A 55,377-nucleotide genomic window follows, 5' to 3' on the forward strand; every position below is an offset into this window, starting at 1 on the left:
AGAATGGTCAGCAAGTCCGACATCGACAGCGGCGTACCCGTGGCGTTGGCGATAAATACGATGGCCAGGGTCAGGTAGATGGAAAACCCATCGAGGTTGAACGAGTAGCCGGTGGGGATCACCAGGCCCACCGTGGAGCTGCCGATCCCCAGGTGTTCGAGCTTGCGCATGATCTGCGGCAGCACGGCGTCGGATGAGGCGGTGCCGAGCACGATCAGCAGTTCTTCACGCAGGTACTTGAGGAACGGCAGCATGCGCAGGCCCGACAGGCGCATCACCAGGCCCAGGATCACCGCAACGAACGCGAAACAGGTCAGGTAGAACAGCCCCACCAGGCTGCCCAGGTGCTGCAGCGAATCCACGCCGTACTTGCTGGTGGTGAAGGCGATGGCGCCAAACACGCCGATCGGCGCCAGGCGCACGATCATGCCCATGATGCGGAAGATCACGTGGCTGAGTTCGTTGATCAGCCGCGAGATGCCGGAGGCGGCTTCACCTACCAGGTTCAGGGCGCTGCCGAAGAGCACGGAAAACAGCAGGACCTGGAGGATGTTGTTGTCAGCGAAGGCACCGATCACCGAGGTCGGGATCAGGTTCATCAGGAACTGCGCGGTGCCCTGCATGTGCTGGCCGCGTTGGGCGATGTCACCCATGTCGGCGCTGGACAGCTGATCCAGATGGATGTTGGCGCCGCTGCCAATGCCGGTGCTGAAGGCCATGATCAGGCCGATCACCAGGGCAATGGTGGTGAGGATTTCGAAGTAGATGACTGATTTTAGGCCGATACGCCCGACCTTTTTCAGGTCGCCGGCACCGGAAATGCCGCTGACCACCACGCAGAACACGATCAGGCCGATCAGCATCTTGATCAGCTTGATAAAGCCATCGCCCAGCGGTTTGAGTTGTGAGGAGAATTCGGGAAGGGTGAGTCCGCAAACGACGCCGAGCATCAGTCCGAGAACAACCTGGAGGAAAATTGAACGCGAGCACCATCTGAGCATGAGGAGGATCCTGATCGGTGTCCTGTCTGCCGTGCGCGTGAGCGCTTGCGGATCCAGGACTTAATTATTGTGGTCTTACCGGTATGTCCAGTGCAGGCGCAGTCTACGCTCGGATTTTATGGGTTTACAAGGGGGATGTCGGAAATTGGCATGACCGGTCTGACCAGTTGTGTCACTCAGACAGTTGGGCGGGGTAAGTGGGACGGTGTGCCTGGGGTGTTTGTGGGGGAGGAGGGCCTGCGCTGGTTTTATCTGGCACACAAAACCCCCACGCACAAAAAAGCCCGGCACCAGGGCCGGGCTTTTCTACTGCGTTATGCGGGCTATTAAGCGCCGTATACCGGCAGCTTCTTGCAGATGGCCTTGACCTTCTCGCGAACGGCGTCGATCACCGTTTCGTTATTCAGGTCAGCCAGGATGTCGCAGATCCAGCCAGCCAGTTCCTTGCACTCGGCTTCCTTGAAGCCGCGAGTGGTCACGGCTGGAGTGCCGAAGCGCAGGCCGGAAGTGACGAACGGGGAACGTGGGTCATTCGGTACCGAGTTCTTGTTCACGGTGATGAAGGCTTTGCCCAGAGCGGCGTCAGCGTCCTTACCGGAGATTTCCTGCTTGATCAGCGACAGCAGGAACAGGTGGTTTTCAGTACCGCCGGAAACCACGTCGAAACCGCGCTCGATGAACACGCCGGCCATGGCCTTGGCGTTCTTGATCACTTGTTCCTGGTAGGTTTTGAACTCAGGCTGCAGGGCTTCCTTGAAGCAGATGGCCTTGGCGGCGATCACGTGTTCCAGCGGGCCGCCCTGGGCGCCCGGGAATACGGCGGAGTTCAGCTTCTTCTCGATGTCGGCGTTGGCGCGAGCCAGGATCAGACCGCCACGTGGACCGCGCAGGGTCTTGTGGGTCGTGGTGGTGACCACATCGGCGAATGGCACCGGGTTCGGGTAGACGCCAGCGGCGACCAGACCGGCTACGTGAGCCATGTCCACGAACAGGTACGCACCGACCTTGTCGGCGATTTCGCGGAAGCGCGGGAAGTCCAGGATCTGCGAGTAGGCAGAGAAACCGGCCACGATCATTTTCGGCTTGTGCTCGACCGCCAGGCGCTCGACTTCGTCGTAGTCGATCAGGCCGTTGGCGTCGATGCCGTATTGAATGGCGTTGTACAGCTTGCCGGAGGAGGAAACGCTGGCGCCGTGGGTCAGGTGACCGCCGTGGGCCAGGCTCATGCCCAGGATGGTATCGCCAGCCGACAGCAGGGCCAGGTATACCGCGCTGTTGGCTTGGGAGCCGGCGTGGGGCTGGACGTTGGCGTAATCGGCGCCGAACAGCTCTTTGGCGCGGTCGATGGCCAGTTGCTCAACCACGTCGACGTATTCGCAGCCGCCGTAGTAACGCTTGCCTGGGTAGCCTTCGGCGTATTTGTTGGTCAATACCGAGCCTTGAGCTTCCATCACCGCTGGGCTGGTGTAGTTTTCCGAAGCGATCAGCTCAATGTGCTCTTCCTGGCGCTGAGCTTCTTGCTCCATGGCGGCAAAGAGATCGGCGTCGTACTTGGCAATAGTCAAATCACGGCTGAACATGGCGGTCCTCAAGGATCGGGGGCAGAAAAGGGAGGCATTCTAACCCAATGGGTTTTAGATGGCATATGAAAGGACATCATGTCGCACAGAAGCAGCGTTCAAGTGACGAGCTGCAAGCGGCAAGCGGGTCGTTTTTCTCTTGCAGCTTGTCGCTTGAAGCTTGCCGCGGGTTCTAGTCGAACATGAAGAGTGCGTCGTTGCTGAACTGGGCTTCGAAGCGATTGGCCGGCATCGGGCGGCCGAACAGATAGCCCTGGACCTCGTCGCAACCGTGTTCACGCAGGAAATCCAGCTGTTCGTGGGTTTCCACGCCCTCGGCGATCACCGCCAGGTTCAGGCTGTGGGCCATGGCAATGATGGCGCGGGCGATTTGCGCGTCCTGCTCGCCGGACGGCAGGCCATCGACGAAGGTTCGGTCGATTTTCAGCACGTCGATCGGAAACTGCTTGAGGTAGTTCAGCGATGAGTAGCCGGTGCCGAAGTCATCGACGGCGATGCTCAGCCCCAGGTTTTTCAGGCCGGCGAGAATCTGCATGGCCTCGCTGACTTCACGCATCAGGATACTTTCGGTCAGTTCCAGCTCCAGGCACGCCGGCGGCAGGCCGGTTTCCTTGAGGATGGTAGCGATCCGCGTGCCCAGCTGGCCGTCGGAGAACTGCCGCGCCGAGATGTTCACCGAGACTTTCGGCACCCGGACCTTGGCCAGGTGCCAGGACTTGAGCTGGCGACAGGCCTCGCTGATCACCCAGTCACCGACATCCACCACCAATCCGAGTTCTTCGAGTACCGGGATGAAGTCCCCCGGTGGCACCAGCCCGCGCCGCGGATGCCGCCAGCGCAGCAGGGCCTCGGCCCCGGTCAGGCGCTTGCCGTCGCCGCTGAATTGCGGCTGGTAGTAAAGGACGAATTCTTCCTGCTCCAGGGCGTGGCGCAGGTCGCTTTCCAGCTCCAGGCGCTCCAGGGCGCTGGCGTTCATGTCCGCCTGGTAGAACTGGAAGTTGTTCTTGCCGCGTTCCTTGGCGTGGTACATCGCGGTGTCGGCGTTCTTCATCAACTGGCTCAGTTCATTACCGTCCTGCGGGCTCAGGGCGATGCCGATACTGGCGGTGACAAAGAACTCGCGGCCCTCGAGCACAAAGGGTTTTACCAGGCTGGCGAGAATCTGCTCGGCGACGTGGATCGCCCGGTTCAGCGCCATTTCACGGCTGGCGCGAGGCTGCAGGAGCAGGGTGAACTCATCGCCGCCCATGCGCGCCACGGTGTCGTCATCGTCGACGCAGCCCAGCAGGCGCGTGGCCATTTCCTTGAGCATGCGATCGCCTGCGGCATGGCCCAGGGAGTCGTTGATCGGCTTGAAGCGGTCGAGGTCGAGGAACATCAGCACCACCCAGGACTTCTGCCGTTCCGCCGATTGCAGAGCGGTGTGCAGGCGATCCTGGAACAAGGTGCGGTTGGGCAAGTGGGTCAGGGCGTCGTAGTAGGCCAGGCGGTGGATCCGCTGCTCGCTGGCCTTGCGCTCGCTGATGTCACTGAAGAAGCACACGTAGCTGGCCAGGTCGCCTTCGTCATCCAGCACCGCGGTAATCCCGACCCAGGCCGGATAATGCTCGCCATTGCGCCGCTTGAGCCAGACTTCGCCTTCCCAGGTGCTGTGCTGGTGCAGTTGCTTGAGCACATAGCGCAGGTGGGCTTCCTGCTGTTCGTCGACGGTCAGCATGTTCGGCAGTTGGTCGAGTACCTGGGACACCGCGTAACCGCTGACCCGGCTGAAGGCCTCGTTGGCCTGCACGATATAGCCGGCCGGGTCGGTGATCAGGATCGCCGAGGTCGAGTGTTCGAAAACCGTGGCAGCCATGCGCAGGTCTTTTTCCGCACGGCGTTGCTGGCTGATGTCGCGGCCGACGCCGAGCACGCCTTCGAACGCCCCGTGCTCGTCCCACACCAGCACCAGGCGCAGCTCGATGGGGATCTTGCGGCCGTCGGCGCGCAGGCAATCGAACAGGAACAACTGGGTCTGCACCTGGCTGCGCAACTGCGCCAGTTGCTCGGGTTTGTCCAGGGCCTTGCTGACCCGGTCCATCAGGGCATAGATGCCGGTCAGTTGCTGCGGGTTGGCGATGGTCGATTGCCAGCCATTCTGGAAGATCCAGTCCACTCCATAACCCAGCACCGCCAGCACCGACGGGCTCACGTAGTTCAACGACAGCTTGCTGTCGGTGGAGAAAATCACGTCGCTGATGCTTTCGGCGAGCATCCGGTAGCGTTGCTCGCTGTCGCGCAGGGATTCGCTGGCCTCGATCTGGTCGGTGATGTCCTTGGCCACGCCGATGATCCGCGTGACCTGGTCGTGCCGATCCCGGGCCAGCGCCTGTTCGCGGATCTCGAAACGCCGCCATTGGTCGCTGCGGTGGCGAAAGCGCAGTTGGCATTGCAACAGCTGGGCATAACCCGAATGCCGCTGCTCCTGGCGCAGGCGGTGGTAGAGGTCGGCGTCTTCCGGGTGCAGCAGGATCTCCCAGAAGTACTCGCCCATCTGGTGCAGTTCGGTCTTGTTGTAGCCCAGGGTCTGCCCCAGGTGATGGTTGCTGAAAATCATGCGCTGGCTGATCACGTCCTGCACATACAGGTGATCGGGCACGGTACGCACCACGTCCGACCAGAAACCTTCACGCTCCAGCAGCGACAGTTCGATCAGCTTGCGGCTGGTGATGTCACTGATGCTGAGGATCACCGCGCGGTAATCGCTCGGGTCTTCCGGCAGGCGCAGCACCAGCCACAGATGCTGGTCCTTGCCCTGGGCATCGCTGAGCTTGATTTCCAGCTCCAGCTGCTTTTGGCGGGTGAGCACGGCATCCAGCAGTTGAATGCCGATGGCGTTGCCGTTGAGCGGGCAGCCGTCGATCAGCAGTTTCCAGGCGCTTTCGCAGGCGTCGACATTCAGCAGGCGCAGGGCGACCTGGTTGACTTCGGTAATGCGCAGTTCCTGCAACAGTTGCAGGCGCTGCTCGGAGCTCTGTTGCAGCCAGTGCCTGAGCTGCTCGCTGGTGCGCAGTTGCAGCTTGTCGAGCAGAACCGGGAGCCCGGAGATATCCAGCACGCACAAGGCCACGCCGGTGCCTTCGAAAATATCCTGGTAGCGGCGCCGACCTTCGTGCAATTGGCGCTGGCGCCGGCGCATGTTCAGCAGGGCGATCACCGGAATCAGCGAGAAAGCCAGGCCCAGCAGGCATTTGCCGATAAAGGCCGGCAACAGTTGCTCGATGACCGCGCGCTCATCGAACAGGCCGCGCAATTGCCAATCGCTATTGCCCAGGGGCGTGACCAGCACGGTGTTGGCCATTTCATCGGGCGAAAGCTGGCCGGGTGTGGCGCTGCTGCTTTCATCGCGGCTGATGACTTGCTGGGTCAGGCGGTTTTGCACCACCCACACCGGGCGGAAGCTTTCGTCGCTGTGCCGGGTCAGGGTCTGGAAGAAACTCGGGGCCACTCGCAGTACCCAGTAACCCTTTACCGCGCCGCTGGGCTGGTGCAGTAACAGATACACCACCGAACCCTCCGGGCCGTTGCCGAAGAAGTAGCGCTGGGCGTGGCTGCGCTCGACCAGTTTCGCCAGCCAGGCCGCATCCTGGCTGTCGGTGGCGCTGTCACTCAGCACTTGGCCCTGGGCATCGAGCAGGGCGACGCTGCGAACATCCGGCAGGGACAACTGGAGTCTTTTCAGCAGTTGCTGCTGTTGCTCGGTGTCGTGGGGCTGTTCGACGATCGGTAGCAGGTTGAGGGCAATCTGCGCGTTCAGCGCCAGGTTCAGGCTGAGGTGATCAGCCAGATCGGCGCTGTAGTCGATGGCATGTTGGTGCTGGTCTTTACGGGTTTGCTGCAGTTGGTCGAGCAACTGCCAAAACAGCAGGGCGAGCAGCAGCAGTACCAGCGTTGCCAATCCCCCCTTCAGGGTGCCGCGCAGGGGAGAGCCGGGCGCAGAGGCGATTGCGCGCACGGAAGATGGCGGAATGACATTGGACAAGCTGTGATCCTGCGGTTTGGCTGGACTGGCGCGACGTGCACTATAAGCCGGACGCCCGAAGGGCGGCTAGCATGCCTTGAGTTGTGGCAAAGTGCCAGCCCCGCCTGGCTGGACCTTAGTCATCCGTTGAGGTAGCTTTGCCGGTTACGCGGGAGCGTTCCAGCTCCAGACAATCAGGCATTTACCGCGCGCAGGTATTGATCACGATCAACGCCCGTGCCGCGCATGGCCTGGCCCGGGCTCTGCCCGATCTATTCATCAGTCACTGACGCTAGGTTCACCATGGCTCAATACGTCTTCACCATGCATCGGCTGGGAAAAGTTGTTCCGCCGAAGCGGGAAATCCTCAAAAACATTTCGCTGTCATTCTTCCCCGGCGCCAAGATCGGCGTACTGGGCCTCAACGGTTCGGGTAAATCCACCCTGTTGAAAATCATGGCCGGCGTTGACACCGAGTTCGACGGTGAAGCACGCCCGATGCCAGACCTGAACATCGGCTACCTGCCGCAAGAGCCGCAGCTGGACCCGACCAAGACCGTGCGTGAAGTGGTCGAGGAAGCGGTCAGCGTGATCAAGGACGCCCAGGCGCGCCTTGACGAGGTGTATGCCGCCTACGCCGACCCGGATGCCGATTTCGACAAGCTGGCCGCCGAACAGGCCAAGCTCGAAGCCATCCTGCAAGCCAGCGATGGTCATAACCTGGAGCGCCAGCTGGAAGTCGCCGCCGATGCGCTGCGCCTGCCGGCCTGGGACGCCAAGGTCGAACACCTGTCAGGTGGCGAGAAGCGTCGTGTGGCCCTGTGCCGCCTGCTGCTGTCGGCCCCCGACATGCTGCTGCTCGACGAACCGACCAACCACTTGGACGCCGATTCCGTCGCCTGGCTGGAACACTTCCTCCACGACTTCCCGGGCACTGTGGTCGCGATTACGCACGACCGTTACTTCCTGGACAACGTTGCCGGCTGGATTCTGGAACTCGACCGTGGCGCCGGCATTCCTTATGAAGGCAACTACTCGGGTTGGCTCGAAGCCAAGTCCGACCGTCTGGCTGCCGAATCCAAGCAGCAGTCGGCTCACGAAAAAGCCATGAAGGAAGAACTGGAGTGGGTGCGCAAAGGCGCCAAGGCCCGCCAGTCCAAATCCAAGGCTCGTCTGCAACGCTTCGAGGAAATGCAGTCCCAGGAATTCCAGAAGCGCAGCGAGACCAACGAGATCTACATCCCGGCCGGTCCGCGCCTGGGTGACAAGGTCATCGAATTCAAGAACGTCACCAAGGGCTATGGCGATCGCGTCCTGATCGACAACCTGTCGTTCAGCATGCCTAAAGGCGCCATTGTCGGCGTGATCGGCGGTAACGGTGCGGGTAAATCCACCCTGTTCCGCATGCTGATGGGCAAGGAACAACCGGATTCGGGCAGCATCGAAGTCGGCGAAACCGTGCAGCTGGCTTGCGTGGATCAGAGCCGCGACGACCTGGATGGCAGCAAGACTGTGTTCCAGCAGATCTCCGACGGTTCCGACCAGATCCGCATCGGCAACTACGAGATTCCGTCCCGTACCTACGTCGGTCGTTTCAACTTCAAGGGCGGCGACCAGCAGAAGTTCGTCAAGGACCTGTCCGGTGGTGAGCGCGGTCGCTTGCACCTGGCCCTGACCCTGAAAGAGGGCGGCAACGTCCTGCTGCTCGACGAACCGTCCAACGACCTCGACGTTGAAACCCTGCGTTCCCTGGAAGAAGCCCTGCTGGACTTCCCGGGCGCCGCCATTGTGATCTCTCACGATCGGTGGTTCCTTGACCGCGTCGCGACCCACATCCTGGCGTACGAAGACGACTCGCAAGCGGTGTTCTTCGAAGGCAACTACACCGAGTACGAAGCCGATCGCAAGAAGCGCCTTGGCGAAGCGGCTGCCCAGCCGCATCGCGTACGGCACAAAAAACTGGCCTGATTGGGTCGGTTGAAAAAAAAGCGGAGCCTTCGGGCTCCGTTTTTTTGCCTGGTGATTGTTGCCAGAGGGGAAGTTGAACAAGGGGAACTGCTCAATCGGCGAGCGGTTTCAGAGGTGACCGCAATCGGGCGATCGGGTTAATGTTGATCCTCGTTTCGGTGCACAAAAATCGGCTTTTCAGGGGCTGATTTATATCTAATGCACCATTTAAATTCATAACTGCGACATTTTGCGCTGTCGCGGTGCGAATCGAATTGCTAAAGTCCCGGGCAAATCTCCGTTAACGACAATAAATTTGCCGAGACTTTTCCATGATCGAATCCGTCGAAGACTTCCTTGCCCGCCTGAAAAAACGCGATCCAGACCAGCCTGAATTCCACCAGGCGGTGGAAGAGGTACTACGCAGCCTGTGGCCTTTTCTGGAAGCCAATCCCCATTACCTGACCTCGGGTATTCTCGAACGCATCTGCGAGCCGGAGCGTGCGGTGGTGTTCCGTGTGTCGTGGGTCGACGATCAGGGCAAGGTCCGGGTCAACCGCGGTTTCCGCATCCAGATGAACAGCGCCATCGGTCCCTACAAGGGCGGTTTGCGCTTCCACCCTTCGGTCAATCTGGGGGTGCTTAAATTCCTCGCCTTCGAACAGACCTTCAAGAATTCCCTGACCTCACTGCCCATGGGCGGCGGCAAGGGTGGTTCGGACTTCAACCCCAAGGGCAAGAGCGACGCTGAAGTCATGCGCTTCTGCCAGGCGTTCATGAGCGAGCTGTATCGTCATATCGGTGCAGACGTGGATGTGCCCGCGGGCGATATCGGCGTCGGCGCCCGGGAAATCGGTTTCCTGTTCGGGCAGTACAAGCGCCTGAGCAACCAGTTCACCTCGGTCCTGACCGGCAAGGGCATGAGCTACGGCGGCAGCCTGATTCGTCCTGAGGCCACCGGTTTCGGTTGCGTGTACTTTGCCGAAGAGATGCTCAAGCGCCGTGGCGACCGGGTCGAAGGCAAGCGCGTGGCGATATCCGGTTCGGGCAACGTGGCGCAGTACGCGGCGCGCAAAGTCATGGACCTGGGGGGCAAGGTGATTTCCCTGTCCGACTCCGAGGGCACGCTGTATTGCGAGTCCGGCCTCAGCGAAGAGCAATGGCTGGCGGTGCTGGAGCTGAAAAACGTCAAGCGCGGGCGCATCAGCGAGTTGGCCGAGCAGTTTGGCCTGGAGTTCCGCGCTGGCCAGAGCCCTTGGTCCCTGGCGTGCGATATCGCATTGCCCTGCGCGACCCAGAACGAACTGGACGCCGACGCTGCTCGCACCCTGCTGCGTCAGGGCTGCATCTGCGTGGCCGAAGGCGCGAACATGCCGACCACCCTGGAGGCTGTGGATATCTTTATCGACGCCAATATCCTGTTCGCCCCGGGCAAGGCGTCGAACGCCGGCGGCGTGGCGGTGAGCGGGCTGGAGATGTCGCAGAACGCCATGCGTCTGCTGTGGACTGCTGGCGAAGTGGACAGCAAGCTGCACAACATCATGCAATCGATCCACCATGCCTGCGTGCATTACGGCGAAGAGAACGGTCGGATCAACTACGTCAAGGGCGCGAACATTGCCGGCTTCGTCAAGGTTGCCGATGCCATGTTGGCCCAGGGCGTGGTCTGAGGCGCTTCAGGCCGGTTCGATGCGGATGATCTCGATCGTCTGATCGCCTGCCGGCCGATGCCACAGCACCTCATCCCCCGGTTGCGCGCCCAGTAGCGCGCGACCCAGGGGCGAGCCCCAGTTGACCAGGCCATGGGCGGCATCGGCCTGGTCTTCCCCCACCAGTTGCACCTGCTGCTCGCTGCCCTGTTCATCGGCGAAGGTCACGCGGCTGCCTATCTGCACCTTGGTGGTGGAAGTGGCCTGGGTCACCACCTGGGCGCTTTGCAGGCGTTGCTGGAAATACCGCAGGTCACGTTCGATATCGGCTTGACGCTGTGGGTCCGCCTGGTCGCCCAGGCTCGCTTGTTCGCTGTGCTGGCTGTGCAGCTGCGCGACTTTGGCCTGCAACTGGGCCAGGCCGGTCGGGGTGACGTAGTTGGGTTGGGCGCTGACGAGGCGTTCGACCGGCTGGTCGGCCTGTGCGGCGGCCTGATCTTCATTGACGAAGGCACGGCTCATGGCATTTCTCCCTTGATGGAGGTTGGGCCATGGTCGCAGCCTTTTAGTTTCGGGCAATGTCCGAAAGCGACCTATTGCGAACGATAGGCCCGCGCCGCGCCTTGATCCTTCTCTTGCTGCCAGGCGCGCTCGCGCTCATCCCAATGGCGATCCCGGTAATCGGTGCGGTCCTGGTTTTCGAGCATGGCCTGGCATTGGCGGAAGCCATCGCTCCAGCCTTCGGCGTATTGCGGGTCCTTGAGATAGCGCGGGACGTTTTTGCGGAACTCGCCACTGATCGACCCGGCGGCCTGGCGACCGCTGATGCACCCGTCATCGAAACCGTCGGCGAAGGCCGGCGGGTAACCCAGGGCCAGCAAATGCTCGTGGGTCGACTCGCACCCACTGATCAGCAACAACAAGACGGCTGCCCAACCAAAACGCTTCATCTGCGACTCCTGGACGCTTGATGAGTGAAGTTTAGAAGCGCTTTCGTCGCGGCCTTGTGAAAAACAGGTGAGCGGTTTGTTTGGGGTTGCCGTGGGTAGGTGCTGTGGAGTGTCAGGGAGGTTATCGGCGTGATTGATGCCAGCGCAGCTTGGCGGCAGCGGTTACAGGAGGAGCTGTAGCCGCTGCCGCCAGGCTGCGCTGGGTCTTCCAGGCGCCGTGTTGGTGCAGGCGGATTGGGAGCTTCTTAGTAGTGATACCACTTGAGTTCCAGCATCACTTCGTTGACCGGTGTGGCCAGCTGGCTGAATTCGCGCTGGGCACTCAGGCGCAGGCCGAGGTTGCGTGACAGTTCCCATTGCTGGTTGAGGCTCAAGCTGCGGCGCACTTCGCCGTTGGTGAAGTAGTCGCCCTTGGCCTCGACGCTGAAGTTGCCCAGCGGGTTTTTCCACAGGAGCCCGGAGTTGAACCCGGCCGCGGGGGCGATAAAGCCAGCGAAGTCGTTGTTGTGTTCGATGCGAACGGTGCCCAGGGCAAAGCCCAGGGTGTTTTCGCCCAGTTGCCAGGTGCCGCCGGCACCGCCATTGACGTGGCTGACCAGGGTTTCATCGTCATGCTTGCCGGGCACTCGCTCCAGGCCGCCGGTGACCTGCCACGACCAGGGTTGCAGCAACTCGTTGCGCGGGGTCAGGGAGCGGATGGTCGCAAGATCCAGTTGCTGCAGTTGCCAGTGATTGCCTTCGTACTGGCGCAGCTTCATCTGCAGGATTTCGATCTGTGCGCCCAGGGGGAAGCCTTCGGCGTTGTCATTCAGATCGTGGTAGGCCATGCGCAGGCCATACTCGCCAAACGCCTGGTCGCCCCGGGTGCCGATGCCGGCCTGCCAGGTGCGCGACTCGTGGCCATCTTCCGGCAGCCCCGGCCGCTCGATCTCAAGCTCCGGCGCCGGGTTCTGATTGATCGCCCGCAACAGCTCGAAGCTGCGTTGTGAACGCTGTGGGTCGCGCTCCTGGCCGTTGGCGCGGTAGCGCTCCAGGCGGTAGGCCGCGTCGATGATCAGGGCCTGGCGGTCCCGTGGTTGGGCCTTGAAGGCTGGGTCCTGCAGTTGCTTCTGATTGGCACTGACCTTGAGCACCCAATCCTGCTCGGCACCCGACAGCGGTTGCGCGCGGCTCAGCAACTCACGCTCGCGGGACGGGCGATAGTCGATCTTCTCCACCAGCCCGGCTTCTTTCACCGCCTTGACCGTATCGGTAGGGATCGCGGTCAGGGGGAACTGCTCGGTCAGTTTCAGGCCGGGGCGCGCCACCTGCAGCAATTCCAGCAGGCGATAGGAGCAGTTTTCGTCGAAGAAAAAGTAATCGAACTGGATCTGCTTCAGCTCCCAGACATGCTCGACCATACGCTCGGTCTCGACCTGGGTCAGGTTCAGCCGGTATTCCCACAGGTCGCGGTTTTCCAGGCTGCGGTATTCCGAGAGTTTCTCCTGGTAGGGGACCAGGGCGAACAGGCCCGGATAGCCGCCCATCAGGCCTTTCCAGGCGTAGAGGATGCTGTTGTCCGAGCCTTCGATATAGGCCCCGAAGTTGATCGCGTAGCTGAGCAGGGCCGTGTTGTTGCTTTGCACGTCGGCCTGGTCGATGCGCAGCAGGGTGTGGCCGAACATCGAGGATGGGCTATTGAGGTAGGCCGCCGGGAAGATCATCACCGCGCTGTGGGGCGCGACATCCTTGAACCATTGTTTGAACTCGCTGCAGTCCACCGCCGGCAGATCGTCCAGCTTGAGCTGCGCCTTGAGCCAGCGGGTGCGGGCCGGATAAACGCATTGGGCGTGTTTCTCGCCGGCGCTCGCCGGGGCGTAGATCGCTTCGAGGGTGGCCTTGAGTTCTGCATCGGGATGGTGCGCGCCATCGGCGGCGAGAAAGAACTTCTGGTCGCTGACATAGCTGCGCCAGCCGCCGAGCTTGCCACTCTCGTAGTGCCCCAGGGAGATCCAGAACGGATCATTGGCCAGTTGCTGCAAACGTTGATTGTCGATATGAGGCGCGGCGTACAGCGGGGCGCAGGCACACAGCGCCAGATAGGCAAGGCGTTTGAGCATGGTGGGCAACTTAAGTCGAAAAAAACAAAGACCCAAAGGGGGTTAGGTCGAAAAAATAAAAAGCCCGCCCCCAGAGGGAGCGGGCGTTGCGAGCTTAAGCCGGGGTAGCGTATTTAGCCAGGCGCGTGTCGCTTTTCAGCACGGCCAGGGTATTGGTGTGCACATCGTCCGCCGTCACGTCAGCTTTGCTGAAGATCTGCTGGAAGTGCTCGTGGGTGACTGCGGCGAAGTGCGCGCGATCTTCCGGAGCGACACCCAGTACCACAGCGTAAGTGGTCAGGGCTTCGCCTTGGCCTTTTGCCATGTCTTCGGACAGTTCGTTCATCATGCCATTCATGGCAATCCAGGATTTACCGCCATAGGTCAGCGCGGCGTTGGTCGAGCAACCGTTGGTACCGGACGTCATACCGAACGTGGCGTTACCGGAAGTGCCGTTGGTGGTGGATGCCAGGAAGTGTGCTGGGGTCCCACGCTGACCTTCGAACAGCATGTTGCCCCAGCCGCAATCCGGACCGCCTGGCGCCTGAGCCATGGCATTGATGGAAACAGCGGTGAAGAGAGTACCGAGAAGAATCCGTTTCATAGCTTTGTTCTCTTTGTGTGCAAACCAATGGACAAGGGGGTCTGGCCCATTTCTGCGCCAGTGGGCCGGTTATTAGTCCAGCCGCGCAGTTTGGAGTTTAGGCAGGTTCCAAGGGTTCCGTTACTTTTTACAAAACATTCATGCATATGAAGGTTTTTTTCCCGTTCACCCAGGCTTTTACGTTTGTCTATGCTTTCGCCTGAGGCGCGCCTTGCCAGCCGGGTATACCCGGCGCCAGAATGCCGCCATCTGCCCCGCCTGATGTAAGGAAGCCCGATGCCTGATCCTGTTGCTGCCAGCTTGCGTCTAGCGCCCGAAGCGCTGACCCGTCCGTTTTCCGCTGAACAGTTCAGCTTCTCGACCACCAATGATCTGGAGCCCTTTCGCGGTGTGCTTGGCCAGGAACGTGCTGTTGAAGCGCTGCAATTTGGTGTGGCCATGCCACGCCCCGGTTACAACGTGTTTGTCATGGGTGAGCCCGGCACTGGCCGGTTTTCTTTCGTCAAACGCTACCTGAAGGCTGAAGGCAAGCGCCTGCAGACCCCGGCGGACTGGGTCTACGTCAATAATTTCGATGAGCCGCGCGAGCCCCGCGCCCTGGAATTGCCGTCGGGCACTGCCGGTGCGTTCATCGGCGACATCAACGGTTTGATCGACAACCTGCTGTCGACCTTTCCGGCGGTGTTCGAACACCCGTCCTACCAACAGAAGAAAAGCGCCATCGACCGTGCGTTCAACCAACGCTACGACCGCGCCCTGGATGTGATCGAACGCCTGGCCCTGGAAAAGGAAGTCGCGCTGTACCGCGACAGCAGCAACATCGCCTTTACCCCGATGAGCGAGGGCAAGGCGTTGGACGAAGCGGAATTCGCCCAGTTGCCCGAGGCTGAGCGCGAGCGTTTCCACGAGGACATTTCAGCGCTGGAAGAACGCCTCAACGAAGAGTTGGCGAGCCTGCCGCAATGGAAGCGCGAGTCGAGCAACCAGTTGCGCCAGCTCAACGAAGAAACCATCACCCTGGCCCTGCAACCTTTGCTGGCGCCACTGTCGGAAAAGTACGCGGAAAACGCAGCGGTCTGCGGGTACCTGCAAGCCATGCAGGTTTACCTGCTGAAAACCGTGGTCGAGCAACTGGTCGACGACAGCAAGACCGACGCCGTGGCCCGCAAGCTCCTGGAAGAACAGTACTGCCCGAGCCTGGTGGTCGGTCACCCGGCCAGCGGTGGCGCACCGGTGGTGTTCGAGCCGCATCCGACCTATGACAACCTGTTTGGCCGGATCGAGTACAGCACCGACCAGGGCGCGCTTTACACCACCTACCGTCAACTGCGGCCGGGCGCCTTGCACCGGGCCAACGGTGGCTTCCTGATTCTTGAAGCCGAGAAGATGCTCAGCGAGCCCTTCGTCTGGGATGCCCTCAAGCGTGCCCTGCAATCGCGCAAGCTGAAGATGGAGTCGCCATTGGGCGAGCTCGGGCGCCTGGCCACGGTGACCCTGACACCGCAAGTGATCCCGCTGCAGGTCAAGGTCATCATCATCGGTGCGCGGCAGCTGTACTACACGCTGCAGGACCTGGATCCGGACTTCCAGGAGATGTTCCGGGTGCTGGTGGACTTCGACGAAGACATTCCGATGGTCGACGAGAGCCTTGAGCAGTTCGCCCAGTTGCTCAAGACCCGTACCTCGGAAGAAGGCATGGCGCCGCTGACTGCCGATGCGGTGGCGCGCCTGGCGACTTACAGCGCACGCCTGGCCGAGCACCAGGGGCGTTTGTCGGCGCGCATTGGCGATCTGTTCCAACTGGTCAGCGAGGCCGACTTCATTCGCCACCTGGCCGCCGATGAAATGACCGATGCCGGGCATATCGAACGCGCCCTCAAGGCCAAGGCCACTCGCACCGGCCGAGTGTCGGCGCGGATTCTCGATGACATGCTGGCCGGGATCATCCTGATCGATACCGACGGTGCCGCTGTCGGCAAGTGCAACGGGCTGACGGTGCTGGAAGTGGGCGATTCGGCGTTCGGGGTTCCCGCGCGGATTTCGGCGACGGTCTATCCGGGCGGCAGCGGTATCGTCGACATCGAGCGCGAGGTCAACCTCGGGCAGCCGATCCACTCCAAGGGGGTGATGATCCTCACCGGTTACCTGGGCAGTCGTTATGCCCAGGAATTCCCCCTGGCGATCTCCGCCAGTATTGCCCTGGAGCAGTCCTACGGTTACGTCGATGGCGACAGCGCGTCCCTGGGCGAGGCTTGCACGCTGATCTCGGCGCTGTCCAAGACGCCGCTCAAGCAATGCTTCGCCATTACCGGCTCGATCAACCAGTTTGGCGAAGTGCAGGCGGTGGGCGGGGTCAACGAGAAGATCGAAGGCTTCTTCCGTCTCTGCGAGGCGCGCGGCTTGACCGGGGAGCAGGGCGCCATTATTCCTCAGGCCAACGTCGCGACCCTGATGCTGGATGAGAAAGTGCTGCAGGCGGTGCGTGCCGGGCAGTTTCATGTGTATGCGGTGCGCCAGGCCGACGAGGCGTTGAGCCTGTTGGTCGGCGAGCCTGCCGGCGAGCCGGATGCAGATGGGCAGTTCCCGGAAGGCAGCGTCAACGCGCGGGTGGTGGAGCGCTTGCGGGTGATCGCGGAAATGATCAGCGAAGAAGACCTCAAGGAAGCCGAAAAAGAGCTGGCGCAACAGGCGCTGGCTGAAGCCAAACCGGTCTGAACCCGACCTGTGGCGCGGGCTTTGTCCCGCGTCGCAGCGTCAGTCGGCTGGCGTCAACTTTCGCCAACAGACCATTCGGCGCCTGTTTATCCGGTCAACTTTGCTTATCGGGCTTTTCCTCTATTCTCAGGGCAAGGAGAACGACAGTCGTCACTGGATCGCAACAGTCTTCCGACGAAGGCTGAACACCGGATCTAACGAGGGTCGCCGCCATGTCGCGCAACCTCTGCCTTACCCGCCAATGCCTGGGCCTGGTCACCCGTATCGAATGCAGCGTTCGTCCGCTGGCCGGCGATACCGGAATGTGGACCTTGCTGTTCGCCGCCGGAATGGCCGGTGAGCAACCTTCTGCCATCAAATCCCAGGGGCCTTTCTGCGGTCCGGTGGTGGCTGAATCCATACTCGACTCGATTGTCGAGAGCCTCACCACCCACGGTTACCAACTGGCCGATGACCCGCAGATCTGGTGCCTGCACCTGCAAGCCCAACTGCGCCAGATCAACGGTGATCGCGGGCGCAACTCCGGCGACTTCCAGTTCCACCCCGAGCACTGAACCCTACTGATCGGCCCGAGGCGGTTCGACTTTGTCGAGCTTGACCTCAAAGCCATACTCGACGGGGTTGAGCTCGGTGCGTTGGTAGGTCTCCAGTTCTGTGGGCTGGCCATAGAAATAGTGCACGTCGAACAGCGCCGGGCCGGTGGCCGATGCACCGTGGCTGACGGCAAAAATCTCCTTCAGGTATTGTCCCGTGTCGTCTTTGGCGTAAAAGCGCCAGGCGTCGGCGGGAAACTGCGCCTGGTCGACGATCAGCGCATTGCCTTTAAGCTCCAGGCCCTTGGGCAATTGCTGGGTCTTGAGGGTGTTTTTCTCGATGCTGGCAAGGAACAGCGGTATAGAACCGACGGCGTAGGCCGGGGTCTCCGGGAACAGGTTGAGGTCGTAGGTGATGGTGCCGCGCAACGGGTCGATCTCGAGGGCTTCGGTGGGCAGTTCGATGGGTTCGCCGCGCTTGCCCTGGGCGCCCTGGGTGAAAAATGTCACTGGGGTATCGCCGGTATTGAAGGAGGAACCCAGCAGTTCGTCATTGAACGTACGCGGGTGATCGAATTCGATGCGCGCGGCACTGGCATCCTCCACCGACTGGCTGATGCTGACACTTTTCTTCAGGGTGTCTTCGTCGAGGTCCGCGGCTTTCAGGTAGGTCGCGGCCTGGTCGTCATAGACCACGACCGGCATCGGCAGCGGCCGGATGTTCTTGTCGGTGCTCATGTGGTCGAAGCGCTGAACCGGCAGGTCGAGATCCTTGCGGGTAATGCTGGCCTGGGAAAAGTCGAAAACGCTGACCTCCAGCTTGTCGATCACTCCGTTGAAATAGACCTTGGCGTAATGGCTGGTCTGCTGTTCGTCGAACGCTTTTTGCTCGGTTTCGAGCTGCCGTTCGAAATCGTCGCTCCAGGCTTTCTGTTTCTTCATTTGCGCCAGTTGTTGCTCATAAAAGGCCACTTGCTGGGCGCTTTCGTTGAGTGAGCCGGCGCGCGCCAGAAACTGCCCGCTGGTGTCTCGGGCCTGGACCAGCAGCGGGTTCGGCGAGGTATCGCTGATCTGCTCGGGCAGCGCGGTGCTGTTGCGCATTTCGATCTCGGCCCAGTTCTTGTCCAGTTTGAGCAGGGTGACCTGAATATTGTCCTCGGTGCGGGTCTTGCCCAGGTCGGCCTTGCTCAGCTCGAAAGTCTGTATCCGGCGCGGCGCTATGACTTCGACCTTGCCCTGCAGGCTGACCGGTTGAGGCTGATTTTTGTTGGCGACTTCCAGGCCCTCGATGAACGGGTAGGTCACCGTCAGGTCGTCGGGGTTGGTCAGGTTGGAACTGGACGGGCTGAGCTGAATACCGGGGTCGGTTTCCGACCATTCAGGCTGGAAAGGGATGACTTTTTTGTTGCTCAAGGTTACGGACTGCCATTCCAGGCCATGGGGAAAGGGGAACTCGGCGGGCATGGTAAAGCTGAAAGGGAACACCGGTTGCAGGTCGGTCAGGTAGTCGGAACTGGTGGGTTTGCGCAGCACGAACAGGCCATTGATGTAGGTGTCGACCAGGGCTTGCGGGCTGGGATAGTGCTTGAGCAGGGCCAGGGCGTCGTCGGCGTACTCGGTATCGATGGGTTTGCTTTGCAGTCGTAGCTGGGCGCGCTCCAACAGCAGCAGAGAGCCGCCCAGGTCGGCAATGGCGCCTTTGAGTTTCGGGTCCTGGATAGCGTCCAGGGACTTCTCGAATTGCGCGGTTTTCTCTTCGAGGCTGACCTGGCGCTTCTCTTCACTGGGTGAGCAGCCGCTGCCGAGCAACAGCGCCATGCACATTCCGATACTCGCCAGAGGCAATCGCAAATCCATTTTCCAGTCTTCCTGTCCGATGTCAGTGAGCGGCGTGAATGGTTTCGACACTAGCAGAAAAAACACGGCGACAGACCCGCAGGTTGCGGATTTGTCGGTGGTTTATGGGCTCGGGGACGGCTGATATACTCGCCGCCGTTTTCAAACTTCGTGTGAGATCCAATGGAACGTTTTATCGAAAATGCAATGTATGCCTCACGCTGGCTGCTGGCGCCGATCTACTTCGGGCTGTCGCTGGGCTTGCTGGCGCTGGCATTGAAGTTCTTCCAGGAAGTCTTCCACGTTATCCCCAACGTGTTCTCCATGGCCGAGTCGGACCTGATCCTGGTGCTGCTGTCGTTGATCGACATGGCACTGGTGGGCGGCCTGCTGGTGATGGTGATGATTTCCGGTTACGAGAACTTCGTTTCCCAACTGGACATCGATGAGAGCAAGGAAAAGCTCAACTGGCTGGGCACCATGGACTCGTCGTCGCTGAAGATGAAAGTGGCGGCGTCGATCGTGGCGATTTCCTCGATTCACCTGCTGCGCATCTTCATGGACGCCAAGAACGTCGATCCCGAGCATCTGAAGTGGTACGTGATCATCCACATGACCTTCGTGATCTCGGCGTTCGCCATGGGTTACCTGGACAAGCTGACCAAGCACTGATCGCTCAAGCGCCGCAGTAACCGAACCGCCCGGATGTTGCAAACGTCCGGGCGGTTTTGTTTATGGGGCTGGCGAGTTTCAGGCAGTGGGGATCAGGGGACTTCCGGAGCGTGCAGCTTGACCTCGAAGTCATACTCAAAGGGCGTGACGTCTACCAGTTGATAGGCTTCGACGGTGGTGGGTTGCCCGTAGTAGTACTGCACCTGGAACAGCTCCTCGCTCTGCTTGCCTTGATGCTGGACCTGGTGGAATTTCTTCAGGTAGCGGCCACTGCTGTCCTTGGCGAAGAAGCGCCAGGCAACCTGCGGGAACGGCGTGCTCTGGATGATCAGGGCGTTGTCCCGCACGCTCAGACCCTGGGGCAGGGCGCTGGCTTCGAATAGGCTTTTTTCAACCTTGGGGTGAAGCAGGGTCATGGTGCCGGTGGCATAGGCTGGTTGCCGAGGCAGCTCAGAGGGGCTGTAAGTAATGCTGCCGCGGAAAGGGTCGAAATCGAAGGTGCGCAAGCCCATATCCAGCAGTTCGCCACGGGTGTTGAGTGCGCCCTGGGTATAGAACTCCAATGAGCGCTGGAAGTCGTACCCAGCCGCCGACCAGGCGAAGGGCGCGTCGGAGTGAAAGAGGATTCGGGCGTATTGGGCGCTGACCGCTTCTGAGCTGACACGAACGCTCTGGCGCATCTGTTCCTGGCTTATGGCATAGCGACGGGTCTGCTCGGCGATGCTGTCGTCATGCACCACAGCGTGACCCTGCATGGGCAGCAAGGCGTTGCCAGTGATCCATTCCTTGAACGAATAGACCGGGGTTTTCAATGCCTGGCGTTGCACCTGGGCGGTGGAGAAGTCCAGGGCGGTGACCTTGAGGCTTTCCAGTTCTCCGTAGAAGGACACCTTCTTGTAGTGACTGCCCCGGGCCTGGCGCCAGGCGTCCAATTGCTGCTGTTGTTGGTTGATAAAGGCCGGGTCGTATTTTTTCTGTTGCAACAGCGCCAGCAGTTGCTCGTCCTCGAAGTCCAACTGTGCTTGGGGCTTGGTGATCGCGTGGGAGGCTTTCAAGTAGTTGCCGTCCCGGTCTTGAGCCTGGATCAGCAGCGGGTCCAGCTGCATGTCTGCGAGCTCGGCACTCAGCGGGGCACTGTTGACCAGCTCGAACTCGGCAAAGTTTGGCTCGGCCTTGAGCAGCTTCACACTCAGATTGCCCTGGCTCTGGGTACTGCCGACGTCACCACGGGTGAAGCTGAACACCTTGACCTGGCCGGGAACCACCGTTTGCGCAGTACCGTTCAAGGCCACGACTTCGGGGGTGTTCTCGGTCCGCTCTTTATCCGGGTAGATGAGTTGATAGTGTCCGGGCTTGTGCTGTTCCAGGCGCCGGGACTGAGGGCCTCCTGCGGGCTCCTTGTCGGCTTGCAGGGCGATCACCGATCCGTCCTTCAAACTGGCCGACTGCCAGTCGAGCTCGGTCGGGAACAACGGTTCGAGTGGGTCTTTGTTGAACGGCGAACTGAGATCCATGTCGATTCTGCGGAAGACGATAGCGTCATAACTCTTGAAGAACAGGCTGGCCAGCCAGTGCCCGGCCGCATCGGCGGGAACCGGGTATTGCTCGATGAGGTCATTGGCGTCGAGGCTGTGTTCGACCTTCCAGGCTGAGTTCATCCTCAGCAAACCGCGCCGCTCGTCGTACCAGGCCTGCAACTGAGTGATGGCCAGGTTTTCGAGTGTCGAGTTGGGCAACTCCCTGGCCTGGGCGATGCGTTGATCGAAGGTTTGTTCCAGGCGTTTTTCGGGGCTGAGCTCGACGCTCAGGTACAGCGCCAGGACGCCTGCTGCGAGGAGGCCGATGCCGGTGGCGACGCAGGTCATGAGTTTCATGGGCGGGCGCACTTTTTTAGGGCGCGTGGCAGGTCAACATCCATTTGCAGAGATCCATTGGCGTAGAAAGGGCTGGAAAGCGGCGGCGACACTAACAGAAAACCCGGGCCTTTTCCTTTTGCCGATGCCTGCTCCAAGTGCTGCGCCGTTGGTCCAGATCGAGAGACCGGCGCTTGTGCTTTTATCGCGCCAGGCATATGCCTGTAGCGTCACGGGCCTGAATTGCACGAGGTGGGTTTATGAACCTGCAAGAAATGAATGCCTACGCCATCGCCGGCAAGGTCGATGAGTTGAACCTGATTTCTCTGGAAGGCGGCATCTATCTGCTGGAGGCGCGCATGCATGGGGCGGCCTACCCCCTCAGCGACGGCCATGGGCAGATGTTCCACTTGCGTTCGGTGGAACATGCGCGTCAGGTGTTGCAGGCGTTTCCGACATTGCCGTTCAACCTTGTGCACACCTCGGTGCATGACGAAATGTGCGGCCTGTCAGCCAGCGCCGAGGAAAGCCTGAAGGTGCCACTGGCGTTGCGCTCGGCCTGATAGCGCCATACGCCCCCCTGATCTTCGCCAGGGCTTCTGTGCTAGTCTGCTCGCCCTTTTGGTTCCGGGCGCCCCGGGATGCGCTGTGCACGCACGGCAAGTTCCCGAGCCGTCCGCACAGCGGAGCAGTTCCATGTCCGAAGTAAATCTGTCCACCGACGAAACCCGCGTCAGCTACGGCATCGGCCGTCAGTTGGGCGACCAGCTGCGCGACAACCCGCCGCCGGGCGTGAGCCTGGACGCGATCCTGGCCGGCCTGACCGACGCTTTCGCCGGCAAGCCAAGCCGTGTAGGCCAGGACGAGCTGTCCGCCAGCTTCAAGGTCATTCGTGAAATCATGCAGGCCGAAGCGGCCGCCAAGGCTGAAGCAGCTGCGGGCGAAGGCCTGGCTTTCCTGGCTGAAAACGCCAAGCGCGATGGCATCACTACCCTGGCTTCCGGCCTGCAATTCGAAGTGCTGACTGCGGGCGAGGGCGCCAAGCCATCCCGTGAAGACAGCGTGCGTACTCATTACCACGGCACCCTGATCGACGGCACTGTGTTCGACAGCTCCTACGAGCGCGGCCAGCCTGCAGAGTTTCCGGTGGGTGGCGTGATCGCCGGCTGGACCGAAGCCCTGCAACTGATGAACGCCGGTAGCAAATGGCGTCTGTACGTGCCGAGCGAACTGGCTTACGGCGCGCAAGGCGTAGGCAGCATCCCGCCGCACAGCGTCCTGGTGTTTGACGTCGAGCTGCTCGACGTACTCTAAGTCGTAGCGAATGCGGGAGCCGGTTCGCCGGCGATGCAGGCGGCGCGGTTCAGCCTTGAACCCGTGCGCATGCCATCGCTGGCAAGCCAGCCCCCGCAGGTTTTGCAGTGACGCTCATACCTGAAACTTGCTGCTGAGTTCTGACGCCGGGCGCAAGGCTCTGGCGTAACAGAACAAAAACAGGTTGCGCACCAGTTCCTTGAGCACCATCGGTTCGCTGGAACTCAAGCCGTTGAAATCCAGGTCACCCTGGTCCTGCAGCTCGTTCAGAGCCTCTTCTTCCAGCACCGCACAGACTTCCCCGGTTTCCCGATGAAGGATTCTCAGGTAAGGGTGTGGGCGATCCAGCCACGCGTCGATCAAATAAGTCATGGGTCTCATCTCCTTGATGGGTTCAATGAGAATAATTCTTATTCAATGAATAGCAAGTACCTATTGGCGGTTTCTGCTTTTTTCTAGGCAGAAATTGCTGTCGATCAACTCGACTGGCCTTTTGCTATTGGGAGGGGATTAGTGGGGGATGAGGCGGGGAGATGGCGCCATCCCGCGTAGTACGCGGGATGGGCAGGGGGATCAGACCTTGCGCACGAACTCTGACTTGAGTTTCATCGGGCCGATGCCGTCGATTTTGCAGTCGATGTCATGGTCGCCATCGCACAGGCGGATATTCTTGACCTTGGTGCCGACCTTGACCACCAGGGACGTGCCCTTGACCTTGAGGTCCTTGATCACGGTGATGGTGTCGCCATCTTGCAGGACGTTACCCACCGAGTCTTTTTTCACGCTTTCATCGGACGCTACTTCGGCTTCGCCGCTGGCGGACCACTCGTGGGCGCATTCCGGGCAGATCAGCTGTGCGCCGTCTTCATAGGTGTATTCGGAATTGCATTTTGGGCAGGGTGGCAACGTGCTCACTAAAGCTCCTTGAGTTTCAGGATGGCTAAAAAGCGCACATTGTATAGGGTTTTAGCCGGGAGAGGGGCGGGATGCCCGTTGGAGCCGGCTGGCCGGCTCCAGTGCATGCGGGGGATCAGTGCGTGCGGGCGACCGCGAACTCGCTCAGTTCCACCAGTGCATCGCGGTATTCGCTTGGCGGCAGGGCTTCGAGGCAGCTGATGGCGCGGGCTACGTAGTCGCGGGCCAGTTGTGCGGTGTAATCCAGGGAACCCGAGGCTTCCACGGCAGCGCGGATGCTTTCCAGGTCTTCGATGCCGCCTTTCTGGATCGCCTGGCGAACCAGCGCGGCCTGTTCGGCGGTGCCTTCGCGCATGGTGTAGATCAGCGGCAGGGTCGGCTTGCCCTCGGCCAGATCGTCACCGACGTTCTTGCCCAGGGTCTCGGCGTCGCCGCGGTAGTCCAGCAGGTCGTCGACCAGTTGGAAGGCCACCCCCAGGTGATCGCCAAAGGTGCGCAGCGCTTCGCTTTGCTCAGGCGTGGCGCCAGCCAGGGCTGCGGCACTGTGGGTCGACGCTTCGAAGAGCATCGCGGTCTTGCCGCCGATGACTTCCATATAGGTTTCTTCGGTGGTGCTGGCGTCACGGACTTTCGACAGCTGCAGCACTTCGCCTTCGGCGATGATGCGGGTGGCTTGGGAAAGAATCTTCATGACCGGCATCGAGCCCAGCTCGACCATCATTTCGAACGAGCGCGAGTACAGGAAGTCGCCCACCAGTACGCTCGGCGCATTGCCCCACATGGCGTTGGCCGTGGAGCGGCCACGGCGCATGCCGGACATGTCGACCACGTCGTCATGCAGCAGGGTGGCGGTGTGCAGGAATTCGATGGTAGCGGCCAGCAGGCGCATGTCGTCGCCTTCGCGACCCAGGGCCTTGCCACACAACAGCACCAATAAAGGACGCAGGCGCTTGCCCCCGGCCGAGGTGATGTAGTCGCCGATTTTCGATACCAGCGGCACCCGGGAAGTCAGCTGCTTCTTGATGATGCCGTCGACGGCGCTAAAATCGTCCGCCACCGCGCGGTAGAAAGCTTGGGGTTGCATCAGCGAGAGTCGCTCCAGAAGGGTTGCGCGGCATGCTAGGACCCGCGTCCGGGCCTGTCAAGGCGCTATGGACAGGCACTTGCATCGGCTTTGCTCCTTGCGTACAATCGCGCACCCTGAACTTCCTGGGCAGCACCTGCCTTACGCAATTGCACTTGGGCCGTTCCAGCCCCATGCAGCCATGCCAGCCAATACCTCTTCTTATAAAGAGCTGGGTGAGCAGGATTATCGGAGAAATACCATGTCGTACGCAGTAATCGTTACTGGTGGCAAGCAATACAAAGTCGCCCCAGGTGAATACCTGAAGATTGAAAAACTGGAAATCGCTACCGGCGAATCCGTAACTTTTGATCGCGTTCTGTTGGTCGCCAATGGCGATGACGTGAATATCGGTGCTCCAGTTGTTGCTGGCGCTACCGTTGTGGCTGAAGTGATCTCCCAAGGTCGTCACGATAAAATCCGCATCATCAAGTTCCGTCGTCGTAAGCACCACATGAAGCGTATGGGCCACCGCCAGTGGTACACCGAGATCAAAATCACCGGTATTCAGGCTTAATTTCAGCCTAATTCCTCACTAGGAGAATTGAACTCATGGCACACAAAAAAGCTGGTGGTAGTACCCGTAACGGTCGCGACTCAGAAGCCAAACGCCTTGGCGTGAAGATGTATGGCGGCCAGGTCATCATTCCGGGCAACATCATCGTGCGTCAGCGCGGCACCCAATTCCACGCTGGCTACGGCGTTGGCATGGGCAAAGATCACACTCTGTTCGCTAAAATCGACGGCGTGATCAAGTTCGAAGTAAAAGGCGCTTTCAACCGCCGTTACGTGAGCATTGTCCCGAAGACTGAAGTCGTCGCGGCATAATTGCGTAGTTGCTGGAAAAGCCCTGTCTCGCGACGGGGCTTTTTCGTTTGTGGGGTGAGTCTCTTGCAAAGCTGTTTGTGATGGGCGAAAGCAGCTGGATTTGCGGTCGTTGCTTGAGGTCGCTGCGCTCATTTTTGCAAGAGTCTTATGTCTTGATTTTTCGGCTCGTCCGTATGGCGAGAGGCGTTCTGTTATGAAGTTTGTTGATGAAGTATCGATTCGAGTAAAGGCCGGCGACGGCGGCAACGGTTGCATGAGCTTCCGTCGCGAAAAATTCATTGAAAACGGCGGCCCGAACGGCGGCGACGGTGGTGATGGCGGCTCGGTCTATATGGTTGCCGACGAAAACCTCAACACCCTGGTGGACTACCGTTACACCCGGCACTTCGATGCCGAGCGTGGCTCCAACGGCGGCAGCACCGATTGCACCGGTAAAAAGGGTGAGGAGCTGGTGCTGCGGGTGCCGGTTGGCACCACGGTCATCGATTCCGCTACCCAGGAAGTGATTGGCGACCTGACCAAGGCCGGCCAGAAACTGCTGGTAGCCCATGGCGGCTGGCACGGTCTGGGCAACACCCGATTCAAATCCAGCACCAACCGTGCGCCGCGCCAGACCACTCCGGGCAAGCCGGGTGAGGCGCGTGACCTCAAGCTGGAAATGAAGGTCTTGGCGGACGTGGGTCTGCTGGGTTTGCCGAACGCCGGTAAAAGTACCTTTATCCGTTCGGTTTCGGCCGCTAAGCCGAAAGTGGCCGACTACCCGTTCACCACCCTGGTGCCGAACCTGGGTGTGGTCAGTGTCGATCGCTGGAAAAGCTTCGTGGTTGCGGATATTCCGGGCCTGATTGAGGGCGCTTCCGATGGCGCTGGCCTGGGGATTCGTTTCCTCAAGCATTTGTCCCGTACACGCCTGCTGTTGCACCTCGTGGATATGGCGCCGCTGGATGACTCCAGTGCGCCGGATGCTGCAGAAGTGATTGTCAGCGAGCTGACCAAGTTCAGCCCGTCGCTGGCTGAGCGTGATCGCTGGCTGGTGCTGAACAAGTGCGACCAGATTCTTGAAGAAGAGCACGATGCTCGGGTCAAGGAAATCGTTGATCGTCTGGAGTGGACCGGTCCGGTCTACGTGATCTCGGCCATCTCCAAGCTGGGTACCGAGCGTCTGTGCCACGACATCATGCGTTACATGGAAGATCGTGCCGATCGCCTGGCCAATGACCCGGCCTACAAGGAAGAGCTGGCCGAGCTCGATCAGCGCATCGAAGACGAAGCCCGTGCTCAGTTGCAGGCCCTGGATGACCAGCGTGCCCTGCGCCGTAGCGGCGTGAAGTCGGTCCATGACATCGGTGACGATGACTGGGACGAAGAAGATGTGGATGACGAAGATGGTCCGGAAATCATTTACGTGCGTGACTGATTCCTTGCAGTAAACTTAAGCGCCGCTCAATCGAGCGGCGTTTTAGTATCCGGAAATCGATAGTCACGAATAACGTTACGGGCAGTGCTGGGTCGTGCTGTCCTCAAGCTAAGGTTGAAGAAGATGCGGAGCAAGGTGACGGGTGCGCAGCGCTGGGTCGTGAAGATCGGCAGTGCACTGCTGACGGCGGATGGCAAGGGCCTGGATCGTGCGGCAATGGGTGTGTGGGTCGAGCAGATGGTGGCCTTGCACGAGGCTGGCGTCGAGTTAGTGCTGGTTTCTTCGGGAGCGGTAGCGGCTGGCATGAGCCGTCTGGGCTGGACCTCGCGACCCAGTGCGATGCACGAGTTGCAGGCGGCCGCTGCCATTGGCCAGATGGGCTTGGTGCAGGCCTGGGAGTCGAGCTTTGCCGAGCATGGCCGGCACACTGCGCAGATCCTCCTGACCCATGACGACCTCTCCGATCGCAAGCGCTACCTCAACGCTCGCAGTACCTTGCGTGCCCTGGTCGAGCTCAAGGTGATCCCGGTGATCAACGAGAATGACACCGTGGTGACCGACGAAATCCGTTTTGGCGACAACGACACCCTGGCGGCGCTGGTGGCGAACCTGGTCGAGGCTGATCTGTTGGTGATCCTTACCGACCGTGATGGCATGTTCGATGCTGATCCGCGCAATAACCCGGACGCCCAGCTGATTTACGAAGCGCGGGCCGATGATCCGGCGCTGGATGCGGTGGCCGGCGGCACCGGCGGTGCGCTGGGGCGTGGCGGCATGCAGACCAAGCTGCGCGCGGCGCGTCTGGCGGCGCGCTCCGGGGCGCACACCATTATTGTTGGCGGGCGTCTGGAGCGAGTCCTGGACCGTCTGAAGGCGGGTGAGCGCATCGGTACCTTGCTCTCGCCGGAACGCGGCATGCTGGCGGCGCGCAAGCAGTGGCTGGCTGGGCACTTGCAGACCCGCGGCACTCTGGTGCTGGATGCGGGAGCGGTCTCGGCGCTGTCCCAGGGCAACAAGAGTTTGTTGCCGGTGGGTGTGAAGCAGGTCCAGGGCGGTTTCCGTCGGGGCGAGATGGTGGTCTGCGTGGCGCCGGACGGGCGGGAGATCGCTCGCGGCCTGGCCAACTACAGTGCGCTTGAGGCGCAGAAGATCATTGGTCAGTCGTCTGATGCAATTGTCGGTCTGCTGGGCTACATGGCTGAGCCGGAGCTGGTGCATCGCGATAACCTGATCCTGGTTTAAGCAGTGATTCGAGTCATTTAGGGAAAAAACCAATGCGCGTAGCAAAAGGGTTGTTGGGTGTGCTGTTGGCGATGCCGCTCCTGGCGTCCGCTGAGGAAATTGGCCAGGTGTCCACGGTGTTCAAATTTGTCGGGCCGAACGATCGCATTGTGGTCGAGGCGTTCGATGATCCTCGGGTCGAGGGTGTGACTTGCTACCTGTCGCGAGCCAAGACGGGTGGGGTGAAGGGTGGCCTGGGTCTGGCCGAGGATCGTGCCGAGGCGTCGATTGCCTGCCGTCAGGTCGGGCCTATCAGCTTCAAGGGCGAGCTCAAGGATGGCGAGGAGGTATTCAAGGAGCGAACTTCGCTGGTGTTCAAGACCATGCAGGTGGTGCGCTTCCTCGACAAGAAGCGCAATACGCTGGTGTATCTGGTCTACAGCGATCGCTTGATCGAGGGCAGCCCGCAGAATGCGGTGACGGCGATTCCGATCCTTCCGTGGGTCCAGCCACAGTAACTGCTTTTGCCGGCCGGCTCGCCCTCTGCAAGGGGTGAGCGGGTTGGTGGTGGTGCTGCCGAATCGTAGGCAATAAAAAACCGACCCTAGGGTCGGTTTTTTAACAAGCGTGTCGCTTAGGCTGCAGCAGCAAGGTTCAACGCCTTGATGTGGCCATTCAGACGACCTTTATGGCGAGCAGCTTTGTTCTTGTGGATGATGCCTTTATCGGCCATACGGTCGATAACTGGCACGGCCAGAACATAAGCAGCTTGCGCTTTTTCAGCGTCTTTTGCGTCGATGGCTTTAACTACATTCTTGATGTAGGTACGAACCATGGAACGCAGGCTGGCGTTGTGGCTGCGACGCTTCTCAGCCTGTTTTGCACGTTTTTTGGCGGAAGGTGTGTTGGCCACCGTCGAGCTCCTCGAAAGACTTTTTGGGAAATAGCAAACAAAATAGGCCGCGAATCATGCCGATGAGTTGAAGTCTTGTCAAGGGCGGGTGATGCGTTCCGCTGAGTGGTCGATCTGAAGAGGCGGGATATTTATTTCCGGCGCTTGACCTGTAAACTCGCGAGCTTTGGCTCTGTGCTGTTGCGGCGCGGAGTATCGCATAAGTAGGCGCATTGTTCGCCTGCTGTTTATCTACAGGCAAAAAACCTTTCAATGAACCTGCTCAAATCGTTGGCCGCTGTCAGCTCTATCACCATGATTTCCCGGGTGTTGGGGTTTGTTCGTGACACCATCATCGCGCGTGCCTTCGGTGCCGGCATGGCTACCGATGCCTTCTTCATTGCCTTCAAGTTGCCCAATCTGCTGCGCCGGATCTTTGCCGAGGGGGCTTTCTCCCAAGCGTTCGTGCCGATCCTGGCGGAATATAAAAGCCAGCAGGGCGAGGAGGCGACTCGGACCTTCATCGCTTATGTGTCGGGTCTGTTGACCCTGGTGCTGGCGCTGGTCACGGCCCTGGGGATGATTTTCGCGCCTTGGGTGATCTGGGCGACGGCGCCGGGTTTTGCCGATACGCCGGAAAAGTTCGCCCTGACCTCTGACCTGCTGCGGGTGACCTTCCCTTATATATTGCTGATTTCCCTGTCCTCGCTGGCGGGGGCGATCCTCAATACCTGGAACCGTTTCTCGGTGCCGGCCTTTGTGCCGACCCTGCTCAATGTGAGCATGATCATCTTTGCCCTGTTTCTGACGCCTTACTTCGACCCGCCGGTGATGGCCCTGGGCTGGGCCGTATTGGCCGGTGGCCTGGCGCAGTTGCTGTACCAGCTGCCGCACCTGCGCAAGATCGGCATGCTGGTGCTGCCACGGCTGAACCTGCATGACACTGGGGTCTGGCGGGTGATGAAGCAGATGCTGCCGGCGATTCTCGGGGTCTCGGTGAGTCAGATTTCACTGATCATCAACACTATTTTTGCCTCGTTCCTGGTCGCAGGCTCCGTGTCCTGGATGTACTACGCCGACCGCCTGATGGAGTTGCCGTCCGGTGTGCTGGGGGTGGCATTGGGCACTATTCTGTTGCCGACCCTGGCCAAGACCTACGCCAGCCAGGATCGCCACGAGTATTCGCGAATTCTCGATTGGGGCTTGCGCCTGTGTTTTGTGCTGGTGCTGCCTTGTGCCCTGGCCCTGGGGATTCTTGCCGAGCCGCTGACGGTTTCGCTGTTCCAGTACGGTGAATTCAGCGCGCTGGATGCCGCCATGACTCAGCGGGCGCTGGTTGCCTACTCTATTGGCCTGCTCGGGATTATTGTGATCAAGGTCCTGGCGCCGGGCTTCTATGCCCAGCAAAACATTCGGACGCCGGTCAAAATCGCGATTTTTACCCTGATCGTCACGCAGTTGCTCAACCTGGTGTTTATCGGTCCCTTGAAGCATGCCGGGCTGGCCCTGGCGATCAGCGGTGGTGCCTGCATCAACGCCGGCTTGCTGTTCTATCAGTTGCGCAAGCAGAAGATGTTCCAGCCGCAGCCGGGCTGGGGGCTGTTCGCCCTCAAGCTGGTGATCGCGGTGCTGGTGATGTCGGCGGTACTGCTGGGGTTGATGTACGTGATGCCGGCCTGGGACCAGGGGCATATGCTGCAACGCTTTCTGCGCCTTGGGGCGTTGGTGCTGGCCGGGGTGGTGACGTATTTCGGCATGCTGGCGCTGCTGGGCTTTCGCCTGCGGGACTTCAATCGCAAGGGCTTGAACTGACGCCTGCCTGGCGTTGAGCCGTGATCGGACCCTGGTTTTATCGGTTCGATCACTTTGGGTGGTGGTGTTGCCTGTCGCCGACCGCCGGGTGTGGTTATAATCGACCACTTTATGAGCAAGAAGCGCGTTATGCAGCTGGTTCGAGGTCTCCACAACCTGCGCCCCCAGCATCGGGGCTGTGTCGCCACTATTGGCAACTTTGACGGTGTTCACCGTGGCCACCAGGCTATCCTGGGCCGGCTGCGTGAGCGCGCGCTCGAGTTGGGCGTGCCCAGCTGCGTGGTGATTTTCGAGCCGCAGCCCCGCGAGTTCTTTGCGCCGGACACCGCTCCAGCGCGCCTGGCACGCCTGCGTGACAAGTTGCAGCTGCTGGCTGACGAGGGCGTCGACCGCGTGTTGTGCCTGGCATTCAATCAGCGCCTCAGCAAGCTCGGCGCCAGTGAATTCGTCGATACCATTCTGGTGGATGGCCTGGGAGTGCAGCATCTGGAAGTCGGCGACGACTTCCGTTTTGGCTGCGACCGGGTAGGGGATTTCGATTTCCTGCAACAGGCCGGGAGCGCCCGGGGGTTTACCGTCGAAGCGGCGCAGACCGTGGAACTGGACGGTTTACGTGTCAGCAGCACCCAGGTCCGTAACGCCCTGGCCGCGGCTGATTTTGAGTTGGCCGAGCGTTTGCTGGGTCGCCCGTTCCGTATTGCCGGACGGGTTCTGCACGGTCAGAAGCTGGCGCGCCAATTGGGTACGCCTACCGCCAATGTGCAGCTCAAGCGCCGTCGCGTGCCGCTTTCCGGGGTGTACCTGGTGAGTGTCGAAATCGACGGCCAGCCTTGGCCCGGCGTCGCCAATATCGGCGTTCGGCCTACGGTTGCAGGTGATGGCAAGGCCCACCTGGAAGTCCATCTTTTAGATTTTGCCGGCGATTTGTATGACCGGCGTTTGACGGTGGTTTTCCACCACAAGCTGCGTGAAGAGCAGCGTTTCGCCTCTCTGGAGGCGTTGAAGACGGCGATCAATGCGGATGTTGCCGCCGCCCGTGCCCAAGTTGCACGTATCCATAGCGCCAATCGCTAATGAAGAGCCTTAAATGACCGACTATAAAGCCACGCTAAACCTTCCGGACACCGCCTTCCCAATGAAGGCCGGCCTGCCTCAGCGCGAACCGCAGATTCTGCAGCGCTGGGACAGCATTGGCCTGTACGGTAAGTTGCGCGAGATTGGCAAGGATCGTCCGAAGTTCGTTCTGCACGACGGTCCTCCGTATGCCAACGGCACGATTCACATCGGTCATGCGCTGAACAAGATTCTGAAAGACATGATCATCCGCTCGAAGACCCTGGCGGGTTTCGACGCACCTTATGTTCCGGGTTGGGACTGCCACGGCCTGCCGATCGAACACAAGGTTGAAGTGACTCACGGCAAGAACCTGGGCGCGGATAAAACCCGCGAACTGTGCCGTGCCTACGCCACCGAGCAGATCGAAGGCCAGAAGTCCGAATTCATCCGTCTGGGCGTGCTGGGCGATTTCGCCAACCCTTACAAGACCATGAACTTCAAGAACGAGGCCGGTGAAATCCGTGCCTTGGCCGAAATCGTCAAGGGCGGTTTCGTGTTCAAGGGCCTCAAGCCCGTGAACTGGTGCTTCGACTGCGGTTCGGCCCTGGCTGAAGCGGAAGTCGAGTACGAAGACAAAAAGTCCTCGACCATCGACGTCGCCTTCCCGATCGCCGACGCCGACAAGCTGGCCGAAGCCTTTGGCCTGGCGACCCTGGCCAAACCGGCCTCGATCGTGATCTGGACCACGACCCCCTGGACCATCCCGGCCAACCAGGCGCTCAACGTGCACCCGGAATTCACCTACGCCCTGGTGGACGTCGGTGACAAGCTGCTGGTGCTGGCTGAAGAGTTGGTCGAGTCGTGTCTGGCACGTTACAACCTGCAAGGCTCGGTGATTGCCACCACTACCGGCTCGGCACTGGAACTGATCAACTTCCGCCACCCGTTCTACGACCGCCTGTCGCCGGTGTACCTGGCCGAGTACGTCGAACTGGGCGCCGGCACCGGCGTGGTTCACTCCGCGCCTGCCTACGGCGTGGACGACTTCGTGACCTGCAAAGCCTACGGCATGGTCAACGACGACATCCTCAATCCGGTGCAGAGCAACGGCGTCTACGTGCCGTCCCTGGAGTTCTTCGGTGGCCAGTTCATCTGGAAAGCCAACCCGGCGATCGTCGAGAAACTCTCGGAAGTCGGCGCGCTGATGCACACCGAAACCATCGTCCACAGCTACATGCACTGCTGGCGCCACAAGACTCCGCTGATCTACCGCGCCACCGCGCAATGGTTTATCGGCATGGACAAGGAACCGACCAGCGGCGAAACCCTGCGCAAGCGTGCCCTTGAGGCCATCGAAGAGACGCAGTTCGTGCCGGCCTGGGGCCAGGCGCGCCTGCACTCGATGATCGCCAACCGTCCGGACTGGTGCATCTCCCGCCAGCGCAACTGGGGCGTGCCGATCCCGTTCTTCCTGAACAAGGAAAGCGGTGAGCTGCACCCACGTACCGTCGAGCTGATGGAAGTCGTGGCCCAGCGCGTTGAAGAAGAGGGCATCGAAGCCTGGTTCAAGCTGGACGCCGCCGAGCTGCTGGGCGACGAAGCGCCGCTGTACGACAAGATCAGCGACACCCTCGACGTCTGGTTCGACTCGGGCACCACCCATTGGCACGTACTGCGCGGCTCGCACCCGATGGGCCACGACACCGGCCCGCGTGCCGACCTGTACCTGGAAGGCTCGGACCAACACCGTGGCTGGTTCCACTCGTCGTTGCTGACCGGTTGCGCCATCGACGGCCACGCGCCGTATCGCGAGCTGCTGACCCACGGTTTCACCGTGGATGAAAGCGGTCGCAAGATGTCCAAGTCCCTGGGCAACGTGATCGCGCCGCAGAAAGTCAATGACACACTGGGCGCCGACATCATGCGCCTGTGGGTGGCCTCCACCGACTACTCCGGCGAGATCGCGGTTTCCGAGCAGATCCTGCAGCGCAGTGCCGACGCCTACCGGCGGATCCGCAACACCGCGCGCTTCATGCTGTCGAACCTGACCGGCTTCAATCCGGCCACCGACATCCTGCCGGCCGAGGACATGCTTGCCCTGGACCGTTGGGCCGTGGACCGCACCCTGTTGCTGCAGCGCGAGCTGGAGCTGCATTACGGCGAATACCGCTTCTGGAACGTGTACTCGAAGATCCACAACTTCTGCGTGCAGGAGCTGGGCGGTTTCTACCTCGACATCATCAAGGACCGCCAGTACACCACCGGCGCCAACAGCAAGGCACGCCGCTCGGCGCAGACCGCGCTGTATCACATCTCCGAAGCGCTGGTGCGCTGGATCGCACCGATCCTGGCCTTCACCGCCGACGAGCTGTGGGAGTACCTGCCGGGCGAGCGCAACGAATCGGTCATGCTCAACACCTGGTACGAAGGCCTGAGCGAATTGCCAGCCGACTTCGAACTGGGCCGCGAGTACTGGGAAGGCGTGATGGCCGTCAAGGTCGCCGTGAACAAGGAACTGGAGAACCAGCGTGCAGCCAAGGCCGTCGGTGGCAACCTGCAGGCCGAAGTCACCCTGTATGGCGAGGACGGCCTGACCACTGACCTGGGCAAACTGAGCAACGAACTGCGCTTCGTGTTGATCACCTCGACCGCCAGCCTGGCACCTTTCGCCCAGGCTCCGGCTGATGCGGTGGCCACCGAAGTACCTGGCCTGAAACTCAAGGTGGTCAAGTCGGCCTTCGCCAAGTGCGCCCGTTGCTGGCACTGCCGTGAAGACGTCGGCGTGAACCCTGAGCACCCGGAAATCTGCGGTCGCTGCGTCGACAACATCAGCGGTGCTGGCGAGGTTCGTCACTATGCCTAACGCCGCGGGCCGTTTCGGCCGTCTGGGCTGGCTGTGGTTGAGCCTGCTGGTCCTGGTCATTGACCAGGCCAGCAAGTTCCACTTCGAAAGCTCATTGTCGATGTACCAGCAGATCGTGGTGATCCCGGATTACTTCAGCTGGACCCTGGCCTACAACACCGGTGCGGCCTTCAGCTTCCTGGCTGACAGCTCCGGCTGGCAGCGCTGGCTGTTCGCCCTGATCGCGGTAGTGGTCAGTGCGGTGCTGGTGGTCTGGCTCAAGCGTCTGGGGCGTAATGAAACCTGGCTGGCCGTGGCCCTGGCGCTGGTACTCGGCGGCGCCCTGGGTAACCTCTACGACCGCATTGCCCTGGGCCATGTGATCGATTTCATCCTGGTGCATTGGCAAAATCGCTGGTATTTCCCAGCGTTCAACTTTGCCGACAGCGCCATCAGCGTCGGTGCAGTGATGCTTGCGCTGGATATGTTCAAAGGCAAGAAGACCGGAGAAGCCGTTCATGACTGAGCAGGTATTGGCTGAACAACGCATTGGCCAGAACACGGAAGTCACTTTGCATTTCGCATTGCGCCTGGAGAATGGCGATACGGTAGACAGCACCTTCGACAAGGCCCCGGCGACCTTCAAGGTCGGCGACGGCAACCTGCTGCCAGGTTTCGAAGCGGCGTTGTTCGGTTTCAAGGCGGGCGACAAGCGGACTCTGGCGATCGAGCCGGAAAACGCTTTCGGTCAGCCGAACCCGCAGAATGTGCAGATCATCCCGCGCTCGCAGTTCCAGGATATGGAGCTGTCTGAAGGGCTGCTGGTGATTTTCAACGATGCGGCGAATACCGAGCTGCCCGGCGTGGTCAAAGCTTTCGATGACACTGAGGTGACCATCGACTTCAACCACCCGCTGGCGGGCAAGACCTTGACCTTTGATGTCGAGATCATCGACGTCAAGGCGCTTTAAACGTAATCCCCGGCAAGCGGACGCCTATGCTTTAGGCGCCCGCTTGCCGGGGATTCATCGCTACAGTGGCAACGATCTAACTTCTTGCGCGCAAGACACGAGGCACAGCATGCAAATCAAACTCGCCAACCCCCGTGGCTTCTGCGCCGGCGTGGACCGCGCGATCGAAATCGTCAATCGTGCCCTGGAGGTCTTCGGACCGCCGATCTACGTTCGTCATGAAGTGGTGCACAACAAATTTGTCGTCGAAGATCTGCGTGCTCGCGGCGCGATCTTTGTCGAAGAGCTGGAACAGGTTCCGGACGACGTCATTGTGATCTTCAGTGCCCACGGTGTTTCCCAGGCCGTGCGCACCGAAGCTGCCGGCCGTGGCCTCAAGGTGTTCGATGCCACGTGTCCGTTGGTGACCAAGGTGCATATCGAGGTCGCGCGCTACAGCCGCGACGGCCGTGAGTGCATCCTGATCGGCCACGCCGGGCACCCGGAAGTCGAGGGCACCATGGGCCAGTACGACGCCAGCAATGGCGGCGCGATCTACCTGGTCGAAGACGAGAAGGACGTCGCCGCCCTGCAGGTGCGCAACCCCGAGAAACTGGCCTTCGTGACCCAGACCACCCTGTCCATGGACGACACCAGCCGGGTGATCGACGCGCTGCGTACGCGCTTTCCGGCCATTGGTGGCCCGCGCAAGGACGACATCTGCTACGCCACGCAAAACCGCCAGGATGCGGTCAAGCAACTGGCGAACGAGTGCGATGTGGTGTTGGTGGTGGGCAGCCCCAACAGTTCCAATTCCAACCGCCTGCGTGAGCTGGCTGAGCGCATGGCCACCCCGGCCTACCTGATCGACGGTGCCGAAGACATGCAGCGCAGCTGGTTCGACGGTGTCGAGCGGATCGGCATCACCGCCGGTGCATCGGCCCCGGAAGTGCTGGTACGGGGCGTGATCCAGCAGTTGCAGGCCTGGGGCGCCACCGGTGCCGATGAATTGGCCGGCCGCGAGGAGAACATCACGTTCTCCATGCCCAAGGAACTGCGGGTTCGCTCGCTGCTCTGATCAGTCGCTGCCTGCGCACACGGCCTGTCCGGCCTGTTCGCTGCGCAGGCTGACTCGCCCGGTTCGGGCCAGCACCACCTGATACTGGCTGGTCGATTGCTCGCTGGCACAGATATGCAGAGTGCCGGCCTGGAAGGCTCCGCTGGGTAACAGTGGCTGGCCCAGGCTGCTGAAACGCACGAAACTCTTCACCGGGCGATTGCCCACCACCACGACCTTTCCTCCCGCCAGGTGCTCCACCAGCACCGGGTTGTCGCTGTCCTGCGGCCCTCGGCCACTGACATCCAGGATGATCCGCCAGCCCTGCCCCCAGTCGTCGTCCTGTGCCTGAATCACCGTCGTGGTATGACGCAGGATGGCCTCGCTGCGGGCTTGGCGCAGGCCGCTGGCGAGCCCTTGAGCCATCTCCTGTTGGCGGTTCGAGATCAACAACTGGCCCAATGACGCGGCGCCAAACTGCAGCAGCATGCCGAGCAGTGCCAGCGCCGCCAGCAGCTCCATCAAACTGAAACCTCTTTGATCCATGGGTTTTCCCTCCTTGGAAAGGTGAATGCCAACGCTATCCGTGCGCGAGCATTGAGCAAAACGGCAAACAGCCGGTCTATGAGTGTTCGAGGTTGTAGCCCGTTATAGCCGAAGGCGTTTGCAGGACAGGCAATGAATTTGCGTACAAAGGGTTTCACCCTGATCGAGATGTTGGTGACCCTGGCCATTGGTGGGCTGTTGTTGACCTTGATCCTTCCGGCATTCAGCCAATCGTTGCAGCGCAGCCAGGCCGACAGCGAGCTCAATGAATTACTGCGAGCCCTCAATTACGCGCGTTTCGAGGCCATTGAGCGCGGTATTACCACCCACCTCCGGCCCATGGATGATTCGCGGCAATGGGCGGCTGCCCTCGGCGTGTATGACGGCGCAGCGCCCCAGGCGAATGTATTGCGGGTTGTTCCCGCGCTCTCTCGGGGTGCGATTCTGGCGCTACCCTCAGGCATCGATGCTGTGGCTTTCAGTCCGCTTGGGGGGCTGGCTGGGGCAGATCGACCGTTGCTGATCCGCTATGAACGCGGGGCGCTGCAGCGCTCGATCAGCGTCTGCCTCAATGGACGGATTATTTTTGCAGGGAGCTGCCAATGACTGACAGGCGCGGGCAACGCGGCATGAGCCTGATCGAAGTGCTGGTTGCGCTGTTGATTCTGGGCGTGGGGCTGCTGGGAGCGGCAGCGGTCCAACTCAAGGCGCTGAAGTACACCGACAGTGCACGGATGGCCAGCCAGGCCAGCTTTGTGGCTTACGACATGCTGGACCGGATTCGCGCCAATGCCGGCGCCGACTACAGCGTGCCGACGCCGGCCGCGGGTAACCTGGAGCAGGCCCGGGATCAGGATCTCTATGACTTCGCGAGCAATATCGCCAGTTTTGGCGGGCCGACGGCCACTGGCAGCATCAGCGTAAACCAGCGGCTGTACACCATCACCGTGACCTGGGATGACACCCGCGCGGGCGGTGCTGCCGAGGCGCAACGCAGCTTCGTCCTGAGCAGCCGAGTCGCGGTCGACGAGCCTGGTCAGCCATGAAGGGGCCGATGCGCGGCTTCGGCCTGATCGAAATGATGCTGGCCCTGGCCTTGAGCCTGGTGGTGGTGCTGGGTGTGACACGGATTTTCATTTCGGCCAAGAACACCTACCTCAGCCAGAACGCCGCGGCGACCCTGCAGGAGGATGGGCGTTTTGTCCTGAGCAAGCTGATGCAGGAGGTGCGTATGGTCGGGATGTTCGGATGCCTGGCAACGGTGGTTGATGCCAGTGCGGCTGGGGACTTTACCGCCAATGCGGCGACTCCGGTGCGCTGGGACAATGCCAGTCGGCGCCTGACTTTAGTCACCGCTGACGTTGGCCTGGATGGTGGGGTGCCGACCTGGACGGTGCTGTCCGACTGCCGTGACACCTCCACCGCGTACAGCGGAGCCCGGGTCGCGGGAGTGGGGCAGCAGGCGTTTGCGATCCGTCGACTGTCCTACCGCCTGGACAACCGTCAGATGGTGATGGGCAGCGGTACCGGCAACGATCAGGCGGTACTGGTGAGCGATGTCGAAGCGTTCGAGGTCAGCTTTGGCATGGCCCGTTCGGCGTCGGACACGGGCGCTTCCCGCTACAGCCCCAACCCCGAAGACCCGCAGTTGATTCGCAGTGTGCGCCTGAGCCTGACCCTGGCTGATCCTTTGCAGCGGGTTGCTAGCCAGACGTTCACCGTGGTGGCTGCCTTGCGCAACCGGCTGCGGTGATGGCGATGCGCAGAGAGCCACCACGGCTTGGGCGTGGCCGTCAGCAGGGCATGGCATTGCTGGTCAGCCTGGTGTTCCTGTTATTGCTCACCTTGATCGGGGTGTCGTCCCTGCGTAACGCGACGCTGCAGGAAAAAATGGCCGCCAGCCTGAGTTTGCGCAATCAGTCGTTCCAGGCCGCGGAGTCGGCCCTGCGGGCGGGTGAGGGGGCGGTCCAGCAAGGGCATTACACGCTGCCTGCCTGTGCACGTTGCCCACCCCCTGCGGAGTCTTCCGGCGTGACCGCCGCTGGTGCCAACAGCCATTCCGGCGTGACTTGGGTTGCCACCGACCAGGGGTTCTACGGGGTGCAGAACCTGGGGGCAACCCTTGATGCAGTCAACCTGCCGCCCCATACCGCAGCCACCCTGTATCGGGTCACGGCGGTGGGTGTGGCCGGGCATTCGCGCACGGTGCTGGAGAGTATTTATGCCAAATATTGAGCCTCATGTGCGGAGCTGGCGAAAGGCGCGCTGGCGGGTCATGGCAGGTTGCTGCCTGGTGCTTGCGCTGCCTGTTCAGGCGCGCGGCGCTGCTGCGCCTTGCGTGCAGCCTCTGGACCCGGTGCCGAGTGGCTGGTCAGTGCCGATGCCCTATGAGCGCGGGCAGCATCGCCGTCTGCCTGATCCCGTTGACCCCTGTTCGACTAATGATCGCGGGAAACTGCTGGAGCTCGGCCCGTTCGGCGGTAAGATGCTCGACCACGCAGGTCGCGACCCGGACCTGCTCTCTGATGAGGTGGTGTTTGTGGGTGAGGTTCCAGGCCCGGATGGCAGTGCCCCGGGCACGTCTGGCGAGCCCCTGAACCGCGCCGATGACCCTTTGGCCTCGCAGCCGCAACCGCCGGGAAGTGCCGGCCGCCGCATCATGTGGCGACAAATACAGTAAGCGAGATTCACCCATGCGCAGATCCAACCAAGGTTTTACCCTGATCGAAATCATGATCGTGATTGCGATCATCGGGCTAGTCCTCACCTTGAGCCTTCCGGCCATTACCGAATACACCAAGAAGCCGCACCGCACTGAGATCGCCGGCCTGCTCTCCGACCAGGCGCAGTTGCTTGAGCGTTTCTATTCGAAAAACGGCGTCTATACCGGTGCCGCTGACCTGAGTAGCGGTAACGATGACTACAGCATCACCGCGACCCTGGCCGACAAAACCTTCCTGCTGACCGCGACGCCCGAGGCCGAGAGCCAAATGGCCGGGGATAAATGCGGCAGCTTCAGCATCAGCGAAACCGGCGCCACCACCATCAGCAATCAGGCCGAGGGTGTGACGGCCAAGGATTGCTGGGGTCGTTGAGCCTTTGGGTGGGCGTGCTGCGCCCAGCGTCTTTTTAATGACTGGATCGGCTATGGCTAAGCAACAGCAAGTGGTGGTGGTTGGGGGCGGGGTGATCGGCCTGCTGACAGCGTTCAATCTGGCTTCGGCCGGGCAGCGAGTGGTGCTGTTGGACCGTTCGAACCTGGGGCAAGAGTCGTCATGGGCGGGTGGCGGCATCGTCTCGCCGCTTTACCCCTGGCGCTACAGCCCTGCCGTCACCGCGCTGGCCCACTGGTCCCAGGATTTTTATCCACAGCTGGCCGAGCGTCTGTTCGCCAGTACTGGCGTTGATCCGCAGGTTCACACCACCGGGCTCTACTGGCTGGACCTGGATGATGAAAGCGCTGCGCTGGAGTGGGCGCGGCGTGAAAATCGGCCGTTGAGCGTGGTGGACATCGACGCGACCCATAGTGCGGTGCCGGTGCTGGGCCCCGGTTTTTCGCGGGCGATCTATATGGCCAACGTGGCCAATGTGCGCAACCCGCGCCTGCTGAAGTCGCTCCGGGCGGCGTTGCTGGCGCTGCCCGACGTCACCGTGCATGAACAGTGCGCGGTCAGTGGTTTTATTCGTGATGGGCAGCGGATTGTCGGCGTGCATACCGCCAACGGCGATGTTCATGGCGACCAAGTGGTGCTGGCCGCCGGTGCCTGGAGCGGCGAGTTGCTGGGCAGCCTGGGCCTGACGCTGCCGGTGGAGCCGGTCAAGGGGCAGATGATCCTCTATAAGTGCGCTGAGGACTTCCTGTCGTGCATGGTCTTGGCCAAGGGTCGTTATGCGATCCCGCGGCGGGACGGGCATATCCTGATCGGCAGCACCCTGGAGCATGAAGGCTTCGACAAGACCCCGACCGAGTCAGCGCTGGAGAGCCTCAAGGCGTCTGCCGTCGAGCTGATTCCCGCCCTGGCCGGGGCAGAGGTGGTGGGGCATTGGGCGGGCCTGCGGCCAGGGTCGCCGGAAGGTATTCCCTACATCGGGCCGGTGCCGGGGTTCAGTGGCTTGTGGCTCAATTGCGGGCATTACCGCAATGGCCTGGTGCTGGCGCCGGCTTCCTGCCAGCTGTTCACCGACCTGATGCTGGGTCGCGAGCCGATCATCGATCCTGCGCCGTACGCGCCAAGCGGACGGCTTTAATCCAGACCGAGTTTCTGCATCCGGTAGCGCATCGAACGAAACGACAGGCCCAGGCGCTGGGCCGCTGCCGTGCGGTTCCAGCGAGTGTCTTCCAGGGCCAGGAGGATCAGCTCGCGCTCAACCTGTTGCAGGTGCTGGTCAAGGTGGGTCACCTGGGCCAGGTCAGTTCTGGCGCAGGCAGGCCAGTGGTCATCCAGCCCCAGGTCCCGTGGCTCGATCAGCCGGTTGTCGCACAGGGTGTAGGCGCGCTCCAGCAGGTTTTCCAGTTCTCGCACGTTGCCGGGAAAGTGATAGTCCTTGAGCACTGCCAGCGCATTGGCGTGCAGCTGCGTCGGCAGCGCGCCGTGCTCGGCGGTCAGTCTTTGCAGAACACGCCTGGCCAGGGGCTCGATGTCGTCTTTGCGTTCCCGCAGGGGCGGGACCCGCAATTCGATCACATTCAATCGGTAGTAGAGATCCTGGCGAAAGCGCCCAGCGCTGACCTCGGCCTGCAGGTTCTTGTGGGTGGCGCAGAGGATCCGCACATCGACCGCCACCTCCTGTTGGCTGCCGACCCGACGCACGGCTTTTTCCTGAAGTGCCCGGAGCAGCTTGACCTGCATGGACAGCGGCAGGTCGGCCACCTCATCCAGCAGCAGCGTGCCGCCATGGGCCGCCTGGAACAATCCGGGCTGGTCGCTGACAGCGCCGCTGAAGCTGCCCTTGCGGTGGCCGAAAAACTCGCTCTCCATCAGCTCCGTCGGGATCGCGCCACAGTTCACCGGCACCCACGGCTGCTCGGCCCGCGGACCCTGGGCGTGGATCAGCCGGGCCACCAGCTCCTTGCCACTGCCGGATTCGCCGCTGATATAGACCGGAGCCTGGCTCTGGGCCAGTTTGCCGATGTGTCGGCGCAGCGTGCGCATGGGCTCCGAATCGCCAAGCAATGGGCTGTCGCCACTGTCACCGGGTCGGTGCAGGGTGCGATTGATCAGGGCGCGCAGGTGTGTGAGGTCCAGCGGGGTAGGCAAGCCATCGCTGTTGGAGCCTTTGACCCCCTCGATGACAGTGGCCGGGGTGCCGCAGGCGCTGATCATTGCGGTCTGGACTTGGGGGTGATGCTGTTGAATGTGTTGCAACAACTCCAGGCCGGTGCCGTCCGGCAGCTGGCTGGCGCTCAGGCACAGGTCGAAGGGGCCGGCGGCCAGCCACCGGCGAGCTTCGCCGAGGCTGCGGGCGCTCTGGGTGTGAAGGTTCATGCGGCCCAGATTGATTTCCAGGAGCGCGCGAACCTCCGCTTGATCATCGACCACCAGTACTTTGTGCCGTGGGCTCATGTTTGCTTGAAACTTCATCCGTGAACGCAGGTAGGGCATGGGCGCTCGCCATCCTGGCGAGAGTTGAAGTCTAGGAGCTGCTTGCGGGGTTCGCCGGGGGGCGAGGCCCTGTAAACGCTCGGGAGGCGGGGGCAGAGGCGCCTTTTGTGTAGCCAATTGTTCGATGGCCAGAGGGGGCTGACAGCGCGTTGCCGCTGACTCGTCAGGCCAATGCTCTGAGGCTCGTCAGTTAATGGGTAAGAAGGCGTGGGAAAGTTATCGATCACCCGATTCATGCGCTGATTAAGGCCTTGAATAATCAGCGTCAGACGCCCATTCGGGTGCTTTGTTCCTCAAATAGGGCGGGGTGGGACCAGTGGCTGGGCAGGCATTGTGCCAGCGAACCGGCACTGTCCCTGGCGCAGAGGCCTCAGCGGTGGCCGGGGCCTGGCCCTTGTTCCAGATGAGTCTGGCTGCAGTACCACTGTTGCTGTTGGCTCAGCGCTCGGTCACGGGGCAGATGCAGGCCGCACTGGGCGCAGCGGACCATGGGGGTGGCGCTTTGCTCAGGGGGTGGGCTGCCAGCGGATGCCTGGCGCTTGAATTTGCGCCAGAACCATACCGCAGCGGCAATCAGGGCGATCCAGAACAGTAGACGAACCATGGCAACCAGCTTTATGAGGAAAGATGGCGCAGTTTAGCCAAGGACCCTGCGGGCGCACAGAACAATAAAACACGGGCATGAAAAAGGGAGACTCGAAAGTCTCCCTTTTCTTGACGGCGTCGGTGCTATCAGTCGAACACACCGAAGGTCATGTAGCTGAACCACGAACGATCGTCGTTGTTGCCTTCGGCTTCATGCTGCTCTTCTTCGATCACGTCGCCGTTGGCATCTTTAGGCTTGAGGTCGGAAGGGATCGCGTCCTTGGCGTCCTGGAACTGCTTGACCACGTCCTGGTTGGCGCGGGTTTCGCCCGGCGGCAGCGGTGGACGCGACTCGATCAGGCCCAGGGTGGCCTTGCTCAGCCACGAACGGTTGTCGGCTTCGGCCACTTGCGGCACGAACTGGCCATCAACCAGGCTCGGGTGGTTCGGGTAGTTGAGCTTCAGGGTTTCCAGGCTGGTGGCGGCCAGCTCGTCCAAGTGCAGACGCTGGTAAGCCTCAGTCATCACCGCCAGGCCGTCACCGACCGAAGGGGTTTCCTGGAAGTTCTCCACCACATAGCGGCCACGGTTGGCAGCCGCTACATAGGCCTGACGGGTCAGGTAGTAGTCAGCCACGTGGATCTCGTAGGCGGCCAGCAGGTTGCGCAGATAAATCATGCGCTGCTTGGCGTCTGGAGCGTAACGGCTGTTCGGGAAGCGGCTGGTGAGCTGGGCGAACTCGTTGTAGGAGTCGCGGGCAGCACCCGGGTCACGTTTGGTCATGTCCAGGGGCAGGAAGCGAGCCAGCAGGCCGACGTCCTGGTCAAAGGAGGTCAGACCCTTGAGGTAATAGGCGTAATCCACGTTCGGATGCTGTGGATGCAGGCGAATGAAACGCTCGGCGGCGGACTTGGCGGCTTCCGGCTCGGCGTTCTTGTAGTTGGCGTAGATCAGCTCGAGCTGTGCCTGGTCGGCATAGCGACCAAACGGATAACGCGACTCCAGGGCCTTCAACTTGGCGGTAGCGCTGGTATAGCTGTGGTTGTCCAGGTCGGCCTGTGCCTGCTGGTACAGCTCGACTTCGCTCAAGTTTTCGTCAACGACTTCCTTCGATGAGCAAGCAGCGGTCAGTGCGAGGATGGCGATCAGCAGCAGGTGTTTCACTTGCATGGCGGCTTGCGTCCCTATGACGGCCGCTGTCTTGGGCGGGGCCGTCCTGTTATGATGAGCGCCCCGTTGAAAGCCTCGGGGCAAAAGACGCCGTATTTAACCACAAGCGCGCAGCCGAAACCAAAGGCTGTGCCGACGCCTAGTCTGAGCATGTCCGATAAAATTGAACTTCGCGCAGAGGTGCCGTCCGAACTGGGCGGCCAACGCCTCGATCAAGTCGCCGCCCAATTATTCGCTGAGCATTCACGCTCGCGCCTTTCCGCCTGGATCAAAGACGGCCGCCTGACTGTGGACGGAGCCGTTATTCGGCCGCGTGACATTGTGCATGGCGGTGCGATTCTTGAGCTGACCGCCGAGCAGGAAGCTCAGGGAGAATGGGTCGCTCAGGACATCGAGCTGGATATTGTCTATGAAGACGACGATATCCTGGTCATCAACAAACCCGCGGGCCTGGTGGTACACCCTGCTGCCGGGCACGCTGATGGCACCTTGCTCAATGCCTTGCTGCACCATGTTCCGGACATCATCAATGTGCCGCGCGCCGGCATCGTCCACCGCCTGGACAAGGACACCACCGGTTTGATGGTGGTGGCCAAGACCATTCAGGCCCAGACCCAATTGGTGACCCAGCTGCAAAGCCGCAGCGTCAGCCGGATCTACGAGTGCATCGTGATTGGCGTAGTGACGGCGGGTGGCAAGATCAACGCGCCCATCGGTCGCCACGGCCAGCAGCGCCAGCGCATGGCAGTGATGGAAGGCGGCAAGCAGGCGGTCAGTCATTACCGCGTGCTTGAGCGTTTCCGCTCCCACACCCACGTGCGGGTCAAGCTGGAAACCGGTCGTACCCACCAGATTCGGGTGCACATGGCTCACATCAACTTCCCGTTGGTCGGGGATCCGGCCTACGGCGGTCGTTTCCGCATTCCGCCTGCGGCCAGTGTGACCATGGTCGAGTCGTTGAAGGCGTTCCCGCGTCAGGCGCTGCATGCGCGGTTCCTGGAGCTGGATCATCCGACCACCGGCGTGCGTATGAGCTGGGAGTCGCCACTGCCGGACGACTTCGTCTGGTTGCTGACCCTGCTCAAGCAAGACCGCGAGGCGTTCATCGGATGAGTGAATGGCTGATTCCTGACTGGCCTGCGCCGGCCGGGGTGAAAGCCTGTGTCACCACCCGTGCGGGCGGCGTCAGCCTGGCGCCGTTCGACAGCCTCAACCTGGGCGACCACGTCGATGACAGCCCCGAAGCTGTTGCCGAGAATCGTCGCCGCCTGACGGATCACTTCTCTATAAGGCCCGCCTGGCTGCGACAGGTCCACGGTATTGACGTGGTCGAGGCGGATCCGTCCGTCATCGCCAGCGCCGATGCCAGCTGGACGGCCACGCCAGGTATCGCCTGCGCCTCGATGACCGCTGACTGCCTGCCGGCGCTGTTCTGCGATCGCGCCGGGACCCGTGTCGCGGCGGCCCATGCCGGTTGGCGCGGGCTGGCTGCCGGCGTGCTGGAAGCCACCCTCGACACGCTGGACGTTGCGCCGGCCGAGGTGCTGGTCTGGCTTGGACCGGCTATCGGTCCGCGGGCTTTCGAGGTCGGCCCCGAGGTGCGGGAAACCTTCGTCAGCCAACTGGCGCAAGCCGAGCAGGCATTTGTCCCAAGCCACAATCCCGGCAAGTTCATGGCCGACATCTATAGTCTGGCCCGCTTGCGCCTGGCGGCTCGCGGCGTCACGGCGGTGTACGGTGGCGATTACTGCACAGTCAGTGACGCGCGTTTCTATTCTTACCGTCGCAGTCCTCGTACAGGACGGTTTGCCTCCCTTATCTGGCTCGAGCGCTAGACTCTTCTGACCTGCGTCAATTGTCAGGCGCTTGAAACTCCCAGAATCGACCGCATCTATAAGGGTATCTGGCAGGTTTCTTTATTTAGGTGTGTCCATCGCTCCGGCCTGCTCAAAAGGAAGGTGACTAATGCGTATAGACCGTTTAACCAGCAAATTGCAGTTGGCGCTGTCCGATTCTCAATCTTTGGCGGTCGGTCTCGATCATCCCGCGATCGAGCCGGCGCACTTGATGCAAGCATTGCTTGAGCAGCAGGGTGGTTCGATCAAACCCCTGCTGATGCAAGTGGGCTTCGACATCAACAGCCTGCGCAAGGAGTTGAGCAAAGAGCTCGACCAACTGCCGAAAATCCAAAATCCTACTGGCGACGTCAATATGTCCCAGGATCTGGCGCGTCTGCTCAATCAGGCCGATCGCCTGGCGCAGCAGAAAGGCGACCAGTTCATCTCCAGCGAGATGGTGCTGCTCGCGGCCATGGACGAGAACAGCAAGCTTGGCAAGTTGTTGCTTGGCCAGGGCGTGAGCAAAAAGGCCCTGGAAAACGCCATCAACAATCTTCGCGGCGGCGAGGCAGTCAATGACGCCAATGTCGAGGAGTCGCGCCAGGCCCTGGATAAATACACCGTCGATCTGACCAAGCGTGCCGAAGAAGGCAAGCTCGACCCGGTAATCGGCCGTGATGACGAAATTCGCCGGACCATCCAGGTCCTGCAGCGGCGGACCAAGAACAACCCGGTGCTGATCGGTGAGCCAGGCGTGGGTAAGACGGCAATCGCCGAGGGCCTGGCCCAGCGCATCATCAATGGTGAAGTGCCGGACGGCCTCAAAGGCAAGCGTCTGCTCTCGCTGGATATGGGCGCGCTGATTGCCGGTGCCAAGTATCGCGGCGAGTTCGAGGAGCGCCTCAAAGGCCTGCTCAATGAGCTGTCGAAACAGGAAGGGCAGATCATTCTGTTTATCGACGAGCTGCACACCATGGTTGGCGCCGGTAAGGGCGAGGGCTCCATGGATGCGGGCAACATGCTCAAGCCGGCCCTGGCCCGTGGCGAGCTGCATTGCGTCGGCGCCACCACGCTCAACGAGTACCGCCAATATATAGAGAAGGACGCAGCCCTTGAGCGGCGCTTCCAGAAAGTACTGGTGGAAGAACCGAGCGAAGAAGACACGATCGCCATTCTGCGTGGCCTCAAGGAGCGGTATGAGGTCCACCATAAAGTGGCGATTACCGATGGTGCGATCATTGCCGCGGCCAAGCTCAGCCACCGCTACATTACTGATCGACAATTGCCGGACAAGGCCATCGACCTGATCGACGAGGCCGCCAGCCGCATCCGCATGGAGATCGACTCCAAGCCGGAAGTGCTGGACCGTCTGGAGCGGCGCTTGATTCAGCTCAAGGTTGAGTCCCAGGCGTTGAAGAAAGAAGACGACGAAGCCGCGATCAAGCGCCTGGAGAAACTCCAGGAAGAAATCGTCCGGCTGGAGCGCGAATACGCGGACCTGGAGGAGATCTGGACCTCGGAGAAAGCCGAAGTGCAGGGTTCGGCGCAGATCCAGCAGAAGATCGAGCAGTCGCGTCAGGAGTTGGAAGCCGCACGCCGTAAGGGTGACCTGAATCGCATGGCCGAGTTGCAGTACGGGGTCATCCCGGACCTGGAGCGCAGCCTGCAGATGGTCGACCAGCACGGTCACAGCGAAAATCAATTGCTGCGCAGTAAGGTCACTGAGGAAGAAATCGCCGAAGTGGTTTCCAAGTGGACCGGGATTCCGGTCTCGAAAATGCTCGAAGGTGAGCGTGACAAGTTGTTGAAAATGGAAAGCCTGTTGCACCAACGTGTGATCGGCCAGAACGAAGCGGTGGTGGCAGTGGCCAACGCAGTGCGGCGTTCCCGTGCCGGGTTGTCCGACCCGAACCGGCCAAGCGGCTCGTTCATGTTCCTCGGCCCGACCGGTGTGGGTAAAACCGAGCTGTGTAAGGCCTTGGCCGAGTTCCTCTTCGATACCGAAGAGGCCATGGTGCGGATCGATATGTCCGAATTCATGGAGAAACACTCGGTCGCTCGCCTGATCGGTGCGCCACCAGGCTATGTGGGCTATGAGGAAGGCGGTTACCTGACCGAGGCGGTACGGCGCAAGCCTTACTCGGTGATCCTCCTGGACGAGGTCGAGAAGGCCCACCCGGATGTGTTCAACGTGTTGCTGCAGGTGCTCGAAGACGGTCGCTTGACCGACAGCCATGGCCGTACCGTGGACTTCCGCAATACGGTGATCGTCATGACCTCCAACCTGGGCTCGGCGCAGATCCAGGAACTGGTCGGTGATCGTGAAGCGCAGCGTGCAGCGGTGATGGATGCGGTGTCGACCCATTTCCGTCCGGAGTTCATCAACCGGATCGACGAAGTGGTGATCTTCGAGCCATTGGCTCGGGATCAGATCGCTGGCATCACCCAGATCCAGATGGGCCGTCTGCGCAGCCGCCTGGCCGAGCGCGAGCTGACCTTGGAACTGAGCGACGAGGCGTTGGACAAGCTGATCGCCGTGGGTTACGACCCGGTCTATGGTGCACGGCCGTTGAAACGTGCGATCCAGCGCTGGATCGAGAACCCGCTGGCGCAGTTGATTCTCTCTGGCAGCTTCTTGCCGGGAGCAACGGTCAAGGGAACGGTGGAAAACGACGAAATCGTCTTTGCCTGACCGACACGGACGTTGCTGTGAAAAAGGCCTCGCATTGCGAGGCCTTTTTTTTCGATAGGGCGTTGAACTGAAAGGCAAAGGCTTGTAAAGTGCGCCCCGCAGTATGTCAGCCCAACGGTTCCTTCTCCCCAAGAAGAAATCTGAAACAAGTCGCAAATCATTGTCTTAAAAGCAATTTAAAGGGTTGACAGGGGTTTTTAAGATTGTAGAATAGCGCGCCTCAGAGACATGAACGCAGCGATGCTGACAGGGTCGAAGAGAGTGAAATACGCAGTAAATGTTGCAAATTGAAATATGTAGTTCCGTGATAGCTCAGTCGGTAGAGCAAATGACTGTTAATCATTGGGTCCCAGGTTCGAGTCCTGGTCACGGAGCCAATTTCAAACCGGGGTATAGCGCAGTCCGGTAGCGCGCCTGCTTTGGGAGCAGGATGTCAGGAGTTCGAATCCCCTTACCCCGACCATTTTTGGGTCGTTAGCTCAGTTGGTAGAGCAGTTGGCTTTTAACCAATTGGTCGTAGGTTCGAATCCCACACGACCCACCATTTTTGAGACCAGCTAACACTGGAATCGAATCTTAAGATCAGAGGCCAAAAGCACTGATCGAAGAAGGCGACTTGAATAGGTCGCCTTTTTTTTACCGGGGTATAGCGCAGTCCGGTAGCGCGCCTGCTTTGGGAGCAGGATGTCAGGAGTTCGAATCCCCTTACCCCGACCATATTTAAAGTCCTCGTATCGCAAGATACGGGGATTTTTTTTGCCTCGAATTTGCTCGCCATCTACCGGCAGGCAAAAAAATGCCCCGATCAGTTCGGGGCATTTTTTATGTGGATCAGTGCAACTTCAACCTCGGATCCGTCCCGCGTCCAATCCGGCTGCCCAGCATCAGCATGGCGGTGCGGAATGCGCCGTAGAGCGCCATCTGGTGCATGCGGTAGAGCGAGATGTAGAACATCCGCGCCAACCAGCCTTCGAGCATGACGCTACCGGTCAGGTTGCCCATCAAGTTACCCACAGCCGAAAAGCGCGACAGCGAGATCAGTGAGCCGTAGTCGGTGTACTTGTATTCAGGCAGGGCCTTGCCTTCGATGCGCAACTTGAGCGATTTGGCCAGCAGTGAGGCCTGCTGGTGAGCCGCCTGGGCCCGCGGTGGCACGTTGCGATCGCTACCGGGTTGCGGGCAGGCCGCGCAGTCACCGAAGGCGAAGATGTTTTCATCGCGGCTGGTTTGCAGGGTCGGCAGGACTTGCAGCTGGTTGATGCGGTTGGTTTCCAGGCCGTCGATGTCCTTGAGGAACCCCGGTGCGCGGATCCCGGCAGCCCAGACTTTCAGGCTGGCGGGGATCACCTGGCCGTCGGCGGTAATCAGGCTTTCGGCGGTGACCTCGCTCACGGCAGCGTTGGTCATGACCCTGACCCCGAGTTTCTCCAGGGTTTTATGCACAGGCCCGCCGATGCGCTCCGGCAGGGCAGGCAGCACCCGTGGGCCGGCTTCGATCAGGGTGATGTGCATGTTTTCCGGCTTGATCTTGTCCAGGCCATAGGCGGCCAGCTCGTGGGCGGCGTTGTGCAGTTCGGCGGCCAGTTCGACCCCGGTGGCGCCGGCACCTACGATCGCCACGCTGATCTGTTCAATCGCATCTGTTTGCCCTGCGTGGGCGCGCAGGTAGTGGTTGAGCAATTGCTGGTGGAAGCGCTCTGCCTGTTTGCGGGTGTCGAGGAACAGGCAATGCTGGGCCGCGCCCTGGGTGCCGAAGTCATTGGTGGTGCTGCCAACGGCGATCACCAGGGTGTCGTAGCCCAGTTCCCGGGCAGGCAGCAGCTCTACGCCACTTTCATCGTAGGTGGCGGCCAGCTGGATTCTCTTGCGCTCGCGGTCGAGCCCGCTCATGCGGCCCAGCTGGAACTCGAAGTGGTTCCATTTGGCTTGGGCAACATAGTTGAGTTCATCTTCGGAGGAGTTCAGGGAGCCGGCGGCCACTTCATGTAGCAACGGTTTCCAGATGTGGGTGAGGTTGGCGTCGACCAGCATTACGCTGGCGGTGCCGCGCTTGCCCAGAGTCTTACCCAGGCGGGTAGCCAACTCCAGGCCGCCGGCGCCGCCGCCGACGATAACAATACGATGGGTCATGGGGATATCTCGCAAGGCTAAAAGAAATCGGTGCAGTTACCCGAGCGAGCGCAAGGCAGCTCATAGCGTCAGGTAACTGATAAAACGGCTCAGCAGGCCCAGGCCGATGGTCACTGCCAGCACCACCACCAGGAGCATCCACGGCCGAAAGGGCCGGCGCTCGACACGGTGTTGGGTCAGTTGCAGATACTCTTCGACATGTTTTTGGTCGTCGGGGTTCAGGCGGCTGCTCATAAAGGCCTCGTCAGGTAGACGTTGCGAAATGTGGGGAAGCTACAGCTCCAGCCGAAGGTTTGCAGGGCCCCCGGGAACAGGTGCGTGCCGCAGGGCGCCAGGTTCTCACAGGCTGATCCCGACGTCGAACAGGATGCTGCGTCCCAGGTTGCTGCGTAAAAAGTCCGGTGCGTCCGGGTGGGCGAACAGGACTCGGGCGAAGGTCGGGCCGACCAGCGACAGCGAGCGCCAGCCTTGGCGCAGATACTCGGTGGGCGGCGGGAAGTGGCTGTTGAGGTCCAGCACTTCACGCTTGAGGCTGGCGAAGGCAATGATGTCCAGCTCGCCCAGGTCCATGCCGCGCTCTTTATAGTTGTGGGCTTTCTTGCGCAGGGTGGGCGCCAGGCGCAGCAGCAGTTCGCTGGCCGGAATGCGCTTGGGCTTGGCTTCGCGACGCACCAGTTGGCTCAGGGAGAATGCGCTGCGGCGCCGTTGTAGTTCGTCCCGCCATTCGTCGTTGAGGCGCCGGCCTTTATCGAGGACGAAAAACACCTCGAAGCTGGCCTCGCGAAACAATACGTCCGGTGGTTCCTGCCCGGCTGGGGTGAACTCGTCGGCGCGGTAACTGATGTTCAAGCCTTGCAGCAGGCGTTGGCAGACCCAACGCTCACGCTCCCATTTGCGGGCATTGGACAGGAACGCATTGGCTTGTTCGGCCTGAATGGTGAGCAGGCGCAAGTAATCTGAGTCATCCATAGGCCAAGCTTAGCGTCCAAACGCCGATTGCTGAAAGGTTCGTTTGACTGGAGGGCTGCGAAGGGCGGTGTAGACTGCTGGCCTGAACAATGTGCGATGCCCAGAGGAGAGAATGCGGTGAAGTATGGCGTGATGCTGTTGCTGAGTGTGCTGTGCCTGGGGGCACAGGCGACTGAAATCGGGGAGCGCCTGGCGCCCTGGACCCTGCTCGACCAGTTCGACCAACCCTACAGCCTGGATCAGCAGACCCATACGTTGCTGGTGGCGCGCGACATGGACGCGGCCAAGCTGGTCAAGGCCGCGCTGGAAGATCGCCCCAAGGGCTATCTGGAGGCGCGACACGCGGTATTCGTCGCGGATATCCAGCGCATGCCGATGCTGATCGCGAAAATGTTCGCGGTCCCGGCCATGCGCGATTATTCCTACCGGGTTCTGCTCGACCGCGAAGGACGAGTCGCACCGCGTTATCTCGGCGCCGAGAATAAGGTCTTGTGGTTGCAGCTCAATGAAGGGCGGCTGGTTGCGCAACGTGAGTACGCCACCGCTGCCGAACTGCGCGAGGCGCTGGAGCAACTGCAGCCATGATCAGTGCGGCCGTGCTGTCGGCGCCGACCCTGGTGGTCGGCTGGCTGCTGTATGTGCCGGTGTTGATCTGGGCGATAGCGCGGTCGCCCTGGGTCGAGTTGTTCTCCGACCGTCGACGTCAGCATTTGCTGTTTGGCACGGTGTTCGCGCTGTTTATGTTGTGGCTGGTGCGCCGGGACTTCGACACCGGCGTGTCTTATCACTTTATCGGCATGACCGCCGTGACCTTGCTCCTGGACTGGCCGCTGGCAGTGGTCGGCGGGTTGGTGGCCCAGTTGGGGCTGGTGCTGCTCGGGCGTCAGGACCTGGCCGCCATGGGGGTCAACGGGGCGTTGCTGATTCTGTTGCCGGTGCTGGTCACCGAATGCTGCGCGATCCTCGTGGAGCGGGCGCAACCGCGTAACCCCTTTGTGTACATCTTTTGCTCCGGCTTTTTTGCTGCGGCACTCTCGGCCTTGCTGTGCCTGTTGGTCGGGCTGGGCCTGCTGTGGTTCGACGAGCGTTTTGCCATGCCTGAGTGGCTGGAGGATTTCGTCGGCTACCTTTGGCTGATCATTTTCCCCGAGGCCTTTATCAACGGCATGGTGATCAGCGCGCTGGTGGTGTTCTGCCCCGAGTGGCTGGAAACCTTCAACCGTACCCGCTACCTCTCGGCACCGTGGAAGGACGACGATCCACGTTCTTGATCCATATCAATTACGTCGGCCAGGCGCCGTCTCATGCTCTGGAAAATTTCTGGAGTACGGTCATGAGTGTCTACGAATGGGCAAGGCAGGAAATGCGCAAGAATCTGGAACAGGCCCAGGAGCAGGGCTTTGAGCCGGGCCTGAGCCTGCGCGCCCTGCTCAGCGCGGTGGTGCAGCAGAGCAAGAGCGTACGCAGTATTGAGGATCTGGCCGACGAATTGCAGTTTCTCGCGGAGAACCTCGACGACCAGCAGGATTACGGGTTTATGCGTCCTTAGGACGATGCAGCCGGGGTTCAGTGGGCGCGGGGCGGCAGGTCTTCGGAGAACAATTCGTCTTCGGCGTCCGGGCTGACCGGAATCTTGTGTTCTTCGGACGCCCAGGCACCCAGGTCGATCAGTTTGCAACGGTCCGAGCAGAACGGCCGGTTGCTGTTCTCGGCGGTCCATTCAACGGGGGCGCCACAGGTTGGGCATTCTACGGTCAGGGGTTGGCTCATGACTGGCCTCCACGCAAAGTTAGATAAAAGTGGTGCAGGCGCTCGACCTCACTGTGCAACCAGGCAAGGTCGCGGTCGTTGGCCAGCACATCGTCGGCATGGCGCAGACGCTCTTCGCGGCTGGCCTGGGCCTTGAGAATCGCCTGGATCTGCTGTTCGCTGATCTGGTCGCGCTGCAGGGTGCGCTCGATTTGCAGCTGTTGCGGGACATCGATCACCAGCACCCGCTGAGTCATTGCCGCCTGGCCGGACTCGATCAGCAGCGGCGACACCAGGATTGCATAGGGCGATTGTGCACGCGCCAAGTGGACGACGATTTCCTCGGCGATCAACGGGTGCAGCAGGGCTTCGAGCCAGCGTCGCTGCTCCGGGACTTCAAAAATCAGCTTGCGCAGGGCGGCTCGGTCCAACTGGCCGTCAGCCTGCAGCACGCCTGCGCCGAAATGTTCAGCGATGCGCGCCAGGGCCGGACGTCCGGGCTCCACCACCCATCGAGCGGCGTGATCGGCGTCCACGACATGGATGCCCAGGTCGATAAAATGTTGCGCCGCAGCGCTTTTGCCACTGCCGATGCCGCCGGTGAGGCCAAGAATCCAGGGTTTGGTTACAGGGTTAGTCATTGGAGCCCGACAAACTGCAAATAGAGGTCGGTTATTTGACCACCCCAGAGCAAGGCAATCCAGCCGGCAATTGCCAGAAAGGGCCCGAAGGGGATCGGGGTCGAGGTTTGCGCATTGCGCCAGCGCAGCATCAGCGCCCCCACCAAGGCTCCCACCAGCGACGCCAGCATGATGGTCAGTGGCAGGCTCTGCCAGCCGCCCCATGCACCAATCATGGCCAGCAGCTTGAAGTCGCCATGGCCAATGCCGTCCTTGCCGGTCAGCAGCTTGAACAGCCAGTACACCGACCACAGGCACATATAACCAAGCACGGCGCCCCACAGCGCATCGTCCAGGCTGACGAACAGCCCGAAACTGTTGACGATCAGCCCCAGCCACAACAGGGGCAATACCAGCACGTCAGGCAGCAGTTGATGCTCGGCGTCGATCAGGCTCAGCGTCAGCAGCCCCCACGTGAGCAGCAGCACCACACCGGCCTGCCAGCCAAACCCGAAATGCCAGGCAATAAAGGCCGACAGCAGGCCGCAAGCCAGCTCGGTAAGCGGATAGCGTGGGCTGATCCTGGCTGCGCACTGTGAGCAACGCCCGCGCAGCAGCAGGTAGCTGAGC

Annotated in this window: 54 protein-coding genes and 4 tRNA genes (2 of these 58 cut by a window edge); 35 read left to right on the forward strand and 23 right to left on the reverse strand. The window is 61.0% G+C overall.

Annotated elements, in window-relative coordinates; genetic code table 11:
* From MF4836_RS20210 to MF4836_RS20220, 3 genes are all read right to left on the reverse strand, one after another.
* Window positions 1-1,001, reverse strand: partial view of a C4-dicarboxylate transporter DctA gene (locus MF4836_RS20210; RefSeq protein ID WP_078471745.1) — the 5' portion only. The gene continues 313 nt to the left of window position 1, outside the view; only the first 1,001 of its 1,314 coding nucleotides appear in the window; its start codon is at window positions 999-1,001; its stop codon lies off the left edge, out of view.
* A 326-nt stretch (window positions 1,002-1,327) separates the two neighbouring features.
* Window positions 1,328-2,581, reverse strand: coding sequence for a serine hydroxymethyltransferase (gene glyA / locus MF4836_RS20215; RefSeq protein WP_078471746.1), 1,254 nt, complete (start codon window positions 2,579-2,581; stop codon window positions 1,328-1,330).
* Between the two features lie 172 nt (window positions 2,582-2,753).
* Window positions 2,754-6,602, reverse strand: a complete 3,849-nt coding sequence (locus MF4836_RS20220; RefSeq protein ID WP_078471747.1) for a bifunctional diguanylate cyclase/phosphodiesterase — start codon at window positions 6,600-6,602, stop codon at window positions 2,754-2,756.
* Window positions 6,603-6,884: 282 nt separating this feature from the next.
* On the opposite strand from MF4836_RS20220, the gene ettA reads away from it, so the two are divergent.
* On the forward strand, window positions 6,885-8,549 hold the full coding sequence (gene ettA, locus MF4836_RS20225) for an energy-dependent translational throttle protein EttA (protein ID WP_020296430.1): 1,665 nt from the start codon (window positions 6,885-6,887) through the stop codon (window positions 8,547-8,549).
* Between the two features lie 311 nt (window positions 8,550-8,860).
* Window positions 8,861-10,198 carry an NADP-specific glutamate dehydrogenase gene (gene gdhA, locus MF4836_RS20230; protein ID WP_078471748.1) on the forward strand — a complete coding sequence of 446 codons (1,338 nt, stop codon included), beginning with the start codon at window positions 8,861-8,863 and terminating at the stop codon, window positions 10,196-10,198.
* 6 nt (window positions 10,199-10,204) lie between these two features.
* Here the strand turns inward: gdhA and MF4836_RS20235 are convergent, their stop codons facing one another.
* The 4 genes from MF4836_RS20235 to MF4836_RS20250 all read right to left on the reverse strand — a co-directional run bounded on the left by MF4836_RS20235 (window position 10,205) and on the right by MF4836_RS20250 (window position 13,809).
* Window positions 10,205-10,699, reverse strand: coding sequence for a GreA/GreB family elongation factor (locus MF4836_RS20235; RefSeq protein WP_078471749.1), 495 nt, complete (start codon window positions 10,697-10,699; stop codon window positions 10,205-10,207).
* Between the two features lie 71 nt (window positions 10,700-10,770).
* Complete coding sequence (locus tag MF4836_RS20240) at window positions 10,771-11,127, reverse strand: hypothetical protein (protein ID WP_078471750.1); 357 nt, start codon at window positions 11,125-11,127, stop codon at window positions 10,771-10,773.
* A 245-nt stretch (window positions 11,128-11,372) separates the two neighbouring features.
* Window positions 11,373-13,226 (reverse strand): Lnb N-terminal periplasmic domain-containing protein, encoded by a 1,854-nt coding sequence (locus MF4836_RS20245; RefSeq protein WP_078471751.1) that lies wholly within the window; start codon window positions 13,224-13,226, stop codon window positions 11,373-11,375.
* A 94-nt stretch (window positions 13,227-13,320) separates the two neighbouring features.
* A complete protein-coding gene (locus MF4836_RS20250) occupies window positions 13,321-13,809 on the reverse strand; it encodes a DUF3015 domain-containing protein (RefSeq protein WP_078471752.1) in 489 nt (162 codons plus the stop codon).
* A 276-nt stretch (window positions 13,810-14,085) separates the two neighbouring features.
* Here MF4836_RS20250 and MF4836_RS20255 point away from each other — a divergent pair, with 276 nt between their 5' ends.
* Together MF4836_RS20255 and MF4836_RS20260 are read left to right on the forward strand one after the other, a co-directional pair.
* Window positions 14,086-16,524 (forward strand): Lon protease family protein, encoded by a 2,439-nt coding sequence (locus MF4836_RS20255; RefSeq protein ID WP_078471753.1) that lies wholly within the window; start codon window positions 14,086-14,088, stop codon window positions 16,522-16,524.
* 212 nt (window positions 16,525-16,736) lie between these two features.
* Window positions 16,737-17,078, forward strand: coding sequence for a PA4575 family protein (locus MF4836_RS20260; protein ID WP_020296437.1), 342 nt, complete (start codon window positions 16,737-16,739; stop codon window positions 17,076-17,078).
* A gap of 3 nt (window positions 17,079-17,081) precedes the next feature.
* On the opposite strand, the gene MF4836_RS20265 is transcribed toward MF4836_RS20260, so the two are convergent.
* The gene (locus MF4836_RS20265; protein ID WP_078471754.1) at window positions 17,082-18,914 is read right to left on the reverse strand and encodes a hypothetical protein; all 1,833 of its coding nucleotides are present in this window, start codon (window positions 18,912-18,914) and stop codon (window positions 17,082-17,084) included.
* A 162-nt stretch (window positions 18,915-19,076) separates the two neighbouring features.
* Between MF4836_RS20265 and MF4836_RS20270 the strand changes: the two genes are divergently transcribed.
* Window positions 19,077-19,565: a TIGR00645 family protein gene (locus tag MF4836_RS20270; protein WP_020296439.1), complete on the forward strand. Its 489-nt coding sequence runs from the start codon at window positions 19,077-19,079 to the stop codon at window positions 19,563-19,565.
* A 92-nt stretch (window positions 19,566-19,657) separates the two neighbouring features.
* On the opposite strand, the gene MF4836_RS20275 is transcribed toward MF4836_RS20270, so the two are convergent.
* Window positions 19,658-21,439, reverse strand: coding sequence for a hypothetical protein (locus tag MF4836_RS20275; RefSeq protein WP_153050249.1), 1,782 nt, complete (start codon window positions 21,437-21,439; stop codon window positions 19,658-19,660).
* A 239-nt stretch (window positions 21,440-21,678) separates the two neighbouring features.
* Here MF4836_RS20275 and MF4836_RS20280 point away from each other — a divergent pair, with 239 nt between their 5' ends.
* Both MF4836_RS20280 and MF4836_RS20285 read left to right on the forward strand, forming a co-directional pair.
* Window positions 21,679-21,981, forward strand: coding sequence for a DUF6482 family protein (locus MF4836_RS20280; RefSeq protein ID WP_020296441.1), 303 nt, complete (start codon window positions 21,679-21,681; stop codon window positions 21,979-21,981).
* Between the two features lie 133 nt (window positions 21,982-22,114).
* Entirely contained in the window at window positions 22,115-22,732 is a 618-nt protein-coding gene (locus tag MF4836_RS20285; RefSeq protein ID WP_020296442.1) for an FKBP-type peptidyl-prolyl cis-trans isomerase, read from the forward strand.
* A 114-nt stretch (window positions 22,733-22,846) separates the two neighbouring features.
* Here MF4836_RS20285 and MF4836_RS20290 read toward each other — a convergent pair whose 3' ends face one another.
* From MF4836_RS20290 to MF4836_RS20300, 3 genes are all read right to left on the reverse strand, one after another.
* Window positions 22,847-23,104: a PA4570 family protein gene (locus MF4836_RS20290; protein WP_020296443.1), complete on the reverse strand. Its 258-nt coding sequence runs from the start codon at window positions 23,102-23,104 to the stop codon at window positions 22,847-22,849.
* A gap of 201 nt (window positions 23,105-23,305) precedes the next feature.
* Window positions 23,306-23,647, reverse strand: a complete 342-nt coding sequence (locus tag MF4836_RS20295; protein ID WP_020296444.1) for a zinc ribbon domain-containing protein YjdM — start codon at window positions 23,645-23,647, stop codon at window positions 23,306-23,308.
* A gap of 115 nt (window positions 23,648-23,762) precedes the next feature.
* Window positions 23,763-24,731, reverse strand: coding sequence for a polyprenyl synthetase family protein (locus MF4836_RS20300; RefSeq protein ID WP_078471756.1), 969 nt, complete (start codon window positions 24,729-24,731; stop codon window positions 23,763-23,765).
* Window positions 24,732-24,972: 241 nt separating this feature from the next.
* Between MF4836_RS20300 and rplU the strand changes: the two genes are divergently transcribed.
* From rplU to MF4836_RS20325, 5 genes are all read left to right on the forward strand, one after another.
* Window positions 24,973-25,287, forward strand: a complete 315-nt coding sequence (gene rplU, locus MF4836_RS20305; protein ID WP_003230856.1) for a 50S ribosomal protein L21 — start codon at window positions 24,973-24,975, stop codon at window positions 25,285-25,287.
* Window positions 25,288-25,322: 35 nt separating this feature from the next.
* Window positions 25,323-25,598 (forward strand): 50S ribosomal protein L27, encoded by a 276-nt coding sequence (gene rpmA / locus MF4836_RS20310; RefSeq protein ID WP_003215862.1) that lies wholly within the window; start codon window positions 25,323-25,325, stop codon window positions 25,596-25,598.
* Between the two features lie 193 nt (window positions 25,599-25,791).
* The gene (gene cgtA, locus MF4836_RS20315; RefSeq protein WP_020296447.1) at window positions 25,792-27,015 is read left to right on the forward strand and encodes an Obg family GTPase CgtA; all 1,224 of its coding nucleotides are present in this window, start codon (window positions 25,792-25,794) and stop codon (window positions 27,013-27,015) included.
* A 123-nt stretch (window positions 27,016-27,138) separates the two neighbouring features.
* A complete protein-coding gene (gene proB / locus MF4836_RS20320) occupies window positions 27,139-28,257 on the forward strand; it encodes a glutamate 5-kinase (protein WP_078471757.1) in 1,119 nt (372 codons plus the stop codon).
* Window positions 28,258-28,289: 32 nt separating this feature from the next.
* Window positions 28,290-28,754, forward strand: coding sequence for a CreA family protein (locus MF4836_RS20325; RefSeq protein WP_078471758.1), 465 nt, complete (start codon window positions 28,290-28,292; stop codon window positions 28,752-28,754).
* Window positions 28,755-28,870: 116 nt separating this feature from the next.
* Here MF4836_RS20325 and rpsT read toward each other — a convergent pair whose 3' ends face one another.
* A complete protein-coding gene (gene rpsT, locus MF4836_RS20330) occupies window positions 28,871-29,149 on the reverse strand; it encodes a 30S ribosomal protein S20 (RefSeq protein WP_003215870.1) in 279 nt (92 codons plus the stop codon).
* A 252-nt stretch (window positions 29,150-29,401) separates the two neighbouring features.
* Here rpsT and murJ point away from each other — a divergent pair, with 252 nt between their 5' ends.
* From murJ to ispH, 6 genes are all read left to right on the forward strand, one after another.
* On the forward strand, window positions 29,402-30,940 hold the full coding sequence (murJ, locus tag MF4836_RS20340; protein WP_078471759.1) for a murein biosynthesis integral membrane protein MurJ: 1,539 nt from the start codon (window positions 29,402-29,404) through the stop codon (window positions 30,938-30,940).
* A 129-nt stretch (window positions 30,941-31,069) separates the two neighbouring features.
* On the forward strand, window positions 31,070-32,014 hold the full coding sequence (ribF, locus tag MF4836_RS20345) for a bifunctional riboflavin kinase/FAD synthetase (protein ID WP_102047927.1): 945 nt from the start codon (window positions 31,070-31,072) through the stop codon (window positions 32,012-32,014).
* 13 nt (window positions 32,015-32,027) lie between these two features.
* Complete coding sequence (ileS, locus tag MF4836_RS20350) at window positions 32,028-34,859, forward strand: isoleucine--tRNA ligase (protein ID WP_078471761.1); 2,832 nt, start codon at window positions 32,028-32,030, stop codon at window positions 34,857-34,859.
* Window positions 34,852-35,364, forward strand: coding sequence for a signal peptidase II (lspA, locus tag MF4836_RS20355; protein WP_020296453.1), 513 nt, complete (start codon window positions 34,852-34,854; stop codon window positions 35,362-35,364). The genes ileS and lspA overlap by 8 nt, the downstream gene beginning before the upstream one ends.
* Before the next feature lie 7 nt (window positions 35,365-35,371).
* Window positions 35,372-35,809, forward strand: a complete 438-nt coding sequence (fkpB, locus tag MF4836_RS20360; RefSeq protein WP_178102971.1) for an FKBP-type peptidyl-prolyl cis-trans isomerase — start codon at window positions 35,372-35,374, stop codon at window positions 35,807-35,809.
* A 109-nt stretch (window positions 35,810-35,918) separates the two neighbouring features.
* A complete protein-coding gene (ispH, locus tag MF4836_RS20365; RefSeq protein ID WP_020296455.1) occupies window positions 35,919-36,866 on the forward strand; it encodes a 4-hydroxy-3-methylbut-2-enyl diphosphate reductase in 948 nt (315 codons plus the stop codon).
* Here the strand turns inward: ispH and MF4836_RS20370 are convergent, their stop codons facing one another.
* Window positions 36,867-37,391 (reverse strand): GspH/FimT family protein, encoded by a 525-nt coding sequence (locus MF4836_RS20370; RefSeq protein WP_078471763.1) that lies wholly within the window; start codon window positions 37,389-37,391, stop codon window positions 36,867-36,869. It abuts the gene before it with no gap.
* 132 nt (window positions 37,392-37,523) lie between these two features.
* On the opposite strand from MF4836_RS20370, the gene MF4836_RS20375 reads away from it, so the two are divergent.
* From MF4836_RS20375 to thiO, 7 genes are read left to right on the forward strand one after another with little or no spacing between them, the layout of a single operon-like run.
* On the forward strand, window positions 37,524-37,997 hold the full coding sequence (locus MF4836_RS20375; protein WP_078471764.1) for a GspH/FimT family pseudopilin: 474 nt from the start codon (window positions 37,524-37,526) through the stop codon (window positions 37,995-37,997).
* Window positions 37,994-38,437 carry a type IV pilus modification protein PilV gene (gene pilV, locus MF4836_RS20380; protein WP_078471765.1) on the forward strand — a complete coding sequence of 148 codons (444 nt, stop codon included), beginning with the start codon at window positions 37,994-37,996 and terminating at the stop codon, window positions 38,435-38,437. The genes MF4836_RS20375 and pilV overlap by 4 nt, the downstream gene beginning before the upstream one ends.
* On the forward strand, window positions 38,434-39,144 hold the full coding sequence (locus MF4836_RS20385; RefSeq protein WP_078471766.1) for a PilW family protein: 711 nt from the start codon (window positions 38,434-38,436) through the stop codon (window positions 39,142-39,144). Before pilV ends, MF4836_RS20385 begins: the two co-directional genes overlap by 4 nt.
* A 5-nt stretch (window positions 39,145-39,149) precedes the next feature.
* A complete protein-coding gene (locus MF4836_RS20390; RefSeq protein ID WP_238596169.1) occupies window positions 39,150-39,626 on the forward strand; it encodes a pilus assembly PilX family protein in 477 nt (158 codons plus the stop codon).
* Window positions 39,627-39,684: 58 nt separating this feature from the next.
* Window positions 39,685-40,071 carry a hypothetical protein gene (locus tag MF4836_RS35090; protein ID WP_153050250.1) on the forward strand — a complete coding sequence of 129 codons (387 nt, stop codon included), beginning with the start codon at window positions 39,685-39,687 and terminating at the stop codon, window positions 40,069-40,071.
* A gap of 13 nt (window positions 40,072-40,084) precedes the next feature.
* Window positions 40,085-40,486: a type IV pilin protein gene (locus MF4836_RS20400; RefSeq protein WP_078471769.1), complete on the forward strand. Its 402-nt coding sequence runs from the start codon at window positions 40,085-40,087 to the stop codon at window positions 40,484-40,486.
* A gap of 52 nt (window positions 40,487-40,538) precedes the next feature.
* Window positions 40,539-41,639, forward strand: coding sequence for a glycine oxidase ThiO (gene thiO / locus MF4836_RS20405; protein ID WP_078471770.1), 1,101 nt, complete (start codon window positions 40,539-40,541; stop codon window positions 41,637-41,639).
* On the opposite strand, the gene MF4836_RS20410 is transcribed toward thiO, so the two are convergent.
* The 3 genes from MF4836_RS20410 to MF4836_RS20420 all read right to left on the reverse strand — a co-directional run bounded on the left by MF4836_RS20410 (window position 41,636) and on the right by MF4836_RS20420 (window position 44,749).
* Entirely contained in the window at window positions 41,636-42,955 is a 1,320-nt protein-coding gene (locus MF4836_RS20410; protein WP_078471828.1) for a sigma-54-dependent transcriptional regulator, read from the reverse strand. The genes thiO and MF4836_RS20410 overlap by 4 nt on opposite strands.
* 409 nt (window positions 42,956-43,364) lie before the next feature.
* Window positions 43,365-43,598, reverse strand: a complete 234-nt coding sequence (locus tag MF4836_RS20415) for a PP0621 family protein (RefSeq protein WP_020296465.1) — start codon at window positions 43,596-43,598, stop codon at window positions 43,365-43,367.
* 128 nt (window positions 43,599-43,726) lie between these two features.
* Window positions 43,727-44,749: an outer membrane protein assembly factor BamD gene (locus MF4836_RS20420; protein WP_078471771.1), complete on the reverse strand. Its 1,023-nt coding sequence runs from the start codon at window positions 44,747-44,749 to the stop codon at window positions 43,727-43,729.
* 150 nt (window positions 44,750-44,899) lie between these two features.
* Here MF4836_RS20420 and rluD point away from each other — a divergent pair, with 150 nt between their 5' ends.
* The 7 genes from rluD to MF4836_RS20455 all read left to right on the forward strand — a co-directional run bounded on the left by rluD (window position 44,900) and on the right by MF4836_RS20455 (window position 49,996).
* Window positions 44,900-45,862: a 23S rRNA pseudouridine(1911/1915/1917) synthase RluD gene (gene rluD / locus MF4836_RS20425; RefSeq protein ID WP_020296467.1), complete on the forward strand. Its 963-nt coding sequence runs from the start codon at window positions 44,900-44,902 to the stop codon at window positions 45,860-45,862.
* Window positions 45,859-46,584 (forward strand): peptidoglycan editing factor PgeF, encoded by a 726-nt coding sequence (gene pgeF, locus MF4836_RS20430; RefSeq protein WP_078471772.1) that lies wholly within the window; start codon window positions 45,859-45,861, stop codon window positions 46,582-46,584. The genes rluD and pgeF overlap by 4 nt, the downstream gene beginning before the upstream one ends.
* 130 nt (window positions 46,585-46,714) lie before the next feature.
* Window positions 46,715-49,279, forward strand: coding sequence for an ATP-dependent chaperone ClpB (gene clpB / locus MF4836_RS20435; protein WP_020296469.1), 2,565 nt, complete (start codon window positions 46,715-46,717; stop codon window positions 49,277-49,279).
* A gap of 301 nt (window positions 49,280-49,580) precedes the next feature.
* Window positions 49,581-49,656, forward strand: a tRNA-Asn gene (locus MF4836_RS20440).
* A 9-nt stretch (window positions 49,657-49,665) separates the two neighbouring features.
* Window positions 49,666-49,742, forward strand: a tRNA-Pro gene (locus tag MF4836_RS20445).
* A 5-nt stretch (window positions 49,743-49,747) separates the two neighbouring features.
* Window positions 49,748-49,823, forward strand: a tRNA-Lys gene (locus MF4836_RS20450).
* Window positions 49,824-49,919: 96 nt separating this feature from the next.
* Window positions 49,920-49,996, forward strand: a tRNA-Pro gene (locus tag MF4836_RS20455).
* Between the two features lie 114 nt (window positions 49,997-50,110).
* On the opposite strand, the gene MF4836_RS20460 is transcribed toward MF4836_RS20455, so the two are convergent.
* The 3 genes from MF4836_RS20460 to MF4836_RS20470 form a co-directional block, all read right to left on the reverse strand.
* The gene (locus MF4836_RS20460) at window positions 50,111-51,409 is read right to left on the reverse strand and encodes an NAD(P)/FAD-dependent oxidoreductase (RefSeq protein ID WP_078471773.1); all 1,299 of its coding nucleotides are present in this window, start codon (window positions 51,407-51,409) and stop codon (window positions 50,111-50,113) included.
* A gap of 60 nt (window positions 51,410-51,469) precedes the next feature.
* A complete protein-coding gene (locus MF4836_RS20465) occupies window positions 51,470-51,643 on the reverse strand; it encodes a DUF3094 domain-containing protein (RefSeq protein ID WP_020296471.1) in 174 nt (57 codons plus the stop codon).
* Window positions 51,644-51,748: 105 nt separating this feature from the next.
* Window positions 51,749-52,378, reverse strand: coding sequence for a DUF1780 domain-containing protein (locus tag MF4836_RS20470; RefSeq protein ID WP_078471774.1), 630 nt, complete (start codon window positions 52,376-52,378; stop codon window positions 51,749-51,751).
* Window positions 52,379-52,495: 117 nt separating this feature from the next.
* Here MF4836_RS20470 and MF4836_RS20475 point away from each other — a divergent pair, with 117 nt between their 5' ends.
* The 3 genes from MF4836_RS20475 (at window position 52,496) to MF4836_RS20485 (ending at window position 53,927) form a co-directional block, all read left to right on the forward strand.
* Window positions 52,496-52,963 carry an FAD/FMN-containing dehydrogenase gene (locus tag MF4836_RS20475; protein ID WP_078471775.1) on the forward strand — a complete coding sequence of 156 codons (468 nt, stop codon included), beginning with the start codon at window positions 52,496-52,498 and terminating at the stop codon, window positions 52,961-52,963.
* Complete coding sequence (locus MF4836_RS20480; protein ID WP_078471776.1) at window positions 52,960-53,649, forward strand: energy-coupling factor ABC transporter permease; 690 nt, start codon at window positions 52,960-52,962, stop codon at window positions 53,647-53,649. The genes MF4836_RS20475 and MF4836_RS20480 overlap by 4 nt, the downstream gene beginning before the upstream one ends.
* A gap of 62 nt (window positions 53,650-53,711) precedes the next feature.
* Window positions 53,712-53,927, forward strand: coding sequence for a hypothetical protein (locus MF4836_RS20485; protein WP_020296475.1), 216 nt, complete (start codon window positions 53,712-53,714; stop codon window positions 53,925-53,927).
* Between the two features lie 17 nt (window positions 53,928-53,944).
* On the opposite strand, the gene yacG is transcribed toward MF4836_RS20485, so the two are convergent.
* The 3 genes in view from yacG to MF4836_RS20500 are tightly spaced (each overlapping or abutting the next) and all read right to left on the reverse strand, a layout consistent with a single transcriptional unit that may run on beyond the window.
* Window positions 53,945-54,148 (reverse strand): DNA gyrase inhibitor YacG, encoded by a 204-nt coding sequence (gene yacG, locus MF4836_RS20490; protein ID WP_020296476.1) that lies wholly within the window; start codon window positions 54,146-54,148, stop codon window positions 53,945-53,947.
* A complete protein-coding gene (gene coaE, locus MF4836_RS20495) occupies window positions 54,145-54,768 on the reverse strand; it encodes a dephospho-CoA kinase (RefSeq protein WP_078471777.1) in 624 nt (207 codons plus the stop codon). The genes yacG and coaE overlap by 4 nt, the downstream gene beginning before the upstream one ends.
* On the reverse strand, window positions 54,765-55,377 hold the 3' portion of the coding sequence (locus MF4836_RS20500; RefSeq protein WP_078471778.1) for a prepilin peptidase. It continues 260 nt past the right edge of the window; the window shows 613 of its 873 coding nt (coding positions 261-873); its start codon lies off the right edge, out of view; the stop codon is at window positions 54,765-54,767. Before MF4836_RS20500 ends, coaE begins: the two co-directional genes overlap by 4 nt.

This window comes from Pseudomonas sp. MF4836 (assembly GCF_002018875.1).
Classification (GTDB): Bacteria; Pseudomonadota; Gammaproteobacteria; order Pseudomonadales; family Pseudomonadaceae; genus Aquipseudomonas.

Coding starts and splice junctions, on each gene's coding strand:
- MF4836_RS20245 (WP_078471751.1), bottom strand. CDS start 13,226: ATGCTCAAACGCCTTGCCTATCTGGCGCTGTGTGCCTGCGCCCCGCTG.
- MF4836_RS20255 (WP_078471753.1), top strand. CDS start 14,086: ATGCCTGATCCTGTTGCTGCCAGCTTGCGTCTAGCGCCCGAAGCGCTG.
- lspA (WP_020296453.1), top strand. CDS start 34,852: ATGCCTAACGCCGCGGGCCGTTTCGGCCGTCTGGGCTGGCTGTGGTTG.
- pgeF (WP_078471772.1), top strand. CDS start 45,859: ATGAGTGAATGGCTGATTCCTGACTGGCCTGCGCCGGCCGGGGTGAAA.
- rpmA (WP_003215862.1), top strand. CDS start 25,323: ATGGCACACAAAAAAGCTGGTGGTAGTACCCGTAACGGTCGCGACTCA.
- pilV (WP_078471765.1), top strand. CDS start 37,994: ATGACTGACAGGCGCGGGCAACGCGGCATGAGCCTGATCGAAGTGCTG.
- MF4836_RS20375 (WP_078471764.1), top strand. CDS start 37,524: ATGAATTTGCGTACAAAGGGTTTCACCCTGATCGAGATGTTGGTGACC.
- MF4836_RS20410 (WP_078471828.1), bottom strand. CDS start 42,955: ATGAGCCCACGGCACAAAGTACTGGTGGTCGATGATCAAGCGGAGGTT.
- MF4836_RS20235 (WP_078471749.1), bottom strand. CDS start 10,699: ATGAGCCGTGCCTTCGTCAATGAAGATCAGGCCGCCGCACAGGCCGAC.
- cgtA (WP_020296447.1), top strand. CDS start 25,792: ATGAAGTTTGTTGATGAAGTATCGATTCGAGTAAAGGCCGGCGACGGC.
- MF4836_RS20280 (WP_020296441.1), top strand. CDS start 21,679: ATGAACCTGCAAGAAATGAATGCCTACGCCATCGCCGGCAAGGTCGAT.
- MF4836_RS20370 (WP_078471763.1), bottom strand. CDS start 37,391: ATGGATCAAAGAGGTTTCAGTTTGATGGAGCTGCTGGCGGCGCTGGCA.
- murJ (WP_078471759.1), top strand. CDS start 29,402: ATGAACCTGCTCAAATCGTTGGCCGCTGTCAGCTCTATCACCATGATT.
- MF4836_RS20465 (WP_020296471.1), bottom strand. CDS start 51,643: ATGAGCAGCCGCCTGAACCCCGACGACCAAAAACATGTCGAAGAGTAT.
- MF4836_RS20290 (WP_020296443.1), bottom strand. CDS start 23,104: ATGACTTATTTGATCGACGCGTGGCTGGATCGCCCACACCCTTACCTG.
- MF4836_RS20260 (WP_020296437.1), top strand. CDS start 16,737: ATGTCGCGCAACCTCTGCCTTACCCGCCAATGCCTGGGCCTGGTCACC.
- ispH (WP_020296455.1), top strand. CDS start 35,919: ATGCAAATCAAACTCGCCAACCCCCGTGGCTTCTGCGCCGGCGTGGAC.
- rplU (WP_003230856.1), top strand. CDS start 24,973: ATGTCGTACGCAGTAATCGTTACTGGTGGCAAGCAATACAAAGTCGCC.
- MF4836_RS20250 (WP_078471752.1), bottom strand. CDS start 13,809: ATGAAACGGATTCTTCTCGGTACTCTCTTCACCGCTGTTTCCATCAAT.
- MF4836_RS20385 (WP_078471766.1), top strand. CDS start 38,434: ATGAAGGGGCCGATGCGCGGCTTCGGCCTGATCGAAATGATGCTGGCC.
- MF4836_RS20460 (WP_078471773.1), bottom strand. CDS start 51,409: ATGACCCATCGTATTGTTATCGTCGGCGGCGGCGCCGGCGGCCTGGAG.
- ribF (WP_102047927.1), top strand. CDS start 31,070: ATGCAGCTGGTTCGAGGTCTCCACAACCTGCGCCCCCAGCATCGGGGC.
- MF4836_RS20480 (WP_078471776.1), top strand. CDS start 52,960: ATGATCAGTGCGGCCGTGCTGTCGGCGCCGACCCTGGTGGTCGGCTGG.
- thiO (WP_078471770.1), top strand. CDS start 40,539: ATGGCTAAGCAACAGCAAGTGGTGGTGGTTGGGGGCGGGGTGATCGGC.
- proB (WP_078471757.1), top strand. CDS start 27,139: ATGCGGAGCAAGGTGACGGGTGCGCAGCGCTGGGTCGTGAAGATCGGC.
- ettA (WP_020296430.1), top strand. CDS start 6,885: ATGGCTCAATACGTCTTCACCATGCATCGGCTGGGAAAAGTTGTTCCG.
- ileS (WP_078471761.1), top strand. CDS start 32,028: ATGACCGACTATAAAGCCACGCTAAACCTTCCGGACACCGCCTTCCCA.
- MF4836_RS20470 (WP_078471774.1), bottom strand. CDS start 52,378: ATGGATGACTCAGATTACTTGCGCCTGCTCACCATTCAGGCCGAACAA.
- MF4836_RS20400 (WP_078471769.1), top strand. CDS start 40,085: ATGCGCAGATCCAACCAAGGTTTTACCCTGATCGAAATCATGATCGTG.
- MF4836_RS20420 (WP_078471771.1), bottom strand. CDS start 44,749: ATGCAAGTGAAACACCTGCTGCTGATCGCCATCCTCGCACTGACCGCT.
- MF4836_RS20485 (WP_020296475.1), top strand. CDS start 53,712: ATGAGTGTCTACGAATGGGCAAGGCAGGAAATGCGCAAGAATCTGGAA.
- glyA (WP_078471746.1), bottom strand. CDS start 2,581: ATGTTCAGCCGTGATTTGACTATTGCCAAGTACGACGCCGATCTCTTT.
- MF4836_RS20275 (WP_153050249.1), bottom strand. CDS start 21,439: ATGAAACTCATGACCTGCGTCGCCACCGGCATCGGCCTCCTCGCAGCA.
- MF4836_RS20270 (WP_020296439.1), top strand. CDS start 19,077: ATGGAACGTTTTATCGAAAATGCAATGTATGCCTCACGCTGGCTGCTG.
- MF4836_RS20415 (WP_020296465.1), bottom strand. CDS start 43,598: ATGGTTCGTCTACTGTTCTGGATCGCCCTGATTGCCGCTGCGGTATGG.
- rluD (WP_020296467.1), top strand. CDS start 44,900: ATGTCCGATAAAATTGAACTTCGCGCAGAGGTGCCGTCCGAACTGGGC.
- MF4836_RS20325 (WP_078471758.1), top strand. CDS start 28,290: ATGCGCGTAGCAAAAGGGTTGTTGGGTGTGCTGTTGGCGATGCCGCTC.
- yacG (WP_020296476.1), bottom strand. CDS start 54,148: ATGAGCCAACCCCTGACCGTAGAATGCCCAACCTGTGGCGCCCCCGTT.
- MF4836_RS20300 (WP_078471756.1), bottom strand. CDS start 24,731: ATGCAACCCCAAGCTTTCTACCGCGCGGTGGCGGACGATTTTAGCGCC.
- MF4836_RS20240 (WP_078471750.1), bottom strand. CDS start 11,127: ATGAAGCGTTTTGGTTGGGCAGCCGTCTTGTTGTTGCTGATCAGTGGG.
- clpB (WP_020296469.1), top strand. CDS start 46,715: ATGCGTATAGACCGTTTAACCAGCAAATTGCAGTTGGCGCTGTCCGAT.
- coaE (WP_078471777.1), bottom strand. CDS start 54,768: ATGACTAACCCTGTAACCAAACCCTGGATTCTTGGCCTCACCGGCGGC.
- MF4836_RS20390 (WP_238596169.1), top strand. CDS start 39,150: ATGCGCAGAGAGCCACCACGGCTTGGGCGTGGCCGTCAGCAGGGCATG.
- gdhA (WP_078471748.1), top strand. CDS start 8,861: ATGATCGAATCCGTCGAAGACTTCCTTGCCCGCCTGAAAAAACGCGAT.
- MF4836_RS20285 (WP_020296442.1), top strand. CDS start 22,115: ATGTCCGAAGTAAATCTGTCCACCGACGAAACCCGCGTCAGCTACGGC.
- MF4836_RS20265 (WP_078471754.1), bottom strand. CDS start 18,914: ATGGATTTGCGATTGCCTCTGGCGAGTATCGGAATGTGCATGGCGCTG.